General features: G+C 72.6%; 53 protein-coding genes and 1 pseudogene (1 of these 54 running past the window's edge). 23 read left to right on the top strand and 31 right to left on the bottom strand.

Translation table 11 applies throughout. The annotated features are described in order from the left end of the window. On the bottom strand, positions 1–257 hold the 5' end (the start) of the coding sequence (locus tag ACFWIS_RS00790) for a helix-turn-helix transcriptional regulator (RefSeq protein WP_380455510.1). The gene continues 619 nt to the left of window position 1, outside the view; 257 of the gene's 876 nt are visible here — the first part of the coding sequence; it begins with the start codon at positions 255–257; the stop codon falls past the left edge of the window. A gap of 111 nt (positions 258–368) precedes the next feature. Between ACFWIS_RS00790 and ACFWIS_RS00785 the strand changes: the two genes are divergently transcribed. After that, on the top strand, positions 369–1,838 hold the full coding sequence (locus ACFWIS_RS00785) for an MFS transporter (protein WP_380455429.1): 1,470 nt from the start codon (positions 369–371) through the stop codon (positions 1,836–1,838). 125 nt (positions 1,839–1,963) lie between these two features. Here ACFWIS_RS00785 and ACFWIS_RS00780 read toward each other — a convergent pair whose 3' ends face one another. Beyond that, positions 1,964–2,107, bottom strand: coding sequence for a hypothetical protein (locus ACFWIS_RS00780; protein ID WP_380455431.1), 144 nt, complete (start codon positions 2,105–2,107; stop codon positions 1,964–1,966). Positions 2,108–2,183: 76 nt separating this feature from the next. Further along, a complete protein-coding gene (locus tag ACFWIS_RS00775) occupies positions 2,184–3,452 on the bottom strand; it encodes an MFS transporter (protein WP_380455432.1) in 1,269 nt (422 codons plus the stop codon). 93 nt (positions 3,453–3,545) lie between these two features. Between ACFWIS_RS00775 and ACFWIS_RS00770 the strand changes: the two genes are divergently transcribed. Continuing rightward, a complete protein-coding gene (locus ACFWIS_RS00770; protein WP_380455434.1) occupies positions 3,546–3,779 on the top strand; it encodes a hypothetical protein in 234 nt (77 codons plus the stop codon). Positions 3,780–3,794: 15 nt separating this feature from the next. On the opposite strand, the gene ACFWIS_RS00765 is transcribed toward ACFWIS_RS00770, so the two are convergent. Together ACFWIS_RS00765 and ACFWIS_RS00760 are read right to left on the bottom strand one after the other, a co-directional pair. Continuing rightward, positions 3,795–4,508, bottom strand: coding sequence for a helix-turn-helix transcriptional regulator (locus ACFWIS_RS00765; protein WP_380455436.1), 714 nt, complete (start codon positions 4,506–4,508; stop codon positions 3,795–3,797). 10 nt (positions 4,509–4,518) lie between these two features. Continuing rightward, complete coding sequence (locus ACFWIS_RS00760; protein ID WP_380455438.1) at positions 4,519–5,457, bottom strand: alpha/beta hydrolase; 939 nt, start codon at positions 5,455–5,457, stop codon at positions 4,519–4,521. A gap of 185 nt (positions 5,458–5,642) precedes the next feature. Here ACFWIS_RS00760 and ACFWIS_RS00755 point away from each other — a divergent pair, with 185 nt between their 5' ends. Further along, complete coding sequence (locus tag ACFWIS_RS00755; RefSeq protein ID WP_380455440.1) at positions 5,643–6,779, top strand: threonine aldolase family protein; 1,137 nt, start codon at positions 5,643–5,645, stop codon at positions 6,777–6,779. A gap of 56 nt (positions 6,780–6,835) precedes the next feature. Here the strand turns inward: ACFWIS_RS00755 and ACFWIS_RS00750 are convergent, their stop codons facing one another. Further along, entirely contained in the window at positions 6,836–7,573 is a 738-nt protein-coding gene (locus ACFWIS_RS00750) for an alpha/beta hydrolase (RefSeq protein ID WP_380455442.1), read from the bottom strand. Between the two features lie 317 nt (positions 7,574–7,890). Between ACFWIS_RS00750 and ACFWIS_RS00745 the strand changes: the two genes are divergently transcribed. Together ACFWIS_RS00745 and ACFWIS_RS00740 are read left to right on the top strand one after the other, a co-directional pair. Continuing rightward, positions 7,891–8,472: an NADAR family protein gene (locus tag ACFWIS_RS00745; RefSeq protein ID WP_380455444.1), complete on the top strand. Its 582-nt coding sequence runs from the start codon at positions 7,891–7,893 to the stop codon at positions 8,470–8,472. 207 nt (positions 8,473–8,679) lie between these two features. Next, positions 8,680–9,873 carry a hypothetical protein gene (locus tag ACFWIS_RS00740; protein ID WP_380455446.1) on the top strand — a complete coding sequence of 398 codons (1,194 nt, stop codon included), beginning with the start codon at positions 8,680–8,682 and terminating at the stop codon, positions 9,871–9,873. Positions 9,874–9,976: 103 nt separating this feature from the next. Here the strand turns inward: ACFWIS_RS00740 and ACFWIS_RS00735 are convergent, their stop codons facing one another. Next, a complete protein-coding gene (locus ACFWIS_RS00735) occupies positions 9,977–11,359 on the bottom strand; it encodes a glycine--tRNA ligase (protein WP_380455448.1) in 1,383 nt (460 codons plus the stop codon). Between the two features lie 191 nt (positions 11,360–11,550). On the opposite strand from ACFWIS_RS00735, the gene ACFWIS_RS00730 reads away from it, so the two are divergent. From ACFWIS_RS00730 to ACFWIS_RS00715, 4 genes are read left to right on the top strand one after another with little or no spacing between them, the layout of a single operon-like run. Continuing rightward, entirely contained in the window at positions 11,551–12,525 is a 975-nt protein-coding gene (locus tag ACFWIS_RS00730) for a metal ABC transporter substrate-binding protein (protein WP_380455450.1), read from the top strand. 14 nt (positions 12,526–12,539) lie between these two features. Further along, positions 12,540–13,304: a metal ABC transporter ATP-binding protein gene (locus ACFWIS_RS00725; RefSeq protein ID WP_380455452.1), complete on the top strand. Its 765-nt coding sequence runs from the start codon at positions 12,540–12,542 to the stop codon at positions 13,302–13,304. Continuing rightward, a complete protein-coding gene (locus ACFWIS_RS00720; protein ID WP_380455453.1) occupies positions 13,301–14,263 on the top strand; it encodes a metal ABC transporter permease in 963 nt (320 codons plus the stop codon). Before ACFWIS_RS00725 ends, ACFWIS_RS00720 begins: the two co-directional genes overlap by 4 nt. Before the next feature lie 35 nt (positions 14,264–14,298). Beyond that, entirely contained in the window at positions 14,299–14,709 is a 411-nt protein-coding gene (locus ACFWIS_RS00715; RefSeq protein ID WP_188304433.1) for a Fur family transcriptional regulator, read from the top strand. Positions 14,710–14,797: 88 nt separating this feature from the next. Here the strand turns inward: ACFWIS_RS00715 and ACFWIS_RS00710 are convergent, their stop codons facing one another. From ACFWIS_RS00710 to leuA, 4 genes are all read right to left on the bottom strand, one after another. Further along, positions 14,798–15,637, bottom strand: a complete 840-nt coding sequence (locus ACFWIS_RS00710; protein ID WP_380455455.1) for an isoprenyl transferase — start codon at positions 15,635–15,637, stop codon at positions 14,798–14,800. Between the two features lie 4 nt (positions 15,638–15,641). Continuing rightward, entirely contained in the window at positions 15,642–16,388 is a 747-nt protein-coding gene (gene recO, locus ACFWIS_RS00705) for a DNA repair protein RecO (RefSeq protein WP_188304435.1), read from the bottom strand. Positions 16,389–16,595: 207 nt separating this feature from the next. Beyond that, a complete protein-coding gene (locus tag ACFWIS_RS00700) occupies positions 16,596–17,267 on the bottom strand; it encodes a TerB family tellurite resistance protein (protein WP_380455457.1) in 672 nt (223 codons plus the stop codon). A gap of 238 nt (positions 17,268–17,505) precedes the next feature. Beyond that, entirely contained in the window at positions 17,506–19,302 is a 1,797-nt protein-coding gene (gene leuA, locus ACFWIS_RS00695) for a 2-isopropylmalate synthase (protein WP_380455459.1), read from the bottom strand. A gap of 335 nt (positions 19,303–19,637) precedes the next feature. Here leuA and ACFWIS_RS00690 point away from each other — a divergent pair, with 335 nt between their 5' ends. Then, positions 19,638–20,660 carry a M4 family metallopeptidase gene (locus ACFWIS_RS00690; RefSeq protein ID WP_380455460.1) on the top strand — a complete coding sequence of 341 codons (1,023 nt, stop codon included), beginning with the start codon at positions 19,638–19,640 and terminating at the stop codon, positions 20,658–20,660. Positions 20,661–20,812: 152 nt separating this feature from the next. Then, the gene (locus ACFWIS_RS00685) at positions 20,813–21,079 is read left to right on the top strand and encodes a protealysin inhibitor emfourin (RefSeq protein WP_188304439.1); all 267 of its coding nucleotides are present in this window, start codon (positions 20,813–20,815) and stop codon (positions 21,077–21,079) included. A 30-nt stretch (positions 21,080–21,109) separates the two neighbouring features. Here ACFWIS_RS00685 and era read toward each other — a convergent pair whose 3' ends face one another. The 15 genes from era to hrcA form a co-directional block, all read right to left on the bottom strand. Continuing rightward, positions 21,110–22,039: a GTPase Era gene (era, locus tag ACFWIS_RS00680; protein ID WP_049651090.1), complete on the bottom strand. Its 930-nt coding sequence runs from the start codon at positions 22,037–22,039 to the stop codon at positions 21,110–21,112. A gap of 59 nt (positions 22,040–22,098) precedes the next feature. After that, positions 22,099–22,281: a hypothetical protein gene (locus ACFWIS_RS00675; protein ID WP_380455462.1), complete on the bottom strand. Its 183-nt coding sequence runs from the start codon at positions 22,279–22,281 to the stop codon at positions 22,099–22,101. Positions 22,282–22,335: 54 nt separating this feature from the next. Continuing rightward, positions 22,336–22,689 carry a cytidine deaminase gene (locus ACFWIS_RS00670; protein WP_380455463.1) on the bottom strand — a complete coding sequence of 118 codons (354 nt, stop codon included), beginning with the start codon at positions 22,687–22,689 and terminating at the stop codon, positions 22,336–22,338. Positions 22,690–22,726: 37 nt separating this feature from the next. Continuing rightward, positions 22,727–23,278: a DUF4383 domain-containing protein gene (locus ACFWIS_RS00665; RefSeq protein WP_380455465.1), complete on the bottom strand. Its 552-nt coding sequence runs from the start codon at positions 23,276–23,278 to the stop codon at positions 22,727–22,729. Between the two features lie 38 nt (positions 23,279–23,316). After that, positions 23,317–23,553, bottom strand: a complete 237-nt coding sequence (locus tag ACFWIS_RS00660) for a hypothetical protein (protein ID WP_380455467.1) — start codon at positions 23,551–23,553, stop codon at positions 23,317–23,319. 33 nt (positions 23,554–23,586) lie between these two features. Beyond that, positions 23,587–24,912: a hemolysin family protein gene (locus tag ACFWIS_RS00655; protein ID WP_380455469.1), complete on the bottom strand. Its 1,326-nt coding sequence runs from the start codon at positions 24,910–24,912 to the stop codon at positions 23,587–23,589. Between the two features lie 19 nt (positions 24,913–24,931). Continuing rightward, entirely contained in the window at positions 24,932–25,426 is a 495-nt protein-coding gene (gene ybeY, locus ACFWIS_RS00650; protein WP_380455471.1) for an rRNA maturation RNase YbeY, read from the bottom strand. Between the two features lie 14 nt (positions 25,427–25,440). Then, positions 25,441–26,466, bottom strand: coding sequence for a PhoH family protein (locus ACFWIS_RS00645; RefSeq protein ID WP_380455512.1), 1,026 nt, complete (start codon positions 26,464–26,466; stop codon positions 25,441–25,443). A 280-nt stretch (positions 26,467–26,746) separates the two neighbouring features. Beyond that, positions 26,747–27,670, bottom strand: coding sequence for a ribonuclease Z (locus ACFWIS_RS00640; protein WP_380455473.1), 924 nt, complete (start codon positions 27,668–27,670; stop codon positions 26,747–26,749). Between the two features lie 6 nt (positions 27,671–27,676). Then, positions 27,677–28,030, bottom strand: a complete 354-nt coding sequence (locus tag ACFWIS_RS00635) for a histidine triad nucleotide-binding protein (RefSeq protein ID WP_380455474.1) — start codon at positions 28,028–28,030, stop codon at positions 27,677–27,679. A 55-nt stretch (positions 28,031–28,085) separates the two neighbouring features. Further along, a complete protein-coding gene (locus tag ACFWIS_RS00630) occupies positions 28,086–28,775 on the bottom strand; it encodes an RDD family protein (protein WP_380455475.1) in 690 nt (229 codons plus the stop codon). Positions 28,776–28,892: 117 nt separating this feature from the next. Further along, complete coding sequence (locus tag ACFWIS_RS00625) at positions 28,893–32,129, bottom strand: S41 family peptidase (RefSeq protein WP_380455476.1); 3,237 nt, start codon at positions 32,127–32,129, stop codon at positions 28,893–28,895. 82 nt (positions 32,130–32,211) lie between these two features. Further along, a complete protein-coding gene (locus ACFWIS_RS00620) occupies positions 32,212–32,961 on the bottom strand; it encodes a 16S rRNA (uracil(1498)-N(3))-methyltransferase (protein ID WP_380455477.1) in 750 nt (249 codons plus the stop codon). A gap of 78 nt (positions 32,962–33,039) precedes the next feature. Continuing rightward, a complete protein-coding gene (gene dnaJ / locus ACFWIS_RS00615) occupies positions 33,040–34,179 on the bottom strand; it encodes a molecular chaperone DnaJ (protein WP_380455478.1) in 1,140 nt (379 codons plus the stop codon). A 75-nt stretch (positions 34,180–34,254) separates the two neighbouring features. After that, positions 34,255–35,289: a heat-inducible transcriptional repressor HrcA gene (hrcA, locus tag ACFWIS_RS00610; RefSeq protein WP_380455480.1), complete on the bottom strand. Its 1,035-nt coding sequence runs from the start codon at positions 35,287–35,289 to the stop codon at positions 34,255–34,257. A gap of 266 nt (positions 35,290–35,555) precedes the next feature. Between hrcA and htpX the strand changes: the two genes are divergently transcribed. From htpX to ACFWIS_RS00595, 3 genes are read left to right on the top strand one after another with little or no spacing between them, the layout of a single operon-like run. Next, positions 35,556–36,476 carry a zinc metalloprotease HtpX gene (htpX, locus tag ACFWIS_RS00605; RefSeq protein WP_380455482.1) on the top strand — a complete coding sequence of 307 codons (921 nt, stop codon included), beginning with the start codon at positions 35,556–35,558 and terminating at the stop codon, positions 36,474–36,476. 26 nt (positions 36,477–36,502) lie between these two features. Next, a complete protein-coding gene (locus tag ACFWIS_RS00600) occupies positions 36,503–37,087 on the top strand; it encodes a hypothetical protein (RefSeq protein ID WP_380455484.1) in 585 nt (194 codons plus the stop codon). Between the two features lie 24 nt (positions 37,088–37,111). Beyond that, positions 37,112–37,945, top strand: coding sequence for a DUF3097 domain-containing protein (locus tag ACFWIS_RS00595; RefSeq protein WP_380455486.1), 834 nt, complete (start codon positions 37,112–37,114; stop codon positions 37,943–37,945). A gap of 114 nt (positions 37,946–38,059) precedes the next feature. On the opposite strand, the gene hemW is transcribed toward ACFWIS_RS00595, so the two are convergent. Both hemW and ACFWIS_RS00585 read right to left on the bottom strand, forming a co-directional pair. Beyond that, positions 38,060–39,289 carry a radical SAM family heme chaperone HemW gene (gene hemW, locus ACFWIS_RS00590; protein WP_380455488.1) on the bottom strand — a complete coding sequence of 410 codons (1,230 nt, stop codon included), beginning with the start codon at positions 39,287–39,289 and terminating at the stop codon, positions 38,060–38,062. 56 nt (positions 39,290–39,345) lie between these two features. Continuing rightward, complete coding sequence (locus ACFWIS_RS00585) at positions 39,346–41,268, bottom strand: AMP-dependent synthetase/ligase (protein WP_380455490.1); 1,923 nt, start codon at positions 41,266–41,268, stop codon at positions 39,346–39,348. Between the two features lie 350 nt (positions 41,269–41,618). Here ACFWIS_RS00585 and ACFWIS_RS00580 point away from each other — a divergent pair, with 350 nt between their 5' ends. The 4 genes from ACFWIS_RS00580 (at position 41,619) to ACFWIS_RS00565 (ending at position 47,570) form a co-directional block, all read left to right on the top strand. Beyond that, positions 41,619–43,352 (top strand): ABC transporter ATP-binding protein, encoded by a 1,734-nt coding sequence (locus ACFWIS_RS00580; protein WP_380455492.1) that lies wholly within the window; start codon positions 41,619–41,621, stop codon positions 43,350–43,352. A gap of 26 nt (positions 43,353–43,378) precedes the next feature. Further along, on the top strand, positions 43,379–45,403 hold the full coding sequence (locus tag ACFWIS_RS00575) for an ABC transporter ATP-binding protein (protein ID WP_380455514.1): 2,025 nt from the start codon (positions 43,379–43,381) through the stop codon (positions 45,401–45,403). Between the two features lie 81 nt (positions 45,404–45,484). Continuing rightward, entirely contained in the window at positions 45,485–46,399 is a 915-nt protein-coding gene (gene sigJ / locus ACFWIS_RS00570) for an RNA polymerase sigma factor SigJ (protein WP_380455493.1), read from the top strand. Positions 46,400–46,487: 88 nt separating this feature from the next. Next, complete coding sequence (locus ACFWIS_RS00565; RefSeq protein ID WP_380455495.1) at positions 46,488–47,570, top strand: NAD(P)/FAD-dependent oxidoreductase; 1,083 nt, start codon at positions 46,488–46,490, stop codon at positions 47,568–47,570. A 116-nt stretch (positions 47,571–47,686) separates the two neighbouring features. Here ACFWIS_RS00565 and lepA read toward each other — a convergent pair whose 3' ends face one another. Next, on the bottom strand, positions 47,687–49,555 hold the full coding sequence (gene lepA, locus ACFWIS_RS00560) for a translation elongation factor 4 (protein WP_380455497.1): 1,869 nt from the start codon (positions 49,553–49,555) through the stop codon (positions 47,687–47,689). A gap of 190 nt (positions 49,556–49,745) precedes the next feature. On the opposite strand from lepA, the gene ACFWIS_RS00555 reads away from it, so the two are divergent. The 3 genes from ACFWIS_RS00555 (at position 49,746) to ACFWIS_RS00545 (ending at position 51,692) form a co-directional block, all read left to right on the top strand. Next, entirely contained in the window at positions 49,746–50,051 is a 306-nt protein-coding gene (locus ACFWIS_RS00555; RefSeq protein ID WP_380455499.1) for an antibiotic biosynthesis monooxygenase family protein, read from the top strand. A 223-nt stretch (positions 50,052–50,274) separates the two neighbouring features. Continuing rightward, positions 50,275–50,544 carry a 30S ribosomal protein S20 gene (gene rpsT, locus ACFWIS_RS00550; protein ID WP_045938443.1) on the top strand — a complete coding sequence of 90 codons (270 nt, stop codon included), beginning with the start codon at positions 50,275–50,277 and terminating at the stop codon, positions 50,542–50,544. 497 nt (positions 50,545–51,041) lie between these two features. Then, positions 51,042–51,692 (top strand): hypothetical protein, encoded by a 651-nt coding sequence (locus ACFWIS_RS00545; RefSeq protein ID WP_380455501.1) that lies wholly within the window; start codon positions 51,042–51,044, stop codon positions 51,690–51,692. Positions 51,693–51,753: 61 nt separating this feature from the next. Here the strand turns inward: ACFWIS_RS00545 and holA are convergent, their stop codons facing one another. Next, a complete protein-coding gene (holA, locus tag ACFWIS_RS00540) occupies positions 51,754–52,752 on the bottom strand; it encodes a DNA polymerase III subunit delta (RefSeq protein ID WP_380455503.1) in 999 nt (332 codons plus the stop codon). Between the two features lie 185 nt (positions 52,753–52,937). Here holA and ACFWIS_RS00535 point away from each other — a divergent pair, with 185 nt between their 5' ends. After that, positions 52,938–53,231, top strand: coding sequence for a hypothetical protein (locus tag ACFWIS_RS00535; RefSeq protein ID WP_380455505.1), 294 nt, complete (start codon positions 52,938–52,940; stop codon positions 53,229–53,231). 144 nt (positions 53,232–53,375) lie between these two features. Here ACFWIS_RS00535 and ACFWIS_RS00530 read toward each other — a convergent pair. Further along, positions 53,376–54,311: pseudogene (locus ACFWIS_RS00530) on the bottom strand (LysR family transcriptional regulator). Positions 54,312–54,450: 139 nt separating this feature from the next. On the opposite strand from ACFWIS_RS00530, the gene ACFWIS_RS00525 reads away from it, so the two are divergent. Then, complete coding sequence (locus tag ACFWIS_RS00525) at positions 54,451–55,722, top strand: MFS transporter (RefSeq protein ID WP_380455507.1); 1,272 nt, start codon at positions 54,451–54,453, stop codon at positions 55,720–55,722. Positions 55,723–55,919: the final 197 nt, after the last annotated feature.

Genomic DNA, 55,919 nt, shown 5'->3' with positions numbered 1-55,919 from the left:
TGCGCGGACACCTGGATGTCCCGCCCCTGCTCCAGCCACGTGTACCAGGTCACCCCGACCGCGGCCAGCTGCGCCACCTCCTCCCGGCGCAGCCCCGGGGTACGGCGGCGGCCGGTCATCGGCAGGCCCACCTGCTCGGGCGCGATGCGCTCGCGGCGGCTGCGCAGGAACGCCGACAGGTCGTGCCGGCGGGCCTCGTCAGGACTGCCGCGGTGCGGCCCGGCGGAACCGGGACGGGCTTGCGCGGCCGGGGTCATCAGGCTCATGCTCCCCAGCATGCGGCACGCCGGAGCCTGTTGCCAGGTACTTCTTATACCTGGATAACCACACTCTGGTACCAGGGTAAGAAGCGGCGGATCGTATGACCCGTGACTCAACGACTCGCCGTCGCCCCGGCCCCGGTACGGACCGCTCCCGCTCCCCACACCCCTTCGTCCTCCCCCTCCTCCCCCTCCTCCCCCTCGCTCGGCACCGCCGGGCTGGTGACCGTCCTGCTCGGGGCCTTCCTGCCGATGCTGGACTTCTTCATCGTCAACGTCGCCCTGCCCACCATCGACGAGGACCTGGCCGCCGGACCGGCCGTCCTGGAACTCGTCGCGGCCGGCTACGGCATCGCCTTCGCCGTCCTGCTCGTCCTCGGCGGACGACTCGGCGACATCTTCGGCCGCCGCCGGCTGTTCGTCGTCGGCGCCGCCGCCTTCGCCCTCACCTCGCTGGCCTGCGGACTCGCCCCCGACGCGTGGTCCCTGGTCGCCGCCCGGGCCGCCCAGGGCGCCTCGGCCGCCCTGCTCATCCCCCAGGTGCTCGGCACCATCACCGCCGCCACCGACGGTGCCCGGCGCGGCCGCGCCCTCAGCGTCTACGGCGCGGTCGGCGGCATCTCCGTGGTGATCGGGCAGGTGCTCGGCGGGATGCTGGTCGCCGCCGACCTGTTCGGCACCGGCTGGCGCTCCGTCTTCCTGCTGAACGTCCCGTTCGCGCTGCTCGCCGTGGTCCTCGCCGTCCGGTACGTGCCGGAGAGCCGGGCCAGCCAGGCCGCCGCGGTCGACGTGCCCGGCACCGCCCTGCTCACCGCCACCCTGCTCTCGCTGCTCATCCCGTTGATGGAGGGCCGCGCGGCCGGCTGGCCGCTCTGGTCCTGGGTGCTGCTCGCCCTGTTCCCGGTGTTCGCCGTCACCTTCGCGCTGGTCGAGCGCCGCGCCGAGCAGCGCGGCGGCACCCCGCTGGTGCCGCCGTCCCTGCTGCGGATCCCCGAGATGCGCCGCGGCCTCGGCATCGCGCTCCCCTACTTCGCCGGCTTCGGCGGGTTCATGTTCGTCATCGCCGTCGCCCTCCAGCAGGGCCTGCGGCTCGGCGTGGTCGCGGCCGGCTGGGCGCTCGTCCCGATGGCCGTCGGCTACTTCACCGCCTCGCTCTCCGGCCCGCGGCTGATCGGCCGCTGGGGCAGCCGGGTGCTCAGCGCCGGTGCCGTCGTCCAGGCCCTCGGCCTCGTCACCATCGCGCTGACCGTCCTCGCCGACGCCGACCACTTCTCCCCGCTGCGGATGGCGCCCGGCGTCGCCCTCGCGGGCATCGGCCAGGGCCTGATCGGCACCCCGCTGTTCCGGGTCGTGCTCGCCAAGGTGCCCGCCGCCCGGGCCGGTGTCGGCAGCGGCGTGCTCGCCACCGGCCAGCAGTCCAGCCTCGCTCTCGGCGTCGCCACCCTCGGCACCCTCTACCTGTCCCTCTCCCCCAGCCTCGGCATGGGCCGCGCGCTCGCGATCTGCCTCGGCATCCAGCTGCTGGGCTCCTTCACCGTGTTGTACCTGACCACCCGTCTGCCGCGCTCCATCGGCTGAGCCGCCCGGGCCCACGGCCCAGGGCGACGGCGCAACGGCCCCGCGACCGGATTCCTCCCGGTCGCGGGGCCGTTGTCGTCGAGGTCGAGCGAGCGCCGGAGTGGCCCGGCCCGTGGGTCAGACGTTTACTTGAGCACGTCCAGGTACTCCCCGATGTCGTCCCGGTTGCGGGTGAGGCACTCGATCCGGCGGGTCATCCGATCCGCGGGCTGCTGGACGGGGGTCTGCCGCCCCGGATGCTCGGTCTCACCCTCCAAGGTGTCCAGCATCTCCAGGGCCGGCGGGAGTGGGCATGGTCCGCAGGCTACCTGCCGAACAGCCTTACCTGACGGGGCCGTTGGTGCGTCACGCCGGGCTCTCGCCGGTCAGTACCGGCCGGGGCCGAGTGGTGACCACGGCCAGGGTGCCGGCCAGGGCGATCGAGGCGAACACGGCCAGCGCCCCGGTGGTGCCGACCGCGCCGGCCAGCGTTCCGGCCAGCAACGCGCCTACCGGCATGACGAGTTGGCCGATCGAGCGAGACAGGCCGAGCACCCGGCCCAACTGCTCGGGCGGGGAGAGCTGTTGCTGGAGGGTCACCCAACTGACGCCCCAGACCGTCGCGCAGAAGCCGAACACCGCCTGGTAGGCGATCAGCACCGGGAGCGCGGCGCCGAGCGAGGCCAGCGGGATCAGGAACAGCGCGCCGGCGGCGAGCGGACCGAAGACCGGGATCACCCTGGTCAGGCCGATCCGCCGGATCACCCGCCGGGCGGTGAGCACGGCCGTCACCGCGGCGATGCTGTGGACGGCCTGGGTCAGCCCGAGTTCACCGGGGCCCAAGTCCACGACCTGGTAGGCGAAGTAGGCGAACAACCCAGCCAGTCCGGCCCCGCCGAGGTTGAGCGCGGCCGCGGCGACGGCGAGCCGGGTCAGCAGCGGCTGGTCGCGCAGCACGCCGACCCCCTCGCGCAGCGACGCCACGATCCCGGGGCGCGCGGCGGGCTGCTCCGGTTCCGCGCCGCGCCGCAGCCGGGGCAGGCTCAGGGCCAGTGCGGACAGGCCGTAACTGACCGCGTCCGCGACCATCGCGGTCGCCGCCCCCACCGCCTGCACCAGGGTGGCCGCCAGTCCGGGGCCGGCGATCTGGCCGACCGAACGGGCCCCGGCCAGCTTCGCGTTGACCGCCACCAGGCCGTCCTTGGGCACGAAGTCGGCCACCACCGTCGGCACCGCGATGGCGGAGACCCCGCCCAGTGCCCCGGAGACAGCCGCGACCGCGTAGAGGTGGCCCAGGGTCAGCGCGCCGGCGCCGTGCGCCAGCGGGACGGTGGCGATCAGCAGCAGCTGGAGGACGTCCACCGCGACCAGCAGCCGCCGTCGGGAGGCGACCCGGTCCACCAGCACCCCGGCGAACGGCCCGGTCAGCCCCTGCACCCCGTACTCCAACGCGAAGAGCAGCGAGGCTGCCAGCGGGCCGGCGTCCAGGAGCAGGATCGCCAGCGCGGGCAGCGCCAGCGCCGTGACCTGGGTGCCCGCCACGCTGACGCCCTGCGAGAACATCAGCGCGGGCACCGCACTGCCCGCGGGTGGCGGAACGGCCGCCGTGGTACGACCTGAACCATCAGCTGCCATGCCTATCAAGCTACTTCACGCTATGGCCGGTCAGCGGCCCGTTCCGCCATACTTGATTCGCACAATGATCGAGTCCGAAGGAAGGGGGAGCTCATGAGCTTCGTTCTCGTGTTCCTGGCCGCCCTGGCGGCCGTCGTCGGAGGCATCACCCTGCACCTGACCCGCCGCGAGCGGGCCCGCCGGCAATGGGCGGGCGGCGCGGAGGGCCTGCTGATCGAACGGCAGCGGACCGCCCAGGCCGCCCGGATCCGCTCCACCTACTCCAGCTTCGCCACCCACCACGGCAACGGCCTGCTCCCGGACGACCTGTACCCGCAGCACTCCTGACCCCACCCGGGGGCCTCACGGCGCGAGCGGGGCCAGCGCCGCGGGCCTCGCCGCGCCGGCGGCGGACGAGCCGGCCAGCAGGCTCGCCAGGTCGTGCGGCGGCGCCGGTTCTCCGGTCGGGGTCGCCGCCGTGATCCGGTCCAGCCGGAAGCCGCGGCCGGCCTGCCGGGTGCGGCACCAGGCGATCAGGTACCACTTGCCCTCGGCGGTGAGCAGCCCGGCCGGTTCCACCGCACGGTCGCTCTCGCGGCCCGCCGCGTCGACGTAGGACAGCCGCAGCACCGTGCCGCCGACGAGGGCCTGCTCGACGGCGCCGCGCACCGACTCGGCGGTGCGGGCCGGCAGGGCGACGATGCGGGCGGCGAGCCGCTGGGCCGCCTTCGAGGCGGGGCCGCTCATGGTGGCCGCGATCTTCTGCGAGGCCGTGCGGGCCGCGCCGGCGTACGGGGCCGAGGCGTCGGCGGCGGCGAGCGCGGCGACCAGGGCCGAGGCCTCCTCCGGGGTGAAGCGGATCGGCGGGAGGGTCATCGCCGGGTCGATCGACCAGCCGCCGCCCCGCCCGGTCGTGGTGCGCACCGGGACGCCCGCCGCCATCAGCGCCTGGAGGTCGCGCTGCACGGTACGGGTGCTCACCTCGAAGCGGGCGGCGAGCGAGGCGACGGTCCGGGATCGGGGCGCCGCCGCGCGCAGCTCCTCCACCAGTGCGTAGAGCCGGGGGGTGCGGTCCATGCGCGCGACGCTACCGTCCCGCGCCGGCCAGGTAATCCCGCTCCCGCCGCTGTTCGCGCTCGGTGACGGCCAGCGGGAACAGCGTGAAGCCGTGCATCGCGCCGGCCACCACGTCGAGCCGGACGGGCGCGCCCGTCGCCCGCCACCGCTGGGCGAGGAACAGCGAGTCGTCCAGCAGGGGGTCCTCGGTGCCGACGACCAGCCGGGCGGGCGGCAGTCCGGTCAGGTCGGCGTACAGCGGGGAGACCTCCGGGGAGCGGCGCCGCTCGGGGGTCATCCCGGGCGTGAAGAGCTGGTAACTCCCCTGGATCGTCTCGGTGTTGCTGAGCAGCCGCCGGGAGCCGAAGAGCCGCTGGCTGGGCGTCATCGACAGGTCGTACGCGCCGAAGGCGAGGTGGGCGGCCAGGAACGCGCCGGTGATGCCGTGCCGGTCGCGCAGCCGGAGCAGGGTGAGGACGGCGAGGTGGGCCCCGGCCGACTCGCCGCCGGTCAGCAGCCGCCGGGTGCCGAACTCGGCCTCGGCGTGGTCCACCAGCCAGCGGGCGGCCGCTTCGCAGTCATCCGGACCGGCCGGGAAGGGGTGTTCGGGCGCCAGGCGGTAGTCCACGCTCACCACGGCCAGCCGGGCCTCGGTGGCGAGGCGCCACAGCTTCTCGTCCTGCCCGGCGGCCGAGCCGAACGCCCAGCCGCCACCGTGGATGTGCAGGTACACGCCGTCGACCCGCTCGGGCACGAAGGTGCGGACCGTCACGCCGCCGGCGATGACGCGGTCACGGCCCTGCGGCAGTCGCACGGGGGGCGCGTCGGCGCCGAGGCGGTTGATCCGCAGGCGGGTCAGGGTGGCGGCGTCCGGGGTTCCGGTGCGGGCCGGGCGGAGTGCGGCGGCAGCCTCGAACCGCTCGTTGAAGGCCAGGGTCTCGGCGAGGCAGTCCTCGTCTGTGATCGTCATGGGTCGATCTTCGCGACCGTCCGCGACAGCCCGGTGTCACCCTTTCCGAGTGACCTGCGTCACATCGATCCGTCGGCCCCGGCCACCCGGACGGCCCGCCGTGATCGCCGAAGCCTTCCGCCGCCACGACCACCCCGGAGGGAAATCCGGTTGGTCCGACGCCCCCGCCGTTCGACAATCACCGGATGACCGATGATCAGTTCGACTGGGCGCGCCTGCGCGCGGCCCGCCGGGCCTGCACCCGCTTCCTCTCCGGCAGCCGCCCCCTCACCATGCGCGAGCGACTGGCCGCCCTCACCGCCGCCGTCGACCCGGGCGCCCACCCCGACATCTACGGCAACGGGGGCCCGGTCGGGGAGCTGGAGGAGCGTACGGCCGCGCTCCTCGGCACGGAGGACGCGGTCTTCTTCCCCAGCGGGACGATGGCCCAGCAGGTCGCGCTGCGCCACCACGCCGAGCAGACCGGCAACCGGGCCGTCGCCCTCCACCCGCAGAGCCACCTCGAACGGCACGAGCGCCACGCCTACACCCAGCTCACCGGCCTGCGCGGTCTCTGGCCCACCACCGAACTGCGCCACCCGACCGCCGACGAACTCCGCCTGCTCGGCGAGCCCTTCGGCACCCTGGCGGTGGAACTCCCGCTCCGCGACCCGGGTTTCCTGCTCCCCAGCTGGGACGAACTGACCGAGCTCACCGCCGCCGCCCGCGAAGCCGGCGCCCGGGTGCACTTCGACGGTGCCCGGCTCTGGAACACCACCGCCCACTTCGGCAGGCCGCTCCACGAGATCGCCGCACTGGCCGACAGCGTCTACGTCTCCTTCTACAAGGACCTCGGCGGGATCAGCGGCGCCGCCCTGGCCGGCGACAAGGCCTTCGCCGCCTACGCCCGCACCTGGCGCCACCGCTACGGCGGGCAGCTGTACCAGCAGTGGCCGGCCGCCCTCGCCGCGCTCACCGGTCTGGACACCGTGCTCCCCCGGATCCCCGACCGGATCCGTCACGCCGCCGCCCTCGCCCCGGCGCTGGCGGCCCTCCCCGGCGCCAGGCTGTTCCCGGAAGTCCCGCCGACCCATGAGTTCCAGCTCTGGCTGCCCCACTCGGCGAGCGCCCTGAACGCCGCCGTCCTCGCCCTCGCCGAGCGGGAGGGGACCTGGTTCGTCCCGGAGTGGACGGACGCCGCCCCCGGCCTCGCCATGGCCGAGGTGAGCCTGGACGGCCCGGCCCAGGACTGGACGGCGCAGGAGGTCACCGAACTCGGGCTGCACTTCCTGGAGTTGGTCACGGAAGCCGAGCGGCGGACCGCCGCAGGCGACCAGGGCTGAGCCGGCGGCGCCCGGTCCTCCGGCCCAGGGCCGAGAGCCGGGCGCCGCCGCACCCGTCAGGCGAGCACGCCGATCGGCCGACCGAAGTGCCGGGCGAAGAAGCGCACCGCGCTGTCCGCCTCGAACCTCGGCAGTTCCTTGTGCCGACCGGCGTTGGCGTGCAGCGTCTTCTCCGTCGAGGCGAAGGCGTCGAACAGCGCGAGACCGTCCTCGCGGGATATGTGCTCGTCGTCCCACTGCAGGTCGTACTCGATCGGGATGGTGATCCGCCGTGCGTGCTCGGCCAGGACGTCCGGCCAGTGCTGGCCGAAGACCGCGGCTTTGATCCTGGGTTCGCCCGCGACCAGCGGGACGCCGATCGCGGTGCCCATGTTGAGGCCGAACCAGCCGACCGGCCCGTCGGTGCCGATCTCCGGCAGTTCCTGGAGCGCGTCCAGGGCCGCCACCCACTCGGGCAGCGAGAGTGCGGCGAGGTGGGCGTTGTAGCGGACGACGATCGGGCCCTCCGGCTCGCCGGCCGCCCGGGCCCGGAAGAGCTCGGCGATCTCGGCCTCGTCGTGCGCCGACCGCGGCCGGTCGCCGTGACCGGGCGCGTCGAGCACGGCGACGTGGAAGCCGCAGCCGGCCACCAGACGCTGGGCCCGGCCCGCCATCGCGGGGTGCTTCTTGTGGTTGCCGCCGCCGTGGCCCATCAGGATCAGGGGCGCGGTGCCGACGGACGCCCGGTCGGCGCCGGACACCGGCGACCAGAGGACTCCGGGGACGCCGTCGACGGTGAACTCGCGCTCACGCATGCCGTTCACCGGCGCGTCGGAGCTGAACTTCAGAGAAGAAAGAGAAGAAGACATGGCCATGGCCTTTCGGGAGTGCCGTGTTGTCGAGGCGCTCCCGGCGGAACCTGTGTCAGTCGCCCGACCGTGACGAGAGGGGGAGCACCCATGGGGTTATCGCGTTCACGGGGTCTCACCTCCTTGCGCGGTTTCGCGGTCGAGAGGATCTTGTCGCCCGATCACCACCCGCGCAAGCGATTTTTCTCCGCCCGCCCGGCCCACGAGCACGCCGCCGGCAAACCGTTGGCGACCCCCGGACCCTTCGTGTCAGAATGACGATTATGAGCGAGAAGCAGGTGCGGCGGTCCTTCGCCGACGTCCGGGACCGCGAGGAGCTGGCCGCCCTGATGGCCGCCGGAAGGCGGCCGAAGTGGGTGATGTTCTGGGGGCACACCGCACGCGAGGGCGGTGGAGCGCGACATGAGTGCCTGAGCCAGTGGTGGCCTGGGCGGTTCACCGTCGACGGGGTGGCGTACGCCTCCGCCGAGCACTGGATGATGGCCGGGAAGGCCCGGATGTTCGGCGACGAGGCGATCGAGCGGCAGGTGCTGGAGGCCCGGACGCCCGCCGAGGCGAAGAAGCTGGGCCGGCTGGTCAAGGACTTCGACCAGGACGTCTGGGCGGCGGGCCGGTTCGAGCTGGTGGTCGCGGGGAACGTCGCCAAGTTCGGTCAGGACGAGGCGCTGCGGGAGTACCTGCTGGGCACCGGCAGCCGCGTCCTGGTGGAGGCCAGCCCGCTGGACCGGATCTGGGGCATCGGGCTCGCCGCGGACGACATCCGGGCCGAACGCCCCCTGGAGTGGCGGGGATTGAACCTGCTCGGATTCGCCCTGATGGAGGCGCGGGCGCGGCTCGGCGGCTGACGCCGGGCCGCATCACCGGACCGGCCCCGGGAGCCGACCCCCCGCCCGGAGCGCGACCGGCGCACTTCTCGCAACGACCGCCCCCTGCGCGCTCCCTGACACCACTCGGGCACGACTGGTCGCGCTCTCGTAACTCCATCGCCACATTCCGACGCCAGGATGTCCCGCAGTCAGGGCACAGATGGACAGGTTGGGGCGATCATGCGCATGCGGTCGACGGAAGAATCCGCAGGCCAGCAACCGGAGGGCGAGCAACGGGCCGCCGAACTCCGGGCAGAACTGGATGAGTTGCTCCGCGCGAGCCGCTACGCGGGCCAACGCGAACGACGACTGAACGAGACGGTACGGGCGAACCCGGGCCGCCAGCGCCCGGACGGCGAGCTGCTGCGGCAGCTCGCCCAGGCCCGCACCCTCCGCGAGGGCCTGGGCGCGCGCTGCCTCCAACTGAGCGATCAGTTACAGGAGCTGGAGCTCAACCTCAGACACCGGCAGCACCCCCCGGAGCCCCCGCACCCGGAACCCCCGCACCCGGAACCCCCGTACTCCGGCCCTCCACACTCCGAGCCGCCGCACCCCGGACCGCCGCACCCCGAGCCCCACCCCCGCCAGGCCCCGACGCCACCACCGCCACCACCGCCACCACCGCCACCACCGCCACCCACCCGACCCGACCTCGGCGCCCTCACCGAGCGGATCACCGGACTCCACCGCGGCGGCGCCCTCGCCGAGGCCCAGGACCTGCTGGACCAGGCCGCCACCCGCCTCGCCCCCGCCGACGCCGCCCTGCTGGTCGGGATGCTCTCCCAGCGCGGCCCGACCGGCGCCTCGCTGCAGCTCGCCCGGACCGCCGCCCGGGGCACCCCGGACCGCGCCGTCGCCGTGCTGGCGCAGCTGCGCGAACTGGGCCTGGCCGAGGAGGCCGCCGAACTGTTCCACGCCTTCTGGGCCTACCCGGCCACCGCCGTCCCGGCCCTGCTCGCCGCCCTGGAGCGGGCCGGGCAGCACGCCGACGGCGCCACCCTGCTCTGGGAGTGGGGCTCGGCCCCGACGCCCGAGCTGACCTCCCTGGCCACCTGCCTCCAGCAGCACGGCCGCCCCGCCGACGTGCGGACCCTGCTGCGCCAGGCGGCCGGCCGCCCGACCGCCGACCTCGCCGACCTCGCGACCGAACTGCCGTCCGCACTCGCCACCCTGCTGCTGCACGAGCTGGCCGCGCTGCGCCCGCCCGTCGAACTGGTGCGCCTGGCCGCCGCGTTGGACGGCCACCCCGGGCTCTACGGCCGGCTGCTGGACGCCCTATTGGCGGACCCCACCCACCACCGCAGCACCCTCGCCGCCCTCCGCACGGCCGGTCTGCCGACCACCCCGCCGGCCCCGCGCCCCCGCTGGGGCCGGCGCTGACCGGCACGAGGTCGATCGGAGTGATCGGAGTGACCGGAAAACGGCGGAGCCCCCGCCCGCCCTCACCGAGGAGGACGGCCGGGGGCTCCCCGAAGTACCGGACTCAGCAGCCGATCAGACGCGCCGCCAGGTAGCCCTTCACCTGGTCCAGCGACACGCGCTCCTGCGACATGGTGTCGCGGTCGCGCACGGTCACGGCGTTGTCCTCGAGGGTGTCGAAGTCGACCGTCACGCAGAACGGCGTGCCGATCTCGTCCTGGCGGCGGTAGCGCTTGCCGATCGCGCCCGCGTCGTCGAACTCGACGTTCCACGCGGTGCGCAGGTCGGCAGCCAGGCCGCGGGCCTTCGGGGACAGCTCGGCGTTGCGCGACAGCGGCAGCACGGCGACCTTGACCGGGGCCAGGCGCGGGTCGAGCCGCATGCCGACGCGCTTCTCCATGACGCCCTTGGCGTTGGGCGCCTCGTCCTCGAAGTAGGCGTCGATCAGGAAGGCCAGCATGGCGCGGTTGAGGCCGGCCGCCGGCTCGATGACGTACGGGAAGTACCGCTCGCCGCTCTCCTGGTCGAAGTACCGGAGGTCCTTGCCGGAGGCCTCGCTGTGCACCCGCAGGTCGTAGTCGGTGCGGTTGGCGACGCCCTCGAGCTCGGAGAACTCACTGCCACCGAAGTTGAAGCGGTACTCGATGTCCACGGTGCGCTTGGCGTAGTGGGACAGCTTCTCCTTCGGGTGCTCGAAGAAGCGCATGTTCTCGGTCCGCATGCCGAGGTCGACGTACCAGTCCCAGCGCTGCTGGAGCCAGTACTCGTGCCACTGCTCGTCCTCGCCCGGCTTGACGAAGAACTCCATCTCCATCTGCTCGAACTCGCGGGTGCGGAAGATGAAGTTGCCGGGGGTGATCTCGTTGCGGAAGCTCTTGCCGGTCTGGGCGATGCCGAACGGCGGCTTCTTGCGCGAAGTGGTCTGGACGGCACTGAAGTTGGTGAAGATGCCCTGGGCGGTCTCGGGGCGCAGGAAGGCCAGGCCGCTCGCCTCCTCGGTGACGCCGAGGTGGGTCTTCAGCATGCCCGAGAAGTCCTTGGGCTCGGTGAACTGGCCCTTGGTGCCGCAGTCGGGGCAGTTGACGTCCTTGAGGCCGTTCGGCGGCGGGAAGCCGTGCTTGGCCTCGTACTTCTCCTCCAGGTGGTCGGCCCGGTGGCGCTTGTGGCAGGAGAGGCACTCGGTCAGCGGGTCGTTGAAGGTCGCGACGTGGCCGGAGGCCTCCCAGACCTCGCGGGCGAGGATGACCGACGAGTCGAGGCCGACGACGTCCTCGCGGGCCTGGACCATCGTGCGCCACCACTGGCGCTTGATGTTCTCCTTGAGTTCGACGCCCAGCGGCCCGTAGTCCCAGGCGGCACGCGTGCCGCCGTAGATCTCGCTGCAGGGGTAGACGAAGCCACGGCGCTTGCTCAGGCTGACGATCGTGTCGATCTTGTCGGCGGCCACAGTGCTCTCTTCAGTACGTACGGCACGGTCAGGGCACGGCTGGTTGCTCGTACCCGAGTACCTCAGATTACCGGCCAGACGGGTACGGGGTTCAAATCGGTATCGTCCGGCTTCCCCCACCCATCGACACCTCTCGTTCACCCTTCCGAGTGAGTTGACAATCATTTCCACTTCAGATGAGAATGATTGTCATGATGATCGGACTGCCCAGCCGCCGGACCCGCACGACCGCCGCCCTCGCCACCACCGCCCTCGCCGCCTCACTGGCCCTCACGGCCTGCGGCGGCAGCAGCAGCGCCAAGGGCTCGGACGGCAGGCTCAGCGTCGTCGCCTCCTTCTACCCGATGGAGTTCCTGGCCCGGCAGATCGGCGGGGACCACGTGTCGGTCACCGACCTCACCGCGCCCGGCGTCGAGCCGCACGACCTGGAGCTCACCGCCAAGCAGGTCGCCGGCGTCCAGAAGGCCGACGCGATCATCTACCTCAAGGGCCTCCAGCCCACCGTCGACCAGGCCGTCGACCAGTCGTCCAGCAAGCACCGGATCGACGCCACCGCCGCCAGCCCGCTGGTCGATCACCACCTCGACGAGGGCACCTCCGAGGCCGACGGCCACCGGCACGAGGGCCCGGCCGGCGACCCGCACATCTGGCTCGACCCGACCCGCTACGCCGCGATCGCCAAGAGTGTCGGCGCCGAGTTCGCCACGGCCGACCCGTCACACGCCGACGACTACCGGAAGAACACCGACGCGCTGGTCGGCAAGCTCACCGCGCTGGACCAGGAGTTCCAGGCCGGGCTCAAGGACGCCAGGACCAAGACCTTCGTCACCAGCCACGCCGCCTTCGGCTACCTCGCCGACCACTACGGCCTCACCCAGGTCGCCATCAACGGCGTCGACCCGGAGTCCGAGCCCACCCCGGCCCGCCTCGCCGAGGTGCAGAAGGCCGCCAAGGACAACGGCGTCACCACGATCTTCTTCGAGACCCTGGTCAGCCCCAAGCTCGCCGACACCGTCGCCAAGGACCTCGGCCTCAAGACCGCCGTCCTGGACCCGCTGGAGGGCGTCAAGGACCCCGCCAAGGACGACTACCTGAGCGTCATGAAGCAGAACCTGGCCAATCTCCAGGCCGCCCTCGGCGCCCCCGCCGCCACCCCCGCGAGCTGACGGGACACCACACCATGACCCACCCGATACCCCCGGCCGTCCGCCTCCGTGACGCCGTCGCCGCGCGCGGCGGCCGGCCGGTGCTGCGCGGCGTCGACCTCACCGTCCGACCGGGCGAGGTCGTCGCCCTGCTCGGCGCCAACGGCTCCGGCAAGTCGACCACCGTCAAGGCCGTGATCGGCTCCGTGCCGCTGGAGCGGGGCACCCTGGAGCTGTTCGGCACCCCGTACGGCTCCTTCCGCGCCTGGCACCGGATCGGGTACGTCCCGCAGCGCACCACCGCCGCCTCCGGCGTCCCGGCCACCGTGCGCGAGGTGGTCTCCACCGGACGGCTGCCGCAGCACCGGCTGCTGCCCTTCCGCCGCCGGGACCGCGCCGCGGTGGACCGCGCGCTGGCCGCCGTCGGCATGCTGGACCGGGCCGGGGACGGCGTCGCCGACCTGTCCGGCGGCCAGCAGCAGCGGGTGCTGATCGCCCGCGCCCTGGTCGGCACCCCCGACCTGCTGATCATGGACGAGCCGATGGCCGGCGTGGACGCCGCCAGCCAGCAGGTGCTCGCCGACACCCTGCGCGCCGAGGTCGGCCGCGGCGCCTCCGTCCTCCTGGTGCTGCACGAACTCGGGCCGCTGGAGCCGCTGATCGACCGCGCCGTGGTGCTGCGGGACGGCTGCGTCGCGCACGACGGCCCGCCCGTGCCCAACACCGGTCTGCACGCGCTGCCCGGCCACGACCACGTCCACCCGCACGCCGACCTCACCCCGCCGAGGCTGCTCGCATGACCGAGATGCTCTCCTACGACTTCATGCAGCGCGCCCTGCTGGCCGCCGTGCTGGTCGGGATCACCGCCCCCGCCGTCGGCATCTACCTGGTGCAGCGCCGCCAGGCCCTGATGGGCGACGGCATGGGCCACGTCGCGATGACCGGCGTCGGCCTCGGCTTCATCTTCCAGACCAGCCCGGTCTGGATGGCCGTGCTGGTCTGCGTGCTCGGCGCGGTCACCATGGAGCTGGTCCGCTCGCGCGGCAACCAGCGCGGCGACATCGCCCTCGCGATGCTCTTCTACGGCGGCATGGCCTGCGGCAAGCTGCTGGTCTCGATGTCCGCCCAGGCCGGGGCCGGCTCGCTGGAGAGCTACCTGTGGGGCTCGATCCTCACCGTCGCCCCAGCCGACCTGGCCACCATCGCGGTGCTCGGCGCGGTGGTCATCGCGGTCACCGTCGGCCTGCGCCGCCAGCTCTTCGCGATCTGCCAGGACGAGGACTTCGCCCGGGTCACCGGGGTGCCGGTGCGCACCCTCAACCTGCTGCTCGCGGTGATGGCCGCGGTCACCGTCACGGTCGCCATGCGGGTGGTCGGACTGCTGCTGGTGAGCGCCCTGATGGTGGTCCCGGTGGTCGCCGCCCAGCAGCTCACCCGTTCCTTCGCCGCCACCCAGGCCGCCTCGATCGCGCTCGGCGTGGTGGTCGCCCTGGCCGGTGTCACCGGCTCCTACCAGCTGAACGTGCCGTCCGGCCCGGCCATCGTGCTGCTGGCCATCGCGGTCTTCGCGGTGTTCAGCGTGATCGCCGCCCCGCTCGCCCGCCGCCGCCACCGGCGCCGCGGCGACGCCGACCGGGGACCGCAGGTCTGCGACGTCCGGCTGCCCGGCCCCATCACCGGCCGGATCCCCGGCCAGGACCCGGGAAAGAGTTCCTCCGCCGTGACCACTCCGGAGGAGCGGGCCGGGCTGGCACAATGAGGTGCGTGACGCCCACGACCCCAGGAGGACCCACGGTGACCACCGCAGGCCCGTCGCCGCGCGCCCGATCGACCCGGCAGCGTGCCGCCGTCTCGTCGGCCCTGGACGAGATCGCGGACTTCCGCAGCGCACAGGAGCTCCACGACCTGCTCAAGCACCGCGGGGACTCCGTCGGTCTGACCACGGTCTACCGCACCCTGCAGTCGCTCGCCGACGCCGGTGAGGTGGACGTGCTGCGCACCGCCGACGGCGAAGCCGTCTACCGCCGGTGCAGCAGCGGACACCACCACCACCTGGTCTGCCGGCACTGCGGCGCCACCGTCGAGGTCGAGGGCCCCGCGGTGGAGCGCTGGGCCAACTCGGTCGCCGCCGAGCACGGGTTCAGCGACATCGCCCACACCCTGGAGATCTTCGGCACCTGCGCGGACTGCGCGAAGAAGGGCTGACCTCCGTACGGGGGCAGCCCGCACGGACGACCGCGAAGGGCCCGCAGGAGCGCATCCTGCGGGCCCTTCCCCGTGCACCGGTCGGCGGTCAGCGCTGGGTCGGCAGCTCCAGCGGCGCGGGCAGCTCGTTCGGGATCGCCCCGCCGAAGCGGCGGTCGCGCATCGCGAACTGCTCGCAGGCGCGCCACAGGTCGCGGCGGTCGAAGTCCGGCCAGAGCACGTCCTGGAACACGAACTCGGCGTACGCGGACTGCCAGAGCAGGAAGTTGGAGGTGCGCTGCTCGCCGCTGGGGCGCAGGAACAGGTCCACGTCCGGCATGTCCGGGTGGTACATGTACTTGGCGAGGGTCTTCTCGTTGACCTTCTTGGGGTCCAGTCGGCCGGCCGCCACGTCCAGCGCGAGCGCCTGGGCCGCGTCGGCGAGTTCGGCCCGGCCGCCGTAGTTGACGCACATGTAGAGCGTCACCGCGTCGTTGCCCTTGGTCTGCTCCTCGGCGACCTGCAGCTCCTGGACGACGCTCTTCCACAGCTTGGGCATCCGGCCGGCCCAGCGGATCCGCACGCCCATCGCGTCCATCTCGTCGCGGCGGCGGCGGATGACGTCCCGGTTGAAGTTCATCAGGAACTTCACCTCGTCGGGCGAGCGCTTCCAGTTCTCGGTGGAGAACGCGTACAGCGAGATGTTCTTGACGCCGAGCTCGATCGCGCCCTTGAGGACGTCCAGCACGACGGACTCGCCGATCTTGTGGCCCTCGGTGCGGGGCAGCCCGCGCTCCTTGGCCCAACGGCCGTTGCCGTCCATCACGATGGCGACGTGGTCGGGGACCAGCTCGCCGGGGATCTTCGGGGGCTTGGCGCCGCTGGGGTGCGGGGTCGGGGGAACGTAGTCCCGCTGCTTGCCGCCGCCGAAGAGCCGTCGCGCTGCCATGTGCTCACTTCTCCACGTATCTCATCGAGCGGATGCCCCGCTCCAGGTGCCACTGCAGATAGGCCGCGACCAGGCCGCTGCCCTCCCGCCAGTACCGCGGCTCGCAGGCGTCGGCCGTCCGCCAGTCCCCTGACAGCAGCGCCCCGAGCAGTACCAGTGTCTCAGGGGAGGGTACGGCACATCCGGGCACTCGGCAGTCCGCGCAGAGCACCCCTCCGGCCTGCAGCGAGAAGAAACGGTTCGGCCCGTCCAGGCCGCACTTGGCGCAGTCGGTGAAGCTCGCGCCGTACCCGTTCACCGCGAGCGAGCGCAGCAGGAAGGCGTCCAGCACCAGGTGCGACTCGTGCGTCCCGGCCGCCAGTGTGCGCAGCCCGCCCACCAGCAGCAGGTACTGCTGGACGGCCGGCTCGCCCTCGTTCTCGGCGAAGCGCTCGGCCGTCTCCAGCATCGCCGTGCCGGCGGTGTAGCGGCCGTAGTCGGTGACGATCGAGCCGCCGAACGGGGCGATGGTCTCCACCTGGGTGCAGAGCGGCAGCCCGCGCCCGATCAGCTCGCTCCCCCGGCTGAAGAACTGGACGTCCACGTGCGAGAACGGCTCCAGGCGGGCGCCGAACTTGGACTTGGTCTTCCGCACCCCGCGCGCCACCGCCCGCACCTTGCCGTGCTGGCGGGTCAGCAGGGTGATGATCCGATCGGCCTCGCCGAGCTTCTGCGCCCGCAACACGACGCCGTCGTCCCGGAAAAGACTCATGCCGACCATTGTCCCCCACCGCCGGGCCCGGCCGCGGACAGCCGTGTTGCCCGCACCGGGGGCCGTGGGGGAGGACCACCGCGGTGCGGGTCACGGCGGGCCCGGAGTGGGGGTCCTCCCGGCCGAAACCGGGGAGGACCGGGCCCGTTCGTGGGGGATACGGGAGGTCCGTCGCGGACGGGTCCGCCGGGCCGGGGCCGGAAAGGCCTACAGGTTCTCGTACGGCGTCCGGGTCGCCGCCTCCAGCAGCGCCGGCACCTGGCTCTGCGGCAGGTCCAGACAACTCCCCACCGCGGCCAGCGCCTCGCGCTCCTGCGGCAGGTAGCGCCCGTCGGCCAGGGCGATCGCGGCCCCTTGCAGCAGTAGCCGCTCCCGGCCCTGCCGGGCCAGGTGCGGGGCGAGCGGTTCGAGCACCGCGCGCAGTTCCACGGCCAGGCCCCCGGCCATCCCGTGGGCGTCGTGGAGTTCGCCGCCGAGCCCCGACAGCGCGGCGAGCGCGGCCAGCACCTGGGCCTCGCCGCAGTCCTCGAACCCGGCCTCGCGCACCGCCGTGCAGGCCGCCTCGCGGGCCGCCCGGTGGGCGGTGCCGCCGGCCGCGAGCAGGGCCAGCGCGATCGTGTACTGGGCGTCCCGCAGCATCGCGCCGAGGCGCACGCTGGTGAGCTGCTCCAGGACCTCGACGCCGTAGCGCCCGTGGCAGCTGGTGCACTGGACGCTGCCGATCACCGACCCGAGCGGAACGACGGGCGTGCCCAGCAGTCGCAGCCACGGCCGGCCGTGCTGCCGGCGGTAGTTGCGGTCCCCGCCGCAGCCCGGGCAGAAGAAGTCACCGAGAACATCGGTCCGCCACCTCGGGCGAACACCCCACAACCTGGTCACGGCGCCACTCCCCAGACATGGCAGGCGGCCTGCACAACTATGGGCAGGTCACGCGACCGGACACCGAGGCCGTCCCACCGGCCCGGCTTTCCGGTGGATCGATGTTGCCACGGTTACCGGCACGTGTCAGTACCTCGAACGGCTTCCGATCCGAAAAAATGTGGCGCAGGCCACAACGGGCGGCGCACACGTCGAAGGGCCGCCCACGGGACGGCCCTTCGCGTACCACCCGTACGAATTAGCCGCGCTGCGAGCGGTTGACGGCACTGATCATCGCCTTCAGCGAGGCCAGCACGGTGTTGCCGTCGATGCCCACGCCCCACAGCACCTTGCCGTCCACCGCGCACTCCACGTACGCGGCGGCCTGGGCGTCGCCGCCCTCGCTCAGCGCGTGCTCGGCGTAGTCCAGCACCCGTACGTCCACGCCGATCCGGGCCAGCGCGTCCGCGAAGGCCGAGACCGGGCCGTTGCCGGTGCCGGACAGGGTCACCGGGGTGCCGTCCACCACGGCCTGCGCGGTCAGCGCGTCCCGGCCGTCCTCGGTGGTCAGGGTGCGCGAACCGGCCAGCGACAGCCGGCCCCACGGGTTGCCGGTGGTCGGCAGGTACTCGTCCTCGAAGACCCGCCAGATCTCCGCCGGGCTGACCTCGCCGCCCTCGGCGTCGGTCTTGGCCTGGATGATCCGGGAGAACTCGATCTGCATCCGGCGCGGCAGGTCCAGCTTGTGGTCGTTCTTCAGGACGTACGCCACCCCGCCCTTGCCGGACTGGCTGTTGACCCGGATGACCGCCTCGTAGGTGCGGCCGACGTCCTTCGGGTCGATCGGCAGGTACGGCACGCCCCAGGTGTGCTCCTCCACCGGAACTCCGGCGGCCTTCGCGTCCGCCTCCAGGACCTCGAAGCCCTTCTTGATGGCGTCCTGGTGCGAGCCGGAGAAGGAGGTGTACACCAGGTCGCCGGCGTACGGGTGGCGCGGGTGCACCTCCATCTGGTTGCAGTACTCGGCGGTGCGGCGCACCTCGTCGATGTCGGAGAAGTCGATCTGCGGGTCGATGCCCTGCGAGAACAGGTTCATCCCCAGCGTCACCAGGTCGACGTTGCCGGTCCGCTCGCCCTGCCCGAACAGGCAGCCCTCGATCCGGTCCGCACCCGCCATGTAGGCCAGTTCGGCGGAGGCCACCGCGGTGCCCCGGTCGTTGTGGGGGTGCACCGACAGGCAGACGAACTCCCGGCGGGACAGCCGGCGCGACATCCACTCGAACTGGTCCGCCTGGACGTTGGGGGTGGCCCGCTCGATGGTGGCCGGCAGGTTCAGGATGATCTCGCGGCCCTCGCCCGGCTGCCAGACGTCCATCACCGCCTCGCAGACCTCCAGCGCGAAGTCCAGCTCGGTGTCCACGAAGATCTCCGGCGAGTACTGGTAGCCGAAGACGGTGTCGTCGCCCAGCAGCTTCTCCGCGTACTCCATCACCAGCCGGGTGCCGTCGACCGCGATCGCCTTGGTGGCGGCCTTGTCGTTGCGGAACACCACCCGGCGGAACAGCGGCGCGGTCGCGTTGTACAGGTGGACGGTCGCCCGCGGGGCGCCGACCAGCGACTCCACGGTCTTCTCGATCAGCTCCTCGCGGGCCTGGGTCAGGACCGAGATGGTGACGTCCTCCGGGATCGCCCCCTCCTCGATCAGCGACCGCACGAAGGCGTGGTCGGTGGCCCCGGAGGACGGGAAGCCGACCTCGATCTCCTTGTAGCCCATGGCGACCAGCAGGTCGAACATCTTCCGCTTGCGGGCCGGGGACATCGGGTCGATCAGCGCCTGGTTGCCGTCCCGCAGGTCGGTGGAGAGCCAGCGCGGCGCCTTGGTGATCACCTGGTCCGGCCAGGTGCGGTCCGGCAGGTCGACGGTGCCGAACGGCAGGTAGCGCCCGGTGCGCATGCCCGAGGGCCGCTGGCGCACCGAGGCGGCGGTGATCGGGGTCGGCCGGTCGACGAAGGCGCGAGCGGCGGGGACGGACGCGGCGGAGGTCTGCTCGGTCATGGAGGGGACTCTCGGCTTCCTGTGGATGCGTGGTGCGGGCGGGTCGGGAGGGATCAACACCGACTGGCCGGCCTCTGCTGCGCCGCGCGATACACCGTTGGATCGCCGATTCCGCGCACAGCTCGTTCCCCGCGGCGAGGGAGCCGGCCCCAGTGGACTACAGGCCCTCGACGCGGCAGCTAAGAAGAAGCAGCCCGTTGCGCATGATGTGGCCCAGCGTAACCCAGGCCCGCGCGCCCCCGAAGTGATCCGGGCTTCCGTTCCACTCCTTGAGACGTCGGCCAGTTCGGCCCGAGGTGGTGACAACCGGTCATCGAAGCCTCACTCTGGGCCACATGACTGCAGCAGTACCGATCTGCGCGATCGTCCCGCCGTACGTCCTGGACCGCCTCGCCGAGGCCGGTCACCAGCCCGCCGTCCACTCCCTCGCCCTCGACGCCGCGCACCGCGCGGCCCGCCTCGCCGCTCCCCCGCCGGCCGCCGCCGACCCCGGCCTCAGCCGGGTGATCGCCGACGCCGGGCACGGCCAGCGCCTGCCCGGACGCACCGTCCGCACCGAGGGCCAGTCCCCGGTCACCGACGCCTCCGTCAACCACGCCTACGACGGCCTCGGCGCCACCTTCGCCCTCTACTCCGAGGCCTTCGGGCGCGACTCGATCGACGGCCGGGGGCTGCGGCTGGACGCCAGCGTCCACTACGGCCGCAACTACGACAACGCCTTCTGGAACGGCTCCCAGATGGTCTTCGGCGACGGCGACGGGCGGATCTTCGGCGACTTCACCGCCTGCATCGACGTCATCGGCCACGAACTCACCCACGGCGTCACCCAGTTCACCGCCGGCCTGGACTACCAGGACCAGCCCGGCGCGCTCAACGAGTCGGTCTCCGACGTCTTCGGATCGCTGGTCAAGCAGCACGCGCTGCACCAGGACGCCGCGGGCGCCGACTGGTTGATCGGCGCCGGACTGCTCGCCCCCGGCGTCCAGGGAGTCGCGCTGCGCTCGATGAAGGCCCCCGGCACCGCGTACGACGACCCCCAGCTCGGCAAGGACCCGCAGCCCGCGCACATGCGGGACTACGTGGACACCACCGAGGACAACGGCGGGGTGCACATCAACTCCGGCATCCCCAACCACGCGTTCTACCTGCTGGCCACCGCCCTCGGCGGCCGGTCCTGGGAGCGCGCCGGGCGGATCTGGTACGACACCCTGACCGGCGGCGGCCTGCCCGCCGACGCCGACTTCACCGCCTTCGCGCGCGCCACCGTGGCCGCCGCCAAGGCCCGTTACCCCGACCAGGCCTCGGTCGCGGACACCGTGACGGCCTCCTGGGCGCAGGTCGGCGTCAGCCCCGGCTGACGGGGCGGCGGCCCGGCGGGCCCACCGGGGACGAACCGGGGCCGCGGGTTCGCCGCCGGTCGAGAGCGGATCGGGACCGGCCGGACAGGGCCCAAGGTCACGGTCAGGGAAAAGTGCCGCAAAAGCCTTCCCTGCGTAGCACCATGGACACCATGCGTATCCAGGTGACCCGGACCGGCGGCCTCGCCGGAATCGTCCGCCACGCGGAACTCGACACCGTCGACCGCACGGACGCCCCGCACGTCCACGCGCTCGCCCGCGAAGCCGTCGCGGGCGGGCTGCGCGCCCCCTCGTACGGGGTGCCGGACGGCTTCCACTACGAGATCACCGTCGACGGACGGACGGTGTACTGCGCCGACCCCAAACTCACCGACTCCCAGCGCGAGCTGCTGTCCCTGGTGCTGCGCGAGGGGGCGTGACCCCCCGCGCAGCCCGCTCGGACTCCCGGGTCAGAAACCGAGCTTGCGCAGCTGCTTGGGGTCGCGCTGCCAGTCCTTGGCCACCTTGACGTGCAGGTCCAGGTAGACCGGCGTGCCCAGCAGCGCCTCGATGTGCTTGCGGGCGGTGGTGCCGACGTGCTTGAGCCGCGCGCCCTTCGCGCCGATCACGATCGCCTTCTGGCTCTGCCGCTCGATGTAGACGTTGGCGTGGATGTCCAGCAGCGGGCGGTCGGCCGGCCGGCCCTCGCGCGGCAGCATCTCCTCGACCACGACGGCCAGCGAGTGCGGCAGTTCGTCCCGCACGCCCTCCAGGGCGGCCTCACGGATCAGTTCGGCGACCATGATCTGCTCGGGCTCGTCGGTGAGGTCGCCCGCCGGGTAGAGCTGGTCACCCTCCGGCAGCAGCTTGGTGAGCAGGTCGGCGACCAGCTCCACCTGCTTGTCGCCCACCGCGGAGACCGGGATGATCTCGGCCCACTCGAAGCCCAGCTCGATCCCGAGCTGGTGGATGGCGATGAGCTGCTCGGCCAGCCGCTTGGAGTCGACCAGGTCGGTCTTGGTGACGATGGCGACCTTGGGGGTCTTCTTGATCCCGGCGATCTCCTTGGCGATGAACTTGTCGCCGGGGCCGATCTTCTGGTCGGCGGGCAGGCAGAAACCGATCACGTCGACCTCGGCCCAGGTGGTGCGGACCAGGTCGTTGAGGCGCTCGCCGAGCAGGGTGCGCGGCTTGTGCAGGCCGGGGGTGTCGACCAGCACGAGCTGGGCGTCCGGGCGGTGCACGATGCCGCGCACGGTGTGCCGGGTGGTCTGCGGGCGGTCGGAGGTGATCGCGACCTTCGTCCCCACCAGGGCGTTGGTCAGGGTCGACTTGCCCGCGTTGGGACGGCCGACGAAGCACGCGAACCCGGAGCGGTACGAGGAGGAAGGGGCATTCATGGGCTCCATTCTCCCTGATCACCGGAGCCCCGCCGTCCGGGGTCGGCCGACCCCCGCGGTCAGCCCTTGCCGCCGCCCCGTCCGACCAGTGAGAACACCACCAGAAGCAGCAGGAAGGCGAGTGCACCCCAGAGCCAGTAGACCGTGCCGGTCTCCTGCCACTTGCCCATCCCCATCACGAACAGCACCAGCCCGGCGACGAACGCCAACGCCCCCATGCCCCAGCCCCTCACCGAGTCCACTCCCCCGGTGAGATTATCGGCTGAATGCATGGGGGCAAGGCCCGCCGGTGCCTCTCAGCGGGCCTGGGCGGACACCCGCAGCGCCCCGTCCGGGCCGGCCAGCAGCACCGGCGTCCCGGCACCGCCGAGGTCCCGCACGGCCGCCAGATCGGCCTCGGCCGGCTGCTCCGCCTCGCTCACCACGGCCGCCGCCTCCAGCGACTTCGCACCGCTGGCCGCCGCCATCGCCACCGCCACCTGCAGCGCGCTCAGCCGCAGCGACTCCAGCGCGACCGTCCCGGCGACATAGGTGCGGCCGGTCTCGTCACGCACCGCGGCCCCCTCGGCCACGCCGTTGCGGGCGCGGGCCGAGCGGGCCAGGGTGATGATCTTCTTGTCTTCTGGGTCGAGCTCGACGATGTCACTCATGCCGCCGAGCATAGGCGGCCCCCACCCGCGCCACAGCTCAGTGGCCGACCGGGTGGGTGCGCCCCGGGTTCGGGTTGAGGACCTTGACGAAGGTCTTCGCGGCGCCGGACGGCAGCGGCTCCTCGTGCGAAGTCCGCTCCCGCCAGAACGGGTTGTCGTGCGGCAGATGGCTGCTGACCCGGCCGTACATCCCGAAGGTGGTCACGACGATCCCGAAGACGAACGCGAACAGCACGTTCGACATCCGGAAGTTGAGGATGTTCGCGTCCGGCCGGCCGAGCACCGTCAGCCCGTAGAAGCCGGACAGGACGAACAGCACCCCGACCACCATGTTGAGGTTGGACGCGAAGTTCCCGCCGATCACCGCCCCGGCCACCAGGACCGCGCCCGCCACGATGGACAGGATGCTCAGCGCCCCGTTGGTCGACAGCCCGGCGATCCGGTCACCGTGGGTGGCCAGGAAGCCGGGGTGGTCGGTCAGCCCCAGGATCCCGAACACGATCAGGAAGATCCCCCCGATCCCCGCCCCGGCCCGCCACACCAGGGCGAGCCGGCGATCGACGGTCGGCAGTTCGTCTTGCAGCTTCATGGCGACCTCCAGAGCTCGGCCATGACCGAAGGGCACGTCTAGCTGTACGGGTGGCTCCCCTGCAGGTGCGGCGTCTCGTGCATGTAGAGCGAGCCGCACTGCTGGCAGCAACGCAGCCCGGTGCCCCAGTCCTGTTCGGGCCGCGTCTCGGCGTCGTCGGGCATGGTCCGGCCGCAGAGCGCGACCGACGGGTCCTCGTCCCGCACCACGTGCCAGGACTTGACTCCGCCGGCCGCCCCCTGCGGGCCGTACTCCGCGCGAAGTTTGTGCGTCATGCCCTCCATGGTCGCGCGGCGACCGCTCACCCGCTACTCGCCCGCGGCCTGCGCCGTCTCCCCCGCCCGGCGCACCGGCGAGGCGACCATCGAGCCGATCCGGTTGCGGCGCCCGGCCGAGGACTCGGCGGTCAGCAGGATGCCGGTCAGGCCGTCCGCGGCCGGCTCGGGCAGCGGGATCTCGCAGGCCGAGCCGGGGATCGGTACCCGGCCGAGGTGCTTGGCCAGCAGCCCGCCGACGGTCTCGACGTCCTCGTCCTCCAACTCGATGCCGAACAGCTCGCCCAGGTCCTCCACCAGGAGGCGGGCGGTGATCCGGTACGAGCCGTCACCGAGGTCCTCGATCGGCGCGATCTCCCGGTCGTACTCGTCGGTGATCTCGCCGACGATCTCCTCCAGCACGTCCTCGATGGTGACCAGTCCGGCCGTGCCGCCGTACTCGTCGATCACGATCGCGACGTGCGAGCGGCGCTGCTGCATCTCGCGCAGCAGGTCCCCGGCCGGCTTGGAGTCCGGGACGAACACGGCCGGGCGCATCACCGCGCCGACCTCCTCGGCCTCCGCCTCGCGGTTGATGTGGGTGCGGCGCACCAGGTCCTTGAGGTAGACGATGCCGACCACGTCGTCCTCGTTGTCGCCGACCACCGGGATCCGCGAGAACCCCGAGCGCAGCGCCAGAGTGAGCGCCTGCCGGACGGTCTTGTGCCGCTCGATCATCACCAGGTCGGTGCGCGGCACCATCACCTCGCGCACGATGGTGTCGCCCAGTTCGAAGACCGAGTGCACCATCCGGCGCTCCTCGTCCTCGATCAGGTCGTCCTTCTCGGCCAGGTCGACCAGCGCGCGCAGCTCCGCCTCGGAGGCGAACGGCCCCTCCCGGTAGCCCTTGCCCGGGGTCAGCGCGTTGCCGAGCAGGATCAGCAGCCGCGGGATCGGGCCGAGCACCGCGGCCAGCGGCAGCAGCACGAAGGAGGCCGCGGTCGCGGTGGAGATCGGGTGCTGGCGCCCGATCGTGCGCGGCGAGACGCCCACCGCGACGAAGGACACCAGCACCATCACCCCGAAGGCCAGCAGCACGGCCTGCCAGGTCGGGTGGATGTTGCGCACGCACACCGCGGTGACCAGCACCGCGGCCGCCATCTCGCTGGCGACCCGGATCAGGGTCGCCAGGTTGAGGTAGCGGAACGGGTCGGAGGCGACGGCCAGCAGCCGCGCGGAGCCGCGCCGCCCGTTGCGCACGGCCTCCTCCGCCCGGAACCGGGAGACCCGGGAGACGCCCGCCTCGGCGCACGCGGCCAGCCAGCCGAGCACGACCAGCGCCACGGCGCCGAGGATGAAGCTCGTACTCTCACCACTCACAGGGGTTCGGGCTCCGCGCTCAGTGGGTGGTGGGGGCCGGGGAGATGCCGGCGAGGCCGCGGCCCGCCCGCCAGTCGTCCAGGATGCGCTTCTGGAGGGCGAACATCTCCTCCTCCTCCTCCGGCTCCTCGTGGTCGTAGCCGAGGACGTGCAGCACCCCGTGGACGGTGAGCAGCTGGAGCTCCTCGTCCATCGAGTGCTTGGAGGGGGCCGCCTTGCCCTGCTGCTCGGCGACCTCGGGGCAGAGCACGATGTCGCCGAGCAGGCCCTGCGGCAGCTCCTCGCCCTCCTTGCCGGGACGCAGCTCGTCCATCGGGAACGACATCACGTCGGTCGGTCCGGGCAGGTCCATCCACTGGATGTGCAGCTCCTCCATCGCCGCACCGTCCACCAGGATCACGGACAGTTCGGACTGCGGGTGGATCCGCATCTTGTCCAGGGCGAAGCGGGCGACGTCGAGGATGGCTTCCTCATCGGCGTCCCAACCGGACTCGTTGGCGATGTCGATCGACATGACGGGCTGTGTGCTCAGCTTTCGGTGCGATGGGACTGTCGGGGTGCGCGCGCCGCGGCGGTCTTGCCGGGGCGCCGCTGGGCGGGCTTGCGGGGGGCCGGGGTGTTCTCCTCGGCCTCCTGCCGCGCGTCCCAGCGCTCGTAGGCGTCCACGATCCGGCCGACCAGCTTGTGGCGGACCACGTCGGTGCTGGTGAGGACGGAGAAGTGGATGTCCGGAACGCCGGCCAGGATCTCCTGGACGACCTTGAGGCCGCTGCGGGTGCCGCCCGGGAGGTCGATCTGGCTGGTGTCGCCGGTGACCACCACCCGGGAGTTGAACCCGAGGCGGGTGAGGAACATCTTCATCTGCTCGGGCGAGGTGTTCTGGGCCTCGTCCAGAATGATGAAGGCGTCGTTGAGGGTGCGGCCGCGCATGTACGCGAGCGGGGCGACCTCGATGGTGCCGGCCGCCATCAGGCGCGGGATGGAGTCCGGGTCCATCATGTCGTGCAGCGCGTCGTACAGCGGGCGCAGGTACGGGTCGATCTTCTCGTAGAGGGTGCCGGGCAGGAAGCCCAGCCGCTCCCCCGCCTCGACCGCCGGGCGGGTCAGGATGATCCGGTTGACCTCCTTGGCCTGGAGGGCCTGGACGGCCTTCGCCATCGCCAGGTAGGTCTTGCCGGTGCCGGCCGGGCCGAGGCCGAAGACGATCGTGTGCTTGTCGATCGCGTCGACGTAGCGCTGCTGGTTGAGCGTCTTGGGGCGGATCGTGCGGCCCCGGTTGGACAGGATGTTCGCGGTGAACACCTGGGACGGCGCCGGGCTGTCCGGGCCCTCCTCGCGGAGCATGGCGATGGAGCGCTCCACGGAGTCCTCCGTCAGGGGCTGGCCGGTGCGCAGCACCAGCATCATCTCGTTGAAGAGCTTCTGCACGAGGGCGACCTCGGCACGCTCCCCGGTGGCGGTCACCTCGTTGCCGCGGACGTGGATGTCGGCGGCGGGGAAGCCCCGCTCGATCACGCGCAGCAGCGAGTCCGCGGTGCCGAGCAGGGTGACCATCGGGTGCTTCTCGGGGATGACGATCCGGGCGCTCACACGGGCGTCGTCCGCCGGTTCGGGGCGCGACTGTCCGTCGGTACGGGTCTGCGATGTGTCACTCATGGGTCGGCGCTGGGCCTGCCTCATCCCATCCGTGGTGTCGTGTGCCGCTCGGTGTCTCCGGGGCACCAGGGTACGCCGCGAGCGTGATCGCCGCGGCGGGCGGCGGGGCCGCACCCGACGATGCTGCGGCAGATCGCGGGGCGGCGCGAGCCCTTTTCCCGAGGAGGCCTCGCACCGTTCACCGGTGGCGGCGGGCGGGGACGGGCACCCGGGCGAGGTCCTCGGCGAGCACCAGCTCCCCGTCGAAGTGCTTGCGGGCGTCGGCCAGGTGCTGGCCGAGGTCCGGGTAGCGCTGGGAGAAGTGGGTCAGCACCAGGGTGCGCGCGCCGGCCTCGGCGGCGACCTTGGCGGCCTGTCCGGCGGTGAGGTGGCCGTGGTCCTCGGCGAGCTGGGCGTCGGCGTCGGTGAAGGTCGCCTCGACCACCAACAGGTCGGCGTCCTCGGCGAGTTGGTGCACCCCTTCGCAGAGCCGGGTGTCCATCACGAAGGCGAACCGCTGGCCCGGCCGGGGCTCGCTGACCTCGTCCAGGGTGACGGTACGGCCGTCCACCTCGACCGCGCCCTCGTGCTGGAGCCGGCCCACGGCCGGGCCGTGCACGCCGGCGGCGGCGAGCCGCTCGGGCACCAGGCGGCGGCCGTCCGGCTCGGACAGCCGGTAGCCGAAGGACTCCACCGGGTGGTCCAGCCGGACGGCGTCCAGCGCGAACCGGGCGCCGGGCGCGGGCAGCGGGCCGGACTCGTCGATCGGCCGGGGGCGCAGCACCGCGGTCTCGTGGTAGGCGGTGGCGTAGCGCAGCCGCTCGAAGTAGACCTCGCCGGAGGCCGGGAAGTAGACGTCCACCGGGTGCGGGACCCGGTCAAGGTTGATCCGCTGGATCACCCCGGCGAGTCCCAGCGAGTGGTCGCCGTGGAAGTGGGTCACGGCGATCCGGTTGATCTGGGTCGCCGAGACCCCGGCCCGCAGCATCTGCCGCTGGGTGCCCTCACCGGGGTCGAACAGCAGGCCCTCGCCGTCCCAGCGGAGCAGGTAGCCGTTGTGGTTGCGGTGCCGGGTGGGCACCTGGCTGGCGGTGCCGAGGACGACGAGTTCGCGCTGCGACACCTGGGATCAGACCATGCTCTCGGACATCAGCTTCCCGCCGAGCACGTGCACGTGGGCGTGGAAGACGGTCTGCCCGGCGCCCGCACCGGTGTTGAAGATCAGCCGGTAGTCCTCGACGCCCTCGTCCCGCGCCACCGCTCCCGCCTCGGCGATCAGTTCGGCGGCGATCCCCGGCTCGGCGGCGGCCAGCGCCGCGGCGTTCGGGTAGTGGACGTGCGGGATGACCAGGACGTGCACGGGGGCCTTGGGCGCGATGTCACGGAAGGCGAGCACGCGTTCGGTCTTGCGCACCACGGTCGCCGGGATCTCGCCCGCCACGATCTTGCAGAACACACAGTCGGACTGCGGCTCGCCGGCCATCGGATTCTCCTCGGGTCACTGGGTCTTCGCTGACGTGGGACCGTACGGGCGCAGCCTAGCCGAGCCCCGCGACGGCCTGCTGGTACTCCCGCAGGTGCTTCCAGCGCACCGAGCGCATGCCGACGACGTCCCCCTCGGAGATGTCGAAGTCCTCGGAGATGATCACCACCGCCAGGAAGACGAAGCCGACCAGCCAGCGCCGGGTCAGCCGCCAGGTGTTGGGTCGCATCACCCGCTTGCGGCGCACCACCCGCAGGGCCAGGATCCCCTTGCCCACGCTGAATCCGGTCAGCCGGGCGAGCACCACCTGGTTGAGGAACGAGGTCAGCAGGCTGACACCCAGGAACGCCACCCAGAACGGCACCACCGGGCTCTGGACGGCGGCGTGGCCGGCCGCGTGCGCGACGGGCTTGGCGTGTTCCGCGGTCTTGTCGTCGGCGACGGCGGCGGCGAAGCCGACGGTCAGGGCGAGGACGAAGTCGAGCACGATCGCCAGGAACCGCCGCCCGCCACCCGCCTCCCTGGGGCACGGCGGCAGCGCGGGCCGCGCGTACGGCTGCTGGTACGGCTCCTGCTGGTACGGCTGCTGCTGGTACGGCTGTTGGTACGGCTGCTGGTAGGGCTGCTGCTGGTACGGCTGCTGGTACCCCTGCGGCTGCGGCTGCTGCCCGTACGGCCCCTGCCCGTACGGGTTCGGCCCGTACCCCTGCTGCGGGTACTGCGGCGGCGGATATCCCTGAGCCATGGTGTGCTCCCCCGTGAGCTGTCGATCGGATCGCGATCGCGATCAAGAACAGCCCCGCATCCTACCCACGCCCGCGGCGGCGGGAGGCCGGCCCCCGCCTCCCGCCGCCGCCCCCGGCTACGCCCAGGGCAGCGGAGGCGCGGTGCGGGCCGGGGTGGCGGCCAGGCCGTCGAGCGCGATCCGCACGCCCTCGGCCAGCTGGGGGTCCTCGCCGGCCGCCCAGTGGTGCGGGGCGAACGGCACCTCGACGTCCGGGTCGACGCCCCTGTTCTCCAGGCCCCAGCCGTAGTTCTCCAGCCACATCGCGTACTTGGGCTGGGTGACCAGGGTGCCGTCGACCAGCTGGTACCTGCTGTCGATGCCGATCACCCCGCCCCAGGTGCGGGTGCCGACCACCGGGCCGATCCCGAGCGCCTGGATGGCGGCGTTGACGATGTCGCCGTCCGAGCCGGACAGCTCGTTGGCGAGCGCGACCACCGGCCCGCGCGGGGCGTCCATCGGGTAGGGCACCCGGCTGTCGGTGTCCCGGATCGCGTACCAGCCGATGATCCGCCGGGCCAGCTTCTCTATCACCAGCTGCGAGGTGTGGCCGCCACGGTTCTCCCGGACGTCCACGATCAGGCCCTCCTTGGCCATCTCGGTGCTCAGGTCGCGGTGCAGCTGGGCCCAGCCGGCCGTCTGCATGTCGGGGATGTGCAGGTAGCCGAGCCGCCCGCCGGACAGCTCCCGCACCTCGGCCCGTCGACCGGCCACCCAGTCGTGGTAGCGCAGCGCCGTCTCGTCGGCGAGCGGGACGACCACGGGGTGGCGCCGGTCGGTGCCGTCCTTGCCGGCCACGGTCAGCTCGACCGGCTGCCCGGCGGTGCCGGCCAGCAGCGGGGCCGGGCCGGTGACCGGGTCCACCGGGCGGCCGTTGACGGCGAGCAGGGCGTCCCCCGGGCGGATCGCGGCGCCGGGCGCGGCCAGCGGCGAGCGGGCCCGGGGGTCGGAGGACTCGCCGGGCAGGATCCGGCCGATCCGCCACTGCTCGCCGTCCCGGACCAGGTCGGCGCCGAGCAGGCCCTGGCGCCGGGCCGGCTCGGTGTAACGCCCGTACGGGACGACGTAGGCGTGCGAGGTGCCGAGTTCGCCGTGCACCTCCCAGAGCAGGTCGACCAGTTCGTCGTGCGAGCCGACCCGCTCGACCAGCGGCCGGTAGCGGTCCAGGATCCCCGCCCAGTCGAGGCCGCCGAGGTCGGGGCGCCAGAAGTTGTCCCGCATCAGCCGGCCGTTCTCGGCGTACATCTGCCGCCACTCGGCGGCCGGGTCGACGGTCACCCGCAGCCGGGCGAGGTCGACGGCGGTCTCGTCGTCCTCGCCGGAGGCCTTGCGGTCGGACGGGACGATCCGCAGGGCGCCCTCGTCCAGCACGGCCACCCGGGCGCCGTCCCCGCTGACCACGAACCCGTCGAGCCCGTGAACCAGTTGCTCCACCCGGCGCTTCCCCAGGTCGAAGCGCTCCAGCACCGGCCGGGGCCGCTCGTCGTCCAGGGAGGCCGCCTCGTCGCCGAGTTCGCCGAGCAGCGGCGCCCTGGTCCACAGCACCCCGTCCTTGGCGGCGCGCAGCGCGTGGAACCGGCCGCCCTCGACCGGGAAGGGGACGATCCGGTCGGCGATGCCGTCCAGGTCCACCCTGGTGGCCGGCGCGGCCCCCTCCGCCGCCTCCTCGCCGTCCGCCTTCCGGGCCTTCGGCTCGTCCTCCTCCCCGCCGAGCGGGCGCCCGGCCCGCTGCGGGCCGAACGGGGACGGCGTCTCGGCGGCGAGCGTCACCAGGTAGGGGCGGCAGCCGTTCGGGAAGGACAGGCCGAAGGCGTGCGCGTCGTACACCGGGTCGAAGCTGCGCACCGACAGGAAGGCCAGGTAGCGGCCGTCCGCGGTGAAGGCCGGCGAGGTGTCCAGGAAGCGCTGCGAGGTGACCTCGCTGACGGTGCGGGTGGCCAGGTTCGCCAGCACGATCTGGCGCAGCGAGTACGGGCCCATCCGGTGCACCGGGCGGGACCACGCCAGCCAGGCCGAGTCCGGGCTGAACGCCAGCCCGCTGACCTCGCCGTCGGTGCTGCGGTCCAGCTCGTGCACGGCGCCGTCGGCCAGCCCGACCAGCAGCACCCGGCCGTCGTGCACGCCCAGCGCGGCCTGCTTGCCGTCCGGGGAGACCACCAGCGAGTTGACCCGGCCCAGCCGCCCGGCGGCCAGCCGACGCCGCTCGGGGTCGTGGACGGCGGGGGCGTACTCCAGGGCGTCCTCGCCCTCGGCGTCGGACACCCAGAGCACGCCCTGGGCGCCGTCCTCGCCCGGCACCACCCGGACCAGCCGGGCCCGCACCCCCGGGGTCTCGTCCAGCACCCGGGCCGGGCCCTCCCGGTGGGTCAGCCAGTGCACGCTGCCGCGCACCACCACGGCGCTGGCCCGGCCGGTGCGGTCCGGGGCGACGGAGTCCAGCCAGTACGCGGCGGGCACCGGGTGGGGGCGGCGGCCGGCCCGCGACCCGGCCGGCCGGACGTCCAGGCGGCGCGGAACGGCGGTGTCCAGGTCGTCCAGCAGCCAGAGGTCGCCGGCCCGGTGGAAGACCACCCGGGTGCCGTCGGTGGTGGCGTTGCGGGCGTAGAAGCCGTCCGGGTCGGTGCTGTGGCGGCGCAGGTCCGAGCCGTCCGGGCGGCTGGACCACAGCTCGCCGACGCCCTCGTGGTCGGACAGGAAGGCGATCCGCCCGCCCACCCACAGCGGGGAGTCGAGCTGCCCGTCCAGCTCCTCGTGGATCCGGGCGAATCGGTCCTGCCCGATCCACAACTTGCCCGCCCGGCCGCCCCGGTAGCGCTTCCACCAGGCCGGCTCGCGGTTGTTGACGGTCACCAGCAGCACCTGGTCGCCGTCCGGCTCGAAGGCCAGCCCGCCGACCGGCCCGTAGGGCAGCCGGGCCGGCTCGCCGCCGTCCAGCGGCACCGCGTGCGCCCAGCAGCGCCGCACCCCGGGCTCGCCCGCGCCGGTGGTGGCGATCGGGCGCCCGTCGGCCGTCCAGCCCTGCACCCTGGTCTCGGCGTCGCCCCAGTACGTCAGCCGCCGGGACGGCCCTCCGTCCACCGGCACCACGTGCACCTCGGGGGCGCCGTCCCGGGTGGAGGTGAAGGCGATGTGCCGCCCGTCCGGGGAGAACCGCGGATGGTGCACCGGCAGGTGATCGGCCGTCAGCCGCCAGGCCCGGCCGCCGTCCAGCGGGGCGAGCCACAGGTCGTCCTCGGCGACGAAGGCGGCCAGGTCACCGTGCAGATGGGGGTGGCGCAGATAGGCGCCGGCGGAGGTGCTCAGGGAGTCCGTCACCCGGTCAGCGTAGGCAGACGCGGGTACGGGCCGCTCCGTTTTCCGCAGACTCCCGCCGGGCGCACGGGAGTTGCGGGTGGGGTCAGGCCCAGCGGCCGGTGCGCCCCAGCAGCAGCGCCCCGGCGGCCACCCCGGCGGTCGAGGTGCGCAGCACCGACGGGCCCAGCCGGTACGGCTTGGCCCCCGCCTCGGCGAAGGCGGCCAGCTCCTCCGGGGAGACCCCGCCCTCCGGGCCGACCACCAGCACGATGTCCCCGCCGGCCGGCAGCGCGGCCTGCGCCAGCGGCTCGGCGCCCTCCTCGTGCAGCACGGCGGCCAGGGCGGCCCCGGCCAGCAGCGGCGCGAGCTGCCGGGTGGTCATCGCCTCGCGCACCTCGGGGAAGCGCAGCCGGCGGGACTGCTTGCCCGCCTCCCGGGCGGTGGCCCGCCACTTGGCGAGCGCCTTGGCGCCGCGCTCGCCCTTCCACTGGGTGATGCAGCGAGAGGCGGCCCAGGGGACCACCACGTCCACGCCGACCTCGGTCATGGTCTCCACGGCCAGTTCGCCGCGGTCGCCCTTGGGCAGCGCCTGGACGACGACGATCCGCGGCGCCGGCTCCGGCTCCCGCCGCACCGCGGCCACCGTGACCTCGATCGCGTCCTTGCCGAGCACCTGGGCGACCGTGCCGTCCACGCCGAGCCCCAGCCCGTCCGCCAGGGTCACCGCCTCGCCGGCCGCCAGCCGCTTCACCGCCGCCGCGTGCCGCCCCTCCGCGCCGTCGAGCCGCACCACGGCTCCGGGCACGGCGGCGGCGATCCGCTCGGTCTCGACGACGAAGACGGGCGCGGTCATGACGGGAACCTCCGGGGTTGGAACGGAACACGCGGAAGGGGTGCCGGGGACCAGCCCCCGGCACCCCTCCGCTGACGACTACCGGCCGTTGAAGGCGTCCTTCAGGCGCGAGAACAGGCCCTGCTGGCCCGGCGCGAACTGGCCGGACGGCCGCTCCTCGCCGCGCAGCACGGCGAGCCGGCGCAGCAGCTCCTCCTGCTCGGCGTCGAGCTTGCCGGGCGTCTGCACCTCGACGTGCACTATCAGGTCGCCCCGGCCGCCGCCGCGCAGGTGGGTGATGCCCCGCCCGTGCAGCGGGATCGACTGGCCGGACTGGGTGCCGGGCCGGATGTCGACCTCCTCCAGCCCGTCCAGGGTCTGCAGCGGCACCTGGGTGCCGAGCGCGGCGGCCGTCATCGGGATGGTGACGGTGCAGTGCAGGTCGTCCCCGCGCCGCTGGAAGACCGCGTGGGTGGTCTCGGCGATCTCGACGTACAGGTCGCCGGCCGGGCCGCCGCCGGGGCCGACCTCGCCCTCGCCGGCCAGCTGGATCCGGGTGCCGTTGTCCACACCGGCCGGGATCTTGACCGTCAGGGTGCGGCGGGCCCGCACCCGGCCGTCGCCGGCGCACTCGGGGCACGGGGTCGGCACGACGGTGCCGAAGCCCTGGCACTGCGGGCACGGGCGGGAGGTCATGACCTGGCCCAGGAAGGAACGGGTCACCTGGGAGACCTCGCCCTTGCCGCGGCACATGTCGCAGGTCTGCGCGGAGGTGCCGGGGGCCGCGCCCTCGCCGCTGCAGGTGGTGCAGGTGACGGCGGTGTCGACCTGGAGTTCCTTGGTGGTGCCGAAGGCGGCCTCCTCCAGGGTGATCTCCAGCCGGATCATGGCGTCCTGGCCGCGGCGGGTGCGCGAGCGCGGGCCGCGCTGGCCGGCCGCGGCGCCGAAGAAGGCGTCCATGATGTCGGAGAAGCCGAAGCCCGCCGCGCCGGCGCCGAAACCGCCCGCGCCACCGCCGCCGGGCGACAGCGGGTCGCCGCCGAGGTCGTAGACCTGGCGCTTCTGCGGGTCGGAGAGCACCTCGTAGGCGGCGTTGATCTCCTTGAACCGCTCCTGCGTCTTCGGGTCCGGGTTGACGTCCGGGTGCAGTTCGCGTGCGAGGCGCCGGAACGCCTTCTTGATCTCGTCCTGCCCCGCATCCCGTCGGACGCCGAGTACCGCGTAGTAGTCCGTGGCCACCAAATGCTCCGCTTGTTCCGCCTGTAGAAGTGCGACTGGGACACCGCCGCCGGGTTTTCCGACGGCGGCTGCTTGCTACGACTCGGCCAGGATCTGACCCACGTACCGTGCCACCGCTCGCACCGCCCCCATTGTGCCCGGGTAGTCCATCCGGGTCGGACCGATCACACCGAGTTTGGCCACGCTCTCGTCGCCCGAACCGTAGCCGACCGAGACGACCGAGGTGGAATTCAGCCCTTCGTACGCGTTCTCCCGCCCGATCCGGACCGTCATCGCGGCGTCGTTGGTCTCACCCAGGAGGCGGAGCAGGACGACCTGCTCCTCCAGTGCCTCCAGCACCGGCTGGATGGTGAGCGGGAAGTCGTGTCCGAAGCGGGTCAGGTTGGCCGTGCCGGCCAGCATGATCCGCTCCTCGTTCTGTTCGGCGAGCGCTTCGAACAGCGTTGCCAGGACGGTGCTGACGGTCGGCCGGTCGACCTGTTCGAAGGCCGCCGGGAGTTCCTCCAGCAGCCCCGGGACGTCCGGCAGCCGCTGGCCGGCCGCCCGCGCGTTGATCCGCGCGCGCAGATCGGCCAGGACCGTCTCGCCGACCGTGCCCGGGCAGTCGACCATCCGCTGCTCGACCCGGCCGGTGTTGGTGATCAGCACCAGCATCACCTTGGCCGGGGCCAGCGCCACCAGTTCGATGTGCCGGACGGTGGAGCGGGTGAGCGAGGGGTACTGCACCACCGCGACCTGCCGGGTCAGCTGCGCGAGCAGCCGCACCGTGCGGGTGACCACGTCGTCCAGGTCGACGGCGCCGTCCAGGAAGTGCCGGATCGCCCGGCGCTCCGGGGAGCTCATCGGCTTGATCTCGGCGAGCTTGTCGACGAACAGCCGGTAGCCCTTGTCGGTGGGGATCCGCCCGGCGCTGGTGTGCGGCTGGTGGATGTACCCCTCCTCCTCCAGCGCCGCCATGTCGTTGCGGACCGTGGCCGGGGACACCCCGAGGTTGTGCCGTTCCACCAGGGCCTTGGAGCCGACCGGCTCCTCCGTCCCGACGTAGTCCTGGACGATCGCGCGCAACACGGCGAGCTTGCGGTCGTCCAGCTGGCGGACCTCACCGGCCATGGGGCACGCACCTCCGTCTTCGCACGTTGTCGGTCTGTGATGCTGCGAGCCGCTCCGAGGAGGGCCCCGACCCTGGCACTCTGCACACCCGAGTGCCAAAACCGTACCTGCCAGTGTACGGCCCGGGTCCTACCGCAGGAACGGCCCGGCCGGGGTGATCCTGCCCGCAGTTCCGGACGGCCGCACGACACTCCGCGTGCGCGGGTGGTGCCCCGGGGCCGTCCGGGTGGCAGCATCGAAAGCGACGGCGAACGGAGGAGCAAGCAATGTCGAGCTCGGGCCAGCACACCCGTTTCGCGCCCGACCGCGGCCTGACCGGCCGCATGGTCGCGACGATGTTCGTGATCGGGCTGCTGTACGTCGGTTTCACGGGCCTGCTGATCGCGCTGCTGCGCGGGGCCTGGCCGCTGATCGTGCTGATCTCCGGCGGGCTGTTCGTGGCCCAGTTCTGGTTCAGCGACAAGATCACCGAGCGGGCCATGGGCGCCCACCAGGTGACCGAGGAGCAGTACCCCCAGCTGCACGGCACCATCGACCGGCTCTGCGCCCTGGCCGACATGCCCAAGCCCCGCGTGGCGGTCGCCGACAACGACATGCCGAACGCCTTCGCCACCGGCCGCAACCCGCAGAACGCCGTGGTGTGCGTCACCACCGGCCTGCTGCGCCGGCTCGAACCCGAGGAGCTGGAGGGCGTGCTCGCCCACGAGCTCTCGCACGTCGCCCACCGGGACGTCGCGGTGATGACCATCGCCGGCTTCCTCGGCGTGCTCGCCGGCGCGATGACCCGGATCGCCATGTACGGCGGGTTCATGGGCGGCAACCGCAACAGCAACGACCAGAACGCGGCCATCGCGGCGCTGATCATCCCGCTGGTGTCGATCGTCGTCTACGCGATCAGCTTCCTGCTCACCCGGCTGCTGTCCCGCTACCGCGAACTGGCCGCCGACCGGGCCGCCGCCCAGCTCACCGGCCGGCCCAGCGCCCTGGCCTCGGCCCTCACCAAGGTCACCGGGCAGATCGCGGCCATCCCGACCGAGGACCTGCGCAAGTCGCAGCCCTACAACGCCTTCTACTTCGCCCCCGCGCTGAGCGCCAGGGAGACCGCCTCCCAGCTGTTCTCCACCCACCCGACACTGGAGAAGCGACTGGGCCAGCTGGCGAAGATCTCCGAGCAGCTCGGCCGCTGACCCCGTTCCGACCCGGAAGGACCGCCGTGGGATTCCTGGACGCCCTGTTCGGCCGCACCAAGCCCGTCAAGCCCGACCTGGACCAGCTGTTCGGCGTTCCGTCCGCCGCGCTGACCCTGGAAGCCGGGGCCGGGTTCCTCCCCACCGGGCTCGGCTCGGTCTGCTTCGCGGCCGTCGAGGGCGCGGCCTTCGTCCAGGTGGAGCAGCAGGTCCGGGCCCTGCTGGACGCCGACACCGAGCGCGGCGGCGTCCCGGTGGAGGCCTCCAAGGACGGCTACGGATACTCCTGGCTGCTCACCCGGCACACCTCCGAGGAGCTGCCGGAACTGGTGAACGACCTGCACGCGGTCAACAGTGAGCTGGAGGCGAACGGCTTCGGGCCGCAGCTGCTCTGCTCGCTGGTCGGCTTCCGCAACGCGGAGGGACAGTCGCTGGCCCTGGTCTACCTCTACAAGCGCGGCACCTTCTACCCCTTCGCCCCGATGCCCGGCGGCGGCGAGCGGCGCAACAGCCCGCTGGAGCTCCAGGTCAACGCGATGCTGGGGAACGACCTGCGGCTGGAGAAGGACCTCAGCCGCTGGTTCCCGGTCTGGGGCGCACCGGGCCTCTGACGGACCGTCCGTAGACTCGGCGGTATGCGCAGCCACCAGTACGGACCCGACCTCACCCCGCCGTGGAAGAAGCAGCAGCCGGCGCCCGAGGTGGCCGCCGAGCGGGACCTGGTGGTCGAGGAGGCGGCCACCGGCTACTGCGGGGCGGTGGTGCGCTGCGAGAAGACCGCCGAGGGGTTCACCGTCACCCTGGAGGACCGCTTCGGCAAGCACCGGGTCTTCCCGATGGTGCCGCGCGGCTTCCTGCTGGAGGGCCGGGTGGTCACCCTGGTCCGCCCGAGCGCCCCGGCCGCCCCCCGCACCCCCGCCCGCACCGCCTCCGGCTCCCTCGCCGTCCCCGGCGCCCGGGCCCGGGTCGCCCGCGAGTCCCGGATCTACGTCGAGGGCCGGCACGACGCCGAACTGGTGGAGCGGGTCTGGGGCGACGACCTGCGCATCGAGGGTGTCGTCGTCGAGTACCTCCAGGGCATCGACGACCTCCCCGCGATCGTCGCCGACTTCGCCCCCGGCCCCGGCCGCCGCCTCGGTGTCCTGGTCGACCACCTGCTCCCGGGCACCAAGGAACACCGCATCGCCGCCCAGGTCACCGGCGCGAACGTGCTGGTCGTCGGACACCCCTACATCGACATCTGGCAGGCCGTGAAGCCGTCCAGCGTCGGTATCCCCGTCTGGCCCGCCGTCCCGCGCGGCGAGGACTGGAAGGAGGGCACCTGCCGCCGCCTCGGCTGGCCGGTGGACACCCCGGCCGCCTGGAAGCGGATCCTCTCGAAGGTGAACTCCTACAAGGACCTGGAGCCCGAACTCCTGGCGAAGGTCGAGGAGTTGATCGACTTCACCGCCCTACCGGATCAGGGATAGGTCTGGAACTCCGAGCCTTCAGGGACCTCCAGGTTCTCGAAGATCCCTGTCACCCGGTCATCGATGGCGGTCATTGCGCACTCCCTCCGACGGCTGACATCACGTTAACGACTATCAGTCCACCAGGTCCCGCACGACCGCGTCCGCCAGCAGCCTCCCCTGGAGGGTGAGGGCGGCGCGGCCCTGCCGGTAGGGCTCCTCGGCGAGGAGGCCGTCGGCGAGGTGTCGGTCGGCGGCCTTCAGGCCGGTGGCGGTGAGGAGGTCCAGCGGGATGCCCTCGGCGAGGCGCAGTTCCAGCAGGATGCGCTCGACCCGGCGGTCCTCCTCGGTCAGGACCTCGCGGCCCAGGGCCGGGGTGCGGTCCTGGGCGAGGGCCTGGGCGTAGGCGGCGGGGTGCTTGGCGTTCCACCAGCGGACGCCGCCGACGTGGCTGTGGGCGCCGGGGCCGGCGCCCCACCAGTCGGCGCCGGTCCAGTAGAGCTCGTTGTGGCGGCAGCGGCCCTCGGGGGTGGTGGCCCAGTTGGAGACCTCGTACCAGGAGTAGCCGGCCGCGCTGAGCGCCTGCTCGGCGATCAGGTAGCGGTCGGCGTGCACGTCGTCGTCGATCATCGGCAGTTCGCCGCGCTTGACCCGGGCGGCCAGCTTGGTACCGTCCTCGACGATCAGCGAGTAGGCGGAGACGTGGTCCGGCCCGGCACCGATCGCGGCGTCCAGGGAGGCCCGCCAGTCGTCGTCGGACTCGCCGGGGGTGCCGTAGATCAGGTCGAGGTTGACGTGCTCGAAGCCGGCTTCGCGGGCCTCGGCCACGCAGGCCTCGGGGCGGCCGGGGGTGTGGTGGCGGTCGAGCAGCCGGAGGACGTGCGGGCGGGCGCTCTGCATGCCGAAGGAGATCCGGTTGTAGCCGCCCTCGCGCAGTTCGGTGAGGTAGGCCGGGTCGACGGACTCCGGGTTGGCCTCGGTGGTGACCTCGGCGTCCGGGGCGAGCCCGAACTCCTCGCGCAGGGCGGCGAGCATCTTCACCAGGTCGCGGGCCGGCAGCAGGGTGGGGGTGCCGCCGCCGAGGAACACCGTCCGCACCGGGAGGTCCGCGGAGCCCAGGATGCGGCGGGCCAGCCGGATCTCGGCGACCACGTTGTCCGCGTAGGTCTCCTGCGAGGCGACCGCCCCGGAGGAGCGCAGCTCGGTGGCGGTGTAGGTGTTGAAGTCGCAGTAGCCGCAGCGGCTGGCGCAGTACGGCACGTGCAGGTAGAAGCCGAACGGCCGGTCGCCCAGCCCGGTGAGGGCGTGCGCGGGCAGGGAACCGTCGGACGGCACCGGATCGCCGTCGGGGAGTGCGGAGGGCATGACCCCATTGTCCCGTACGACTCACCCGACCACGTGAGCCGTACGGGAGCGGGGGCTCAGGCCTCGTTGGCGCCCGCGTACATGGCGGTCACCGCGTCCGCGTAGGTCCGCTCGACCACCGGGCGCTTGATCTTCAGGCTCGGGGTGAGCTCGCCGTGCTCGATGTCGAGGTCGCGCGGCAGCAGGTGGAACTTCTTGATCGTCTGCCAGCGCTGAAGGTCGGCGTTGACCCGCTTGACGAAGCCCTCGATCAGCTGGTGCACGGCCGGGTCGGCGGCCAGCTCGGCGTAGCTCTTGCCGGCCAGGCCGCGCTCGGCGGCCCACGGCATCAGCACCGCCTCGTCCAGGCCGATCAGCGCGGTGCAGTAGTTGCGGCCGTTGCCGATCACCAGGATGTTGCTGACGAACGGGCAGACCGCCTTGAACTTGCCCTCGACCTCGCTGGGCGCCACGTACTTGCCGCCGGAGGTCTTGAACAGGTCCTTCTTGCGGTCGGTGATCCGCAGGAAGCCGTCGGGGCTGAGCTCGCCGATGTCCTCGGTGTGGAACCAGCCGTCCGGCTCCAGCACCTCGGCGGTCTTCTCCGGCAGGTTGTGGTAGCCGCGCATGACGCCGGGGCCGCGCAGCAGGATCTCGCCGTCCTCGGCGATCCGCACCTCGGTGCCGGGCAGCGGGCGGCCGACCGTGCCGATCCGCACGTCCTCCTTGCGGTTGACGCAGGAGCCGGCACTGGTCTCGCTCAGCCCGTAGCCCTCCAGGATCGGCACCCCGGCGCCGAGGAAGAAGTAGCCGATCTCGGGGGCGAGCGCGGCGCTGCCGGAGACCGCGCCGCGCAGCCGGCCGCCGAAGGCCGCCCGGATCTTCGCGTACACCAGCTTGTCGGCCAGGGCGTGCTGCAGCCGCAGGCCCAGCGGGGCGCTCTCGACGCCGGTGGCGATCCGGCTCTCCTGGACCGTCCGGGCGTGCTCGCGGGCGACCTTGGCGGCCCACAGGAAGATCTTGTACTTGGCGCCGCCCTCGGCCCGGGCCCGGCCGGCGATGCCGTTGTAGACCTTCTCGAAGATGCGCGGCGCCGAGGCCATCGTGGTCGGCCGGATGGCCGGCAGGTTGTGGATGATCCGGTCGACCCGGCCGTCCACCGCCATCACGTGGCCGGTGGCGATCTGGCCGGAGATCAGCGTCTTGCCGAAGACGTGCGACAGCGGCAGCCACATGAACTGGACGTCGTCGGGGCCGAGCAGGCCGCTGGCCTCCTGGGCCCGGCCCTCGTACGCCCAGCAGTCGTGCACCAGGCGCACGCCCTTGGGACGGCCGGTGGTGCCGGAGGTGTAGATGAGGGTGGCCAGCTGCTCCTTGTCGAGCGCGGCCACCGCCTTCTCGACCGCGTCCGGGTGCTGCTCCAGGTACTCGGTGCCGCGCCGTTCCAGCTCGGCGAGGGTGATCAGCTCCAGCCCGGCCGTCTCGGGCGCCTCGGCGGGGGCGTCGAAGAGGATCACGGTGCGCAGCTCGGGCAGCTGGTCGATGTGCTCGACGGCCTTGGCCAGCTGGGCGGCGTTCTCGGCGAACAGGGCCCGGGAGCCGGAGTCGGAGAGGATGAAGGCCGTCTCGTCGCCGTTGGTGCTCGGGTAGACGGTGGTGATCGCGGCGCCCGCGCACATCGCGCCGAGGTCGGTGAGGATCCACTCGACCCGGGTGGAGGAGGCCAGCGCGACCCGGTCCTCGGGCTGGATGCCGAGCGCCATCAGGCCGGCGGCCACCGCCTTGACCCGGACCGCGGTCTGCGCCCAGGTCAGCGAGCGCCACTGCTCGGCGCCCGGGGCGCCGTCCGCGGCGTGCTCGTCGACCGAGGCCGGGTAGCGGTAGGCCTCGGTGTTCGGGGTCAGGGCGACCCGCTCCAGGAACAGGTGGGCGACGGAGGCGGGACGCCCGGCGACGATGTCGGCACTGCCGGAGTCGATCAGGGACTGCGCGGAACTCAACGAGGACCTCCGGGGGCGGGTGGCCGTCTGAGGGATTGTCGCGGCGTCCGTGGGGGGCGGCCGCCGGGGCCCCGGTCAACTCGGTTGGTACCGGTCAGTAACAAGGGCGTAGTCAGCAGCCTAGGGGGAAACCGGTCATTCCGTAAGGGGGCGGATCCAGCTGGCACGCCCCCGCGGCGCCGGTGACCGGCCCGCGCAGCCGGTGACCTGGGCCGTCGGCCCGGCGGTCGGCCCGGCGATGGCAAAGGCCAGGCAAACCTCCGCCGGACAGCCCCCGAATGGCCTGTACGACGCCCTGGAACAACGAGAATTGGGGTGCGAACCCGACCGGCGACGACAAGAGTGTGCCAGTGCTGATCAGACTGCTCCGGGCGTACCTGCGCCCATATTCCCGACCGATCACCCTGCTGGTGCTCCTCCAGCTGGTGTCCACCCTCGCCGCGCTGTACCTGCCCACGCTCAACGCCGACATCATCGACCAGGGCGTGGTCAAGGGCGACACCGGCTACATCCTGCGCGTGGGCGCCGTGATGATCGGTGTCACCCTCGTCCAGGCTGTGTGCTCGATCGGCGCCGTCTACTACGGCGCCCGCACCGCGATGGCCTTCGGCCGCGACGTCCGCGCCGCCGTCTTCGACCGGGTGCAGAGCTTCTCCTCCCGGGAGGTCGGCCAGTTCGGCGCGCCCTCCCTGATCACCCGCACCACCAACGACGTCCAGCAGGTCCAGATGCTGGCCCTGATGAGCTTCACGCTGATGGTCGCCGCGCCGATCATGTGCGTCGGCGGCATCATCATGGCGCTCAACCAGGACGTCCCGCTGTCCGGACTGCTGCTCGCCGTCATCCCCCTGCTCGGCGTCGTCGTCACCCTGCTGGTCCGGGCGCTGCGCCCGAAGTTCCGCAGCATGCAGACGAAGATCGACACCGTGAACCGGGTGCTGCGCGAGCAGATCACCGGCATCCGGGTCATCCGCGCCTTCGTCAAGGACGACCACGAGCAGCACCGCTTCGGCGAGGCCAACGAGGACCTCACCCAAGTCGCCCGGCAGGTCGGCCGGCTGATGTCCGTGATGTTCCCGGCCGTGATGCTGGTCGTGAACGTCTCCAGCATCGCGGTGCTCTGGTTCGGCGCCCACCGCATCGACAGCGGCGACATGCAGATCGGCGCGCTCACCGCCTTCCTGTCCTACCTGATGCAGATCCTGATGAGCGTCATGATGGCCACCTTCATGTTCATGATGGTGCCGCGCGCCGAGGTCTGCGCCGAGCGCGTCCAGGAGGTCCTGGCCACCTCCTCCAGCGTCGTCCCGCCCGCCGCCCCGGTCACCGAACTGCTGCGCCGCGGCCACCTGGAACTGCGCGACGTCGACTTCCGCTACCCCGGCGCCGAGGCCCCGGTGCTGCGCGGCATCGAGCTCACCGCCCGCCCCGGCGAGACCACCGCCATCATCGGCTCCACCGGCAGCGGCAAGTCCACCCTGCTCGGCCTCGTCCCCCGGCTCTTCGACGCCACCTCCGGCCAGGTCCTGCTCGACGGCGTGGACGTGCGCGAGCTCTCCGCCGACGCCATCGCCGACAGCGTCGGCATCGTCCCGCAGAAGCCCTACCTGTTCACCGGAACCGTCGCCAGCAACCTCCGCTACGGTCGGCCCGACGCCACCGACGAGGAACTCTGGCACGCCCTGGAGATCGCCCAGGCCAAGGAGTTCGTCGAGAAGCTGACCGAGGGCCTGGACGCCCCGATCGCCCAGGGCGGCAGCAACGTCTCCGGCGGCCAGCGCCAGCGCCTGGCCATCGCCCGGGCCCTCGTCCGCCGCCCCGACGTCTACCTGTTCGACGACTCCTTCTCCGCGCTCGACTACGCCACCGACGCCAAGCTGCGCAAGGCCCTCGCCCGCGAGACCGCCGACGCCACCGTCCTGATCGTCGCCCAGCGCGTGTCCACCATCCGCGACGCCGACCGGATCATCGTCCTGGACGAGGGCGCCGTCGTCGGCACCGGAACCCACCACGAACTGATGGCCGACAACCCGACGTACCGGGAGATCGTGCTCTCCCAGCTCACCGAGCAGGAGGCGGCGTGACCACCCCCAAGAAGGACGCGGGCGGCATGACAACCCCCACGAAGGACGCGGGCGGCACGGCACCCTCCAAGAAGGACGCGGGCGCCGACAAGCTCCCCAGCGACTCCCAGGCCGCCGCCGCCCGCCGCGGCCCCGCCGGACCGGGCCGCTTCATGGGCGGCCAGGGCACCGAGAAGTCCATGGACTTCAAGGGCTCCGGCAAGCGCGTGCTCGGCCTGCTGCGCCCCGAACGCAAGCTGCTGCTCGGCGTCCTGGCGCTGGGCCTGCTCGGCATCGGCTGCGCCGTCACCGGCCCCAAGATCCTCGGCGACGCCACCGACCTGATCTTCGCCGGCGTCATCGGCGCCCGCTTCCAGCCCGGCGCCTCCAAGGCCGAGGTCATCGCCGGGCTCCGCGCCCACGGCGAGGGCGGCATCGCCGACCTGCTCTCCGCAGTCGACTTCACCCCCGGCCACGGCATGGACTTCGGCGCCATCGGCTCCATCCTGCTCTGGGTGCTCGGCATCTACCTCGCCTCCGCCCTGTTCGGCATCGTCCAGGGCCGCCTGGCCACCAAGGCCATCCAGTCCGCCAGCTACCGGCTGCGCCAGGACGTCGAGGCCAAGCTCGCCCGACTGCCGCTGAGTTACTTCGACAAGCAGCCGCGCGGCGAGGTGCTCAGCCGGGTCACCAACGACATCGACAACATCGGCCAGTCGATGCAGCAGACCATGGGACAGATCGTCAACTCGCTGCTCACCGTGGTCGGTGTGCTGGGGTTCATGTTCTGGATCTCCCCGCTGCTCGCCGCGATCGCCCTGGTCTCGGTGCCGCTGTCGGTGGTCGTCGCCGCCAAGGTCGGCAAGCGGGCCCAGCCGCAGTTCGTCCAGCAGTGGAAGTCCACCGGCCAACTCAACGCCCACATCGAGGAGATGTACACCGGCCACACCCTGGTCAAGGTGTTCGGCCGGCAGCGCGAGTCCGCCGAGACCTTCCGCGAGCACAACGACGCGCTGTTCCACGCCAGCTTCCGCGCCCAGTTCATCTCCGGGATCATCCAGCCCGCGATGATGCTGATCGGCAACCTCCAGTACGTGCTGGTCGCGGTGGTCGGCGGGCTGCGGGTGGCCAGCGGCTCGCTGTCCATCGGCGACGTCCAGGCCTTCATCCAGTACTCCCGGCAGTTCAGCCAGCCGCTCACCCAGGTCGCCAGCATGGCCAACCTGGTGCAGTCCGGAGTCGCCTCCGCCGAGCGCGTCTTCGAACTGCTCGACGCCCCCGAGCAGAGCCCCGAGCCGGCCATGCCGGAGAAGCCCGACACCGTCCACGGCCGGGTCGCCTTCCAGGACGTGGCCTTCCGCTACGACCCCGACAAGCCCCTCATCGAGGACCTCTCGCTCAAGGTCGAACCCGGCCAGACGGTGGCCATCGTCGGCCCCACCGGCGCCGGCAAGACCACCCTGGTCAACCTGCTGATGCGGTTCTACGAGGTCAGCTCCGGCCGGATCACCCTCGACGGCACCGACATCGCCGCGATGTCCCGCGAGGACCTGCGCTCCGGCATCGGCATGGTCCTCCAGGACACCTGGCTGTTCGGCGGCACCATCGCCGACAACATCGCCTACGGCGCCGGCTCCGCCACCCGCGAGCAGGTCGTCGAAGCCGCCCGGGCCGCCCACGTCGACCGCTTCGTCCGCACCCTCCCCGACGGCTACGACACCGTCATCGACGACGAGGGCACCGGCGTCAGCGCCGGCGAGAAGCAGCTGATCACCATCGCCCGGGCCTTCCTCGCCCAACCGTCGATCCTCGTCCTCGACGAGGCCACCAGCTCGGTCGACACCCGCACCGAAGTCCTCATCCAGCGGGCCATGGCCCGACTGCGCACCGGCCGCACCAGCTTCGTCATCGCCCACCGCCTCTCCACCATCCGCGACGCCGACGTCATCCTCGTCATGGAGAACGGCTCCATCGTGGAACAGGGCTCCCACGACGAGCTGATCGCCGCCGACGGCGCCTACGCCCGGCTCTACCAGGCGCAGTTCGCGGAGGCCGTGGCCGAGGTGGACTGATCCGTCCTCACGTGACGAGCCGGGGCGGACCCACCGCCCCGGCTCTTCGCTTTCCCCTCCACGGGCGCTACCTTGGCCCCCGTGACCGCACAGCCCGCCGCCACCGCCCAGGCCCCGGACGCCTTCGAGGCGAACCGCCGCTACCTCGGCTCGGTGGCCTACCGGCTGCTCGGCTCCCTCGCCGACGCCGAGGACGTCCTCCAGGACGCCTGGCTGCGCTGGCGCGGCACCGACCGCGGCGCCGTCGACGACCCGCGCGCCTTCCTCACCACCGTGGTCACCCGGCTCTGCTACGACCAGCTGGGCTCCGCCCGGGCCCGCCGCGAGGCCTACTACGGCGAGTGGCTGCCCGAGCCGTCCGTCTCCTACGCGGACGGCCCGGACTCCCCCGCCGACCTGGCCGAACGCGGCGAGTCCGTCTCGCTCGCCCTGCTCGCCGTCCTGGAACGGCTCACCCCGGCCGAACGGGCCGCCCTCGTCCTGCACGACGTCTTCGCGGTCGGCTTCGACGACATCGCCGCCTCCCTGGACCGCACCCCGGACGCCACCCGCCAGCTCGCCTCCCGGGCCCGTCGCCGGCTCAAGGACGGCGGCCGGCCCACCGGCGGCACCGACCCGGCCGCACACCGCCGGGCCGTCGAGGCGTTCGCCTCCGCCAGCACCAGGGGCGACATCCTCGGCCTGATGGAGATCCTCGACCCGGACGTGGTCTGGCACGCCGACGGCGGCGGCATCGTCCGCGCCGCCGCCCGCCCGGTGCACGGCGCCGACAAGGTGGCCCGCCTGGTGGCCGGCCTGGTCGAGAAGTGGTTCACCCCCGAGTTCGCCCTCGGCCCCGCGACGGTCAACGGCGAGCCCGGCCTGGTCTGGTACGAGAAGGCGACCGGCACCGTCGGCGGCGTGGTGGCCTTCGCCCTGGCCGGCGGGCGGATCGCCGAGGCGTACGTCGTGGTCAACCCCGAGAAGCTCGCCCGGATCGCCCCCGTCCAGGTGTGACGCAGGACACCGTCACACCCCGGCCGGCCACGTCGTCCCCTTCCCGAACAGCGCTCCACCGGAGCGCCCTCGCAAGGAGGCGGACGAGATGAGCAGCACCACCAGCACCGACCGGCGGATCGTCGTCCTGGGCGCCGGGTACGCCGGCCTCACCGCGGCCAAGGGCGCCGGACGGCACCGCGCCGTCACCCTGGTCGCCCCCGAGGAGCGGCTCCAGCACCGCGTCCGCCAGCACGAGACGGCGGCCGGCCGCGGCCGCGACTGGCCCGCCCTCGGCGACCTCGCCCGCGGCCGCCGGATCGAGCACCACCGGGCCCGGGCCGTCGAACTCGACCCGGCCGGGCACCAGGTCCTGCTGGACGACGGCACCACCCTCGGCTACGACACCCTGGTCTACGCCCTCGGCAGCCGCACCGCCTGGCACGGCGTCCCCGGCGCCGCCGAGCACGCCCACCCCGTGGAGCGCGCCCACGAGGTGCGGCGCCTGATCGACGGGGCCGGGCGCCCCGGCACCCTCGCCGTCGTCGGCGGCGGCGCCACCGGCATCGAACTGGCGGCCGAACTCGCCGAGGCCCACCCCGGCTGGCGGGTGCGGCTCGTCTCGGCCGGACAGGTCGGCGGCTGGCTCTCGCCGCGCGGCCGGGCCCACGTCCGGCGAGTCCTCGACCGGCTCGGCGTCGCCGTCCACGAGAACGCCACCGTCACCGAGGTCACCCCCGACGGGCTGCGCACCGGCGCGGGACCGATCGACGCCGAGCTCACCGTGTGGGCCGCCTCGATGGAACCCCACCCGCTGGCCGCCCGGGCCGGACTGGCCGTCGACGACCGCGGCCGCGCCCTGGTGGACGACCACCTGCGCTCGCTCTCGCACCCCGACATCCACGTGGTCGGCGACGCCGCCGCCGTCACCGTCCCCGGCGTCGGCACCCTGCGGATGGGCTGCGCCACCGCGCTGCCGCAGGGCAGGTACGTGGGCCGACTGCTCGACGGGCGCACCTCGGAGCCGTTCTCGTTCCGGTACGTGGCGCAGTGCCTCAGCCTCGGCCGGCGGGACGGGCTGCTCCAGCTGGTCCGCCCCGACGACGCCATGAAGCCCACGGTGTTCACCGGCACCGCGGGGCGGCTGGCCAAGGCCGGGATCGTCACCGGCGTGCTGGCCACGCTGAAGTAGCCCGGACACGCGGAAGCAGTACCGGACACGCGGAAGGGCCCGGACACGCGGAAGGGCCCGGACACGCGGAAGGGCCCGGGCGGATGCCCGGGCCCCTCGCCGCATGCCGCTCGCGGCTACTTCTTGTCCTTCGGCCCCTCGGCGTCCGTGGACAGCGCGGCGATGAAGGCCTCCTGCGGGACCTCCACGCTGCCGACCATCTTCATCCGCTTCTTGCCTTCCTTCTGCTTCTCCAGCAGCTTCCGCTTGCGGGAGATGTCACCGCCGTAGCACTTGGCGAGGACGTCCTTGCGGATGGCGCGGACCGTCTCACGGGCGATCACCCGGGAGCCGATGGCGGCCTGGATCGGCACCTCGAACTGCTGGCGCGGGATCAGCTTCTGCAGCTTTCCGGCCATCATCACGCCGTAGCTGTAGGCCTTGTCCTTGTGCACGATCGCGGAGAACGCGTCCACCGGGTCGCCGTGCAGCAGGATGTCGACCTTGACCAGCTGGGCGCTCTGCTCGCCGATGGGCTCGTAGTCGAGCGAGGCGTAGCCGCGGGTCTTGGACTTCAGCTGGTCGAAGAAGTCGAAGACGATCTCGGCGAGCGGCAGGGTGTAGCGCAGCTCGACCCGGTCCTCGGACAGGTAGTCCATGCCCTGGAGGTTGCCGCGACGCGACTGGCAGAGCTCCATGATCGCGCCGACGAACTCGTTCGGCGCCAGGATGGTGCCGCGCACGACCGGCTCGTAGACCTCGGAGATCTTGCCGGACGGGAACTCGCTCGGGTTGGTGACGGTGTGCTCGGTGCCGTCCTCCATCACCACCCGGTAGACCACGTTCGGGGCGGTGGAGATCAGGTCGAGGTTGAACTCGCGCTCCAGGCGCTCCCGGATGATCTCCAGGTGCAGCAGGCCGAGGAAGCCGCAGCGGTAGCCGAAGCCGAGCGCGACCGAGGTCTCCGGCTCGTACACCAGGGCGGCGTCGTTGAGGCGCAGCTTGTCCAGGGCGTCGCGCAGCAGCGGGTAGTCCGAGCCGTCCAGCGGGTACAGGCCGGAGAACACCATCGGGCGCGGGTCCTTGTAGCCGCCGAGCGGCTCGGTGGCGCCCTTGTGCATCGAGGTGATCGTGTCACCGACCTTGGACTGCCGGACGTCCTTCACACCGGTGATGATGTAGCCCACCTCGCCGACGCCGAGGCCGTCGGCGACCTTCGGCTCCGGCGAGATGACGCCGATCTCCAGCAGCTCGTGGGTGGCGCCGGTGGACATCATCGCGATGCGCTCGCGCTTGGTGAGCTGACCGTCCACCACACGGACGTAGGTGACCACGCCGCGGTAGGAGTCGTACACCGAGTCGAAGATCATCGCGCGGGCCGGGGCGTCCTTGACGCCGACCGGGGCCGGGACGGTGTTGACGATGTGGTCCAGCAGGTCCTCGACGCCGAGACCGGTCTTGGCGCTGACCTGGAGCACGTCGGAGGGGTCGCAGCCGATGATGTGGGCGATCTCGGCGGCGTACTTCTCCGGCTGGGCGGCCGGCAGGTCGATCTTGTTGAGGACCGGGACGATCGTGAGGTCGTTCTCCAGCGCCAGGTACAGGTTTGCGAGGGTCTGCGCCTCGATGCCCTGGGCCGCGTCGACCACCAGGATGGTGCCCTCGCAGGCCGCGAGGGAGCGGGACACCTCGTACGTGAAGTCCACGTGGCCGGGGGTGTCGATCATGTTGAGGATGTGCGTCGTCCCGGCGTCCGGCCCGGTCTTGGGGGCCCACGGCAGACGGACCGCCTGCGACTTGATGGTGATGCCGCGCTCACGCTCGATGTCCATGCGGTCGAGGTACTGGGCGCGCATCTGCCGCGGGTCGACCACGCCGGTGATCTGCAGCATCCGGTCTGCGAGCGTCGACTTGCCGTGGTCGATGTGGGCGATGATGCAGAAGTTGCGGATCAGCGCCGGGTCGGTACGGCTGGGCTCTGGCACATTGCTGGGGGTCGCGGGCACCTTGGTCCGATTCTCCGTTGGTCCGGGGCCGGGGGTGTCCGGATCATCGCTGACCGGCTATCCCGGGGACCGGACAGTCTCGTCCGATCGAAATAGTTCCTCCCATCCTCCCACGACTGGGACCCGGGACGCCGTTCGGGCACCTCACAGCCTTCCGCGACCCCGGTGCGGGGCGGCAGGATGGCCCGTCATGATCCTCGAAAGCGCCCTGCTCGACGTCCTGCCAGGCCGGGAGGACGAGTTCCTCGCCGCCTTCGCCGAGGCCCGCCCGCTGATCGCCGTCCAGCACGGCTTCCGCTCCCTGGAACTGCGCCGCTGCCTGGACGAGGGGCGCGGCTCGCGCTTCCTGCTCCAGGTGGAGTGGGAGACCCTCGCCGACCACACCGAGGGCTTCCGCGGCTCGGCCGAGTACCTGCGGTGGCGCGAACTGCTGCACCGGTTCTACCGGCCGTTCCCGGAGGTCGAGCACTACGGGGAGCCGGTGCTGAGCGCCTAGCCGGGCCCGGACCGCGGGCGGTCCGGCGGTCGGTGCCACGACCGGGCCGGCGGTCGGGCCGGCGGCCGGTTTGGGGCGGGTGGCGGGCCCCTGGTAGCGTGGGCTGCTGCACCTGGCCCCGGCATGCCCTCTCAGCTGGTCCGGCGGCCACCCGGGTGCAGACCTCCCCAGCCTCCGGCCGGGGGGAACCCAGAACCCGTTCAGACAAGACTGAGGCTCTTTCGTGGCGAACATCAAGTCCCAGATCAAGCGCAACAAGACCAACGAGAAGGCGCGCCTGCGCAACAAGGCCGTCAAGTCCTCGCTGAAGACCGCCCTGCGCAAGGCCCGCGAGGCCGCTGCCGCCGGTGAGACCGAGAAGGCCGCCGTGCTGGCCCGCGCCGCCTCCAAGGCGCTGGACAAGGCCGTGAGCAAGGGCGTCATCCACGCCAACCAGGCCGCCAACAAGAAGTCGGCCATCACCAAGCGCGTCAACACCGCCGTCCAGGCCTGACGCCCCCGGGGGCTGCACGCCCCCACCGCCCCGGAGCGACCCGGCCCTCTACCCGGAACTCCGAGGCGTGCGAGACTCGCATCGTACGCGGCCTGCGTTCGCCACGCGGGTGCGGTGCACAACAGCTTCAGCTGTACGACAGGCGCCGTGATCGGCCTCCTCCGGGAGGCGGACCACGGCGCCTGTCGCGTTCCACCCGCCGGCCGCTATGGTCGATCACGCGCGACCGTGGGTGCGGGGAGCACCCTCGGTGCCGGTCCACAGGGGGGACTTCCATGACGACGCCACCACCACCGCCGCCGTCCTCGGCACCGCACGGACCGGGGCCGGCGCCCGGGTACGGGTTCCCGCAGCAGCCGGGGGTTCCGGGTCCGCCGGGGGCCGGGACTCCCGTACCGGGGGCGGCGGGGCCGGTCGTGGGCGGGTTCGGGCCGCCGACCGGGCTGCCGGGTGCACCGGGGCTTCCGGGTGCACCGAGCGCGCCGGGTGGCGGCGCGGTGCCGCGGAAGGGCGCGAACCTGCGCCGAAACGCCGTCTGGGCCTTCGTCGGCGCGCTCCTCGCCTCGGCCGGCTGGACCACCGCCGTGCTGGCCGTCCCGGACCTGGTCAGCAGCGACTCCTCGCCGCGCAGCCTCGGCAACTACCACCTCTCCGACGACTTCTGCGCCACCGCGAAGCCCTCCCGGCTGCTGGAGACGTACTCCGTCACCACCGATGCCAACTCGCCGTCCCACCACACCGACCGGAACCCGGCGCTGGACAGCATGAACTGCTCGATGTCGCTCAAGCGGACCGGCGGCAACAGCGACAGCGAGTTCGCCTCCGTCTACATCCGCGCCGACCTGCACAAGGCCGTCAACCCCGGGCCCGAACTCAAGGCCAACAAGGAGCTCTACCGGGCCCGGGGCTACCAGGTCACCGACATCAGCGGGATCGGCGACGAGGCCTACTTCCTCTACAAGGACGACGGCTCGTCGACGTACCACAGCCTCTACGCCGAGATGGACATCCGCGACGGCGGGATGACCTTCTACCTCACGTACAACGCCAGTTACACCCAGGGGAAGAGCACCCCACCGTCCATGACCGAACTCCGCAACGACCTGCAGGCCGACGCGGACAACGCCGTACGGGCCATGCGGAAGTAGCCGCCGTAGCGGCCTGGGGGCCGGGGGGCCGGGGGGCCGGGGGTCTGGGGGTCTGGGACGGTCAGTAGGACGGGCGGGAGCCGGCCCGGGCGGCCTTGGCGACGGCGACCACCGCGCGCTCCAGGGCGTAGGCCGGGTCGGCCGAACCGCCCTTGACGTCGGCGTCGGCCCGGGCGATGGCCGTCAGCGCGGTGGCCACCGCGTCGCCCGTCCAGCCGCGCATCTGCTGGCGGACCCGGTCCACCTTCCACGGTGGCATGCCCAGCTCGCGGGCCAGGTCGGCCGGGCGCATGTTCCGCCCGGTCGTCGCCAGCCGCCCGATGCTGCGCACACCGGAGGCCAGCGCGTAGGTGATGCCGGTCGGCGGCTGGCCGACGGCCAGCGCCCAGCGCAGCCGCTCCAGCGCCTCCGCCGCCCGGCCGGTGACGGCCAGGTCGGCCACCTCGAATCCGGTCGCCTCGGCCCGGCCGCTGTAGTAGCGGGCCACCACCGTGTCGTCGATCGCGCCCTCGACGTCCGAAGTCAACTGACTGCAGGCGGCGGCGAGTTCGCGCAGATCACTGCCGAGCGAGTCCAGCAGCGCCTGGCAGGCCTCCGGGGTAGCGGAGCGGCCCAGGGCACGGAACTCGCCCTTGACGAAGGCCAGTCGCTCGCTCGCCTTGGCCAGCTTGGCGCAGGCCACCTCACGCCCACCCGCTTTGCGGCCGGCGTCCAGCAGGCCCTTGCCCTTGGCCCCGCCGGCGTGCACCAGCACCATGATCACTTCTTCGGCCGGGGCCTCGATGTACGCCTTGACCTCCTTCACGGAGTCGGCGGAGAGGTCCTGCGCGGCCCGGACCACGATCACCTTGCGCTCGGCGAACAGCGAGGGCGTGGTCAGCTCGGCCAGGCTGCCGGGCTGCAGCGCGCCGGGCGGCAGGTCCCGCACGTCGGTGTCCGGGTCCGCCGCCTTCGCCGCGGCCACCACCTGGGCGACCGCGCGGTCCAGCAGCAGCTCCTCCTGGCCGACCGCGAGGGTCAGCGGGGCGAGCAGGTCGTCGGGTGCACTCTTCCTGGCCATCGCCTACCAGCATCCCACGCGCCGCGGACACTCCCGCCCGACGGCCGAGGCCGACCGGGGCGGGGCACGACGAGGGCGCGCCCGGGGCGGGACCGATCTGGGGCGCGACGGGGGCGGGGCGACAGGGGACCCGACTGCCCGGCCCCTACCGCCAGACCACCGGGCCCGCCCTGGAGAATGACCCGGTGACCGAGAACCACACCACCGACTTCCCGGACGTCGGCGACCCGTTCGTCCGCCAGCTGCTCGTCCTGCCCGACCGCGACACCGCCGACGAGGCCGCCGAGGAACTCTCCGCCGCCCACCCCGACCTCGGCGACCTGGAGATCGTCCGCGACGCCCTGGCCGGCGAGGACGACGCCGAGGACGCCCAGTGGCTGGTCGTCCTCGACCCGCCGTCCGACGGATGGACCCCGGCCCTCCTGCACGCCCTCGACACCCTGGCCACCTCGTACGAGGGCTGGCGCGAGGAGGCCTGACCGGGCTCGCCGCCCGCCCGTGGAGCCGGGGGTCCGGATGTCCGGATGTCCGGATGTCCGGATGTCCGGATGTCCGGATGTCCGGATGTCCGGATTCGGGGGGTCCGGGGTGGGGGGCCGGGGTCGGGATGTTCAGCGCGGGAGTCAGCGCGGGAGCACCCAGTCCGGCCGCCACGTCCCGGCGGCGTCATGGGCGGGCGTCGCCGCGGCCAGGTAGGCGCGGAGGGTGGCCAGGGCCGGGTGGGGGTTGTCCCGGTGCCACAGCAGCGAGTGCGGGTAGACGAGCGTCGGGTCCGTCACCGGGATGCGGCGCAGACCGTGCCCGGCCGGCCAGACCAGGCGGGTGCGCTCGCTCATGAAGGTCGCCAGGGCCGGGGTGTCGGCGACGGTGTCCAGGAGCGCGTCGGAGCCGAAGTTCGGGCCGGTCGCCTCGATGGTGAGGCCGAACTCGGCGACGAGGTCGTCGTAGTAGGCGGCCCACTCGGTGCCCGGAGCGATGCCGGGCATCCAGATCCGGTGCCCAGCGAGCTGGGCGACGGTCACCGAACGGGCGCCTGCCAGCGCGTGGGCTGGTCCGGTGAGGAGCTGCAGCGGCTCGTCGAGCACCCGGACGGACTCGACGTCCTCCGGGAACGGCCGGCCGGGCGCGGCCACCGCGCGGAAGGACGCGTCGATCGCCCCCGAGCGGATCGCGGTGACGGCCGCCTAGACGTCGAACAGCATCACCACGTCCAGATCGACCTCGGGGTGCGCGCGGTGGAAGTCCCGCATAAGCCCCGAGCCCGCGCCGCGCGAGGCGATGATGTCGACCCGCAGCGGTCGGCGGCCGGTGCGCACCGAGGCCACCGCGCGCTCGGCGGCCCGCAGCAGATCCCGGGCGTGCGGCAGGAACGCCTGCCCGTCGATGGTGAGTTCGGCACCGCGCGGGGTGCGGGTGAACAGCCGCACCCCGAGATCCCTCTCCAGCGTGGCGATGCGCTTGGAGACGGCCTGCTGAGTGATCGACAGATCGGCGGCGGCCTTCTGGAACTGGCCGGCGTCCGCGGCGGCGGCGAAGGTGCGTACGGCTTCGAGGTCCACGTCGGCCCACCTTAGTGAACAACGAATGGTTGTACGGAGACCGGATGGCGGTTGTTTGACCTGCGGTAACGCGGCTCGATTAGCTCTCACCGGTCAACGTCGGATTGTGCGGATGAGATACCGAGGGAGCACGCCGGACATGCGGGGTGTAGTGGGCAGGAGACCGCTCGGGCAGGGGTTCGGTTGGCTGTGGGCGGCGTACGCGGTGAGCGCGTACGGCTCCGGGCTGGGCTTCGGGGCGCTCCCGCTACTGGCCGTCCTGGTGCTGCACGCCGGGCCGGCCGAGGTCTCCGCGCTCTCCGCGGTGGGGCCCGCGATGGGCGCGCTGATCGCGGTACCGCTCGCGCCCTGGGTGGAGTTCCGGCGCAAGCGCCCGGTGATGATCGCCATGGACCTCGCCCGCTTCGCCGCCATGGCGACGATCCCCCTCGCCTACGCCCTCGGACGGCTCGGCTTCGTCCAACTCCTCGTCGTCTCGGCCGTGGTCGCCGCCGCCAAGATCGCGTTCAACGCCGCCAGCGGCGCCCACCTCAAGGCCCTCGTCCGGCCCGAGGACCTGCTGGTGGCCAACGCCCGCTTCGAGTCCACCAACTGGAGCTCCATCGCGATCGGCCCCCCACTGGGCGGCGCGGCCATCGGCCTCTTCGGGCCCGTCACCACCGTGATCGCCGACGCGCTCAGCTACCTGCTCTCCGCCCTGGGCATCACCGCCATCCGCGACCGGGAGGAACCTCCCCGACCGGCCGCCGTCAGCCCGGCACGGGCGGGCGGCGAAAGCCCGGCACGGGCGGGCGCGCTGCTCGACGGCTGGCGGCACATCCTCGGCGACCCCGCCCTGCGGGCGCTCTACCTCAACAACCTGCTCGTCGGCGGGCTGATCATGGCCACCGAACCGGTGCTGGCCGTCCTCATGCTGCGCCAACTCCACTTCCAGCCCTGGCAGTACGGCCTCGCCTTCGCCGCCCCCTGCCTCGGCGGACTCATCGGCTCCCGACTGGCCCGGCGCGTCGTGGCCCGCCACGGCCGGCACCGGGTCTTCCGGACCGTCGGCACCCTGCGCGCCGTCTGGCTGATCGGCCTGGTCCTCGTCCGCCCCGGCATCGTCGGCCTGCTCACCGTGATGGCCGTCGAGCTGGCGATCATCGTCAACATGAGCCTCTACAACCCGGTGCTCGCCACCTACCGGCTCGAACGCACCCCCAAACACCTCCTCGCCCGCACCCTCTCCGCCTGGTCCATCGGCCAACAGGCCGCCATCGCCACCTGCACCGCCCTCGGCGGCCTCCTCGCCGCCACCACCGACCCACGCACCGCCCTCGCAGTCGCCGGCCTGCTCATCCTGGCCACCCCGCTCCTCCTCCCCCGCCACACCCACTCACCGAGCCCGCAACCCTCGCACGCCACCTCCTGACCGCCCCTTCCGCCCGGACCCGCCAAGTCGTCCATGCGCCCTCCGCGGCCTTCAACCGCGACGTGCAGTCGGGAACGCTGCTCCACCCGGTGCGGAAGGAGGACCCTCTTGGGGCGGCGGAAGCGGGCGCCCCGGACGAGCCCCCATATTAATTAACCCGCCCGCCCCCCACCCCCCCACCCGCACCCCCCACAACC

It is taken from the genome of Kitasatospora sp. NPDC127060 (assembly GCF_042724935.1).
Taxonomy (GTDB): domain Bacteria; phylum Actinomycetota; class Actinomycetes; order Streptomycetales; family Streptomycetaceae; genus Kitasatospora.
Note: the sequence above shows the minus strand (reverse complement) of the source record. Positions and strands in the feature narration are given on the sequence as shown.

Bases quoted from the DNA above. Each gene is read 5' to 3' on its own strand.
- ACFWIS_RS00780 (WP_380455431.1), bottom strand. From the start codon at position 2,107: ATGCTGGACACCTTGGAGGGTGAGACCGAGCATCCGGGGCGGCAGACC.
- ACFWIS_RS00775 (WP_380455432.1), bottom strand. From the start codon at position 3,452: ATGGCAGCTGATGGTTCAGGTCGTACCACGGCGGCCGTTCCGCCACCC.
- ACFWIS_RS00770 (WP_380455434.1), top strand. From the start codon at position 3,546: ATGAGCTTCGTTCTCGTGTTCCTGGCCGCCCTGGCGGCCGTCGTCGGA.
- ACFWIS_RS00765 (WP_380455436.1), bottom strand. From the start codon at position 4,508: ATGGACCGCACCCCCCGGCTCTACGCACTGGTGGAGGAGCTGCGCGCG.
- ACFWIS_RS00760 (WP_380455438.1), bottom strand. From the start codon at position 5,457: ATGACGATCACAGACGAGGACTGCCTCGCCGAGACCCTGGCCTTCAAC.
- ACFWIS_RS00755 (WP_380455440.1), top strand. From the start codon at position 5,643: ATGACCGATGATCAGTTCGACTGGGCGCGCCTGCGCGCGGCCCGCCGG.
- ACFWIS_RS00750 (WP_380455442.1), bottom strand. From the start codon at position 7,573: ATGCGTGAGCGCGAGTTCACCGTCGACGGCGTCCCCGGAGTCCTCTGG.
- ACFWIS_RS00745 (WP_380455444.1), top strand. From the start codon at position 7,891: ATGAGCGAGAAGCAGGTGCGGCGGTCCTTCGCCGACGTCCGGGACCGC.
- ACFWIS_RS00740 (WP_380455446.1), top strand. From the start codon at position 8,680: ATGCGGTCGACGGAAGAATCCGCAGGCCAGCAACCGGAGGGCGAGCAA.
- ACFWIS_RS00730 (WP_380455450.1), top strand. From the start codon at position 11,551: ATGATGATCGGACTGCCCAGCCGCCGGACCCGCACGACCGCCGCCCTC.
- ACFWIS_RS00725 (WP_380455452.1), top strand. From the start codon at position 12,540: ATGACCCACCCGATACCCCCGGCCGTCCGCCTCCGTGACGCCGTCGCC.
- ACFWIS_RS00720 (WP_380455453.1), top strand. From the start codon at position 13,301: ATGACCGAGATGCTCTCCTACGACTTCATGCAGCGCGCCCTGCTGGCC.
- ACFWIS_RS00710 (WP_380455455.1), bottom strand. From the start codon at position 15,637: ATGGCAGCGCGACGGCTCTTCGGCGGCGGCAAGCAGCGGGACTACGTT.
- recO (WP_188304435.1), bottom strand. From the start codon at position 16,388: ATGAGTCTTTTCCGGGACGACGGCGTCGTGTTGCGGGCGCAGAAGCTC.
- leuA (WP_380455459.1), bottom strand. From the start codon at position 19,302: ATGACCGAGCAGACCTCCGCCGCGTCCGTCCCCGCCGCTCGCGCCTTC.
- ACFWIS_RS00690 (WP_380455460.1), top strand. From the start codon at position 19,638: ATGACTGCAGCAGTACCGATCTGCGCGATCGTCCCGCCGTACGTCCTG.
- ACFWIS_RS00685 (WP_188304439.1), top strand. From the start codon at position 20,813: ATGCGTATCCAGGTGACCCGGACCGGCGGCCTCGCCGGAATCGTCCGC.
- era (WP_049651090.1), bottom strand. From the start codon at position 22,039: ATGAATGCCCCTTCCTCCTCGTACCGCTCCGGGTTCGCGTGCTTCGTC.
- ACFWIS_RS00670 (WP_380455463.1), bottom strand. From the start codon at position 22,689: ATGAGTGACATCGTCGAGCTCGACCCAGAAGACAAGAAGATCATCACC.
- ACFWIS_RS00665 (WP_380455465.1), bottom strand. From the start codon at position 23,278: ATGAAGCTGCAAGACGAACTGCCGACCGTCGATCGCCGGCTCGCCCTG.
- ACFWIS_RS00660 (WP_380455467.1), bottom strand. From the start codon at position 23,553: ATGACGCACAAACTTCGCGCGGAGTACGGCCCGCAGGGGGCGGCCGGC.
- ybeY (WP_380455471.1), bottom strand. From the start codon at position 25,426: ATGTCGATCGACATCGCCAACGAGTCCGGTTGGGACGCCGATGAGGAA.
- ACFWIS_RS00645 (WP_380455512.1), bottom strand. From the start codon at position 26,466: ATGGTCACCCTGCTCGGCACCGCGGACTCGCTGCTGCGCGTGATCGAG.
- ACFWIS_RS00635 (WP_380455474.1), bottom strand. From the start codon at position 28,030: ATGGCCGGCGAGCCGCAGTCCGACTGTGTGTTCTGCAAGATCGTGGCG.
- ACFWIS_RS00630 (WP_380455475.1), bottom strand. From the start codon at position 28,775: ATGGCTCAGGGATATCCGCCGCCGCAGTACCCGCAGCAGGGGTACGGG.
- ACFWIS_RS00620 (WP_380455477.1), bottom strand. From the start codon at position 32,961: ATGACCGCGCCCGTCTTCGTCGTCGAGACCGAGCGGATCGCCGCCGCC.
- hrcA (WP_380455480.1), bottom strand. From the start codon at position 35,289: ATGGCCGGTGAGGTCCGCCAGCTGGACGACCGCAAGCTCGCCGTGTTG.
- htpX (WP_380455482.1), top strand. From the start codon at position 35,556: ATGTCGAGCTCGGGCCAGCACACCCGTTTCGCGCCCGACCGCGGCCTG.
- ACFWIS_RS00595 (WP_380455486.1), top strand. From the start codon at position 37,112: ATGCGCAGCCACCAGTACGGACCCGACCTCACCCCGCCGTGGAAGAAG.
- hemW (WP_380455488.1), bottom strand. From the start codon at position 39,289: ATGCCCTCCGCACTCCCCGACGGCGATCCGGTGCCGTCCGACGGTTCC.
- ACFWIS_RS00575 (WP_380455514.1), top strand. From the start codon at position 43,379: ATGACAACCCCCACGAAGGACGCGGGCGGCACGGCACCCTCCAAGAAG.
- ACFWIS_RS00565 (WP_380455495.1), top strand. From the start codon at position 46,488: ATGAGCAGCACCACCAGCACCGACCGGCGGATCGTCGTCCTGGGCGCC.
- ACFWIS_RS00555 (WP_380455499.1), top strand. From the start codon at position 49,746: ATGATCCTCGAAAGCGCCCTGCTCGACGTCCTGCCAGGCCGGGAGGAC.
- holA (WP_380455503.1), bottom strand. From the start codon at position 52,752: ATGGCCAGGAAGAGTGCACCCGACGACCTGCTCGCCCCGCTGACCCTC.
- ACFWIS_RS00525 (WP_380455507.1), top strand. From the start codon at position 54,451: ATGCGGGGTGTAGTGGGCAGGAGACCGCTCGGGCAGGGGTTCGGTTGG.